The organism is Bacteroidales bacterium (assembly GCA_017521245.1).
Lineage (GTDB): Bacteria > Bacteroidota > Bacteroidia > Bacteroidales > G3-4614 > Caccoplasma_A.
In genome coordinates this window covers 1-48,305 of the sequence record JAFXDI010000039.1, presented here as the reverse complement: position 1 = coordinate 48,305, position 48,305 = coordinate 1, and the positions used below count along the sequence as shown (strand labels likewise).

General features: G+C 35.6%; 31 protein-coding genes. 15 read left to right on the top strand and 16 right to left on the bottom strand.

The features are described 5' to 3' along the window. Positions 1–3,303 (bottom strand): exo-alpha-sialidase (locus tag IKK64_06275; GenBank protein ID MBR4119668.1); only part of this gene is annotated, 3,303 nt, incomplete at its 3' end. 204 nt (positions 3,304–3,507) lie between these two features. Between IKK64_06275 and IKK64_06270 the strand changes: the two genes are divergently transcribed. Then, a complete protein-coding gene (locus IKK64_06270; protein MBR4119667.1) occupies positions 3,508–5,352 on the top strand; it encodes a DEAD/DEAH box helicase in 1,845 nt (614 codons plus the stop codon). A 27-nt stretch (positions 5,353–5,379) separates the two neighbouring features. Further along, on the top strand, positions 5,380–7,497 hold the full coding sequence (locus tag IKK64_06265; protein ID MBR4119666.1) for an alpha-N-acetylglucosaminidase: 2,118 nt from the start codon (positions 5,380–5,382) through the stop codon (positions 7,495–7,497). A gap of 110 nt (positions 7,498–7,607) precedes the next feature. On the opposite strand, the gene IKK64_06260 is transcribed toward IKK64_06265, so the two are convergent. From IKK64_06260 to IKK64_06230, 7 genes are all read right to left on the bottom strand, one after another. After that, positions 7,608–8,039, bottom strand: a complete 432-nt coding sequence (locus IKK64_06260; protein MBR4119665.1) for a WxcM-like domain-containing protein — start codon at positions 8,037–8,039, stop codon at positions 7,608–7,610. Beyond that, positions 8,032–8,445, bottom strand: a complete 414-nt coding sequence (locus IKK64_06255; protein ID MBR4119664.1) for a WxcM-like domain-containing protein — start codon at positions 8,443–8,445, stop codon at positions 8,032–8,034. Before IKK64_06255 ends, IKK64_06260 begins: the two co-directional genes overlap by 8 nt. 5 nt (positions 8,446–8,450) lie before the next feature. Beyond that, positions 8,451–9,332, bottom strand: coding sequence for a glucose-1-phosphate thymidylyltransferase RfbA (rfbA, locus tag IKK64_06250; protein MBR4119663.1), 882 nt, complete (start codon positions 9,330–9,332; stop codon positions 8,451–8,453). Between the two features lie 27 nt (positions 9,333–9,359). After that, the gene (locus IKK64_06245) at positions 9,360–10,559 is read right to left on the bottom strand and encodes a dTDP-glucose 4,6-dehydratase (GenBank protein ID MBR4119662.1); all 1,200 of its coding nucleotides are present in this window, start codon (positions 10,557–10,559) and stop codon (positions 9,360–9,362) included. 238 nt (positions 10,560–10,797) lie between these two features. Continuing rightward, on the bottom strand, positions 10,798–13,713 hold the full coding sequence (locus IKK64_06240; GenBank protein MBR4119661.1) for a hypothetical protein: 2,916 nt from the start codon (positions 13,711–13,713) through the stop codon (positions 10,798–10,800). Beyond that, positions 13,694–15,697, bottom strand: coding sequence for a carboxypeptidase-like regulatory domain-containing protein (locus IKK64_06235; GenBank protein MBR4119660.1), 2,004 nt, complete (start codon positions 15,695–15,697; stop codon positions 13,694–13,696). Before IKK64_06235 ends, IKK64_06240 begins: the two co-directional genes overlap by 20 nt. Before the next feature lie 20 nt (positions 15,698–15,717). Next, entirely contained in the window at positions 15,718–16,305 is a 588-nt protein-coding gene (locus tag IKK64_06230) for a DUF3575 domain-containing protein (GenBank protein ID MBR4119659.1), read from the bottom strand. Between the two features lie 321 nt (positions 16,306–16,626). Here IKK64_06230 and IKK64_06225 point away from each other — a divergent pair, with 321 nt between their 5' ends. Genes IKK64_06225 through secG form a run of 4 tightly spaced genes read left to right on the top strand, consistent with a single transcriptional unit; the run spans position 16,627 to position 19,360 of the window. Then, positions 16,627–17,856: a sigma 54-interacting transcriptional regulator gene (locus IKK64_06225; protein MBR4119658.1), complete on the top strand. Its 1,230-nt coding sequence runs from the start codon at positions 16,627–16,629 to the stop codon at positions 17,854–17,856. Beyond that, complete coding sequence (locus tag IKK64_06220; protein ID MBR4119657.1) at positions 17,840–18,355, top strand: hypothetical protein; 516 nt, start codon at positions 17,840–17,842, stop codon at positions 18,353–18,355. Before IKK64_06225 ends, IKK64_06220 begins: the two co-directional genes overlap by 17 nt. Positions 18,356–18,360: 5 nt before the next feature. Further along, positions 18,361–19,008 (top strand): hypothetical protein, encoded by a 648-nt coding sequence (locus IKK64_06215; GenBank protein MBR4119656.1) that lies wholly within the window; start codon positions 18,361–18,363, stop codon positions 19,006–19,008. 7 nt (positions 19,009–19,015) lie between these two features. Next, a complete protein-coding gene (secG, locus tag IKK64_06210; GenBank protein ID MBR4119655.1) occupies positions 19,016–19,360 on the top strand; it encodes a preprotein translocase subunit SecG in 345 nt (114 codons plus the stop codon). Positions 19,361–19,682: 322 nt separating this feature from the next. On the opposite strand, the gene IKK64_06205 is transcribed toward secG, so the two are convergent. From IKK64_06205 to IKK64_06195, 3 genes are all read right to left on the bottom strand, one after another. After that, on the bottom strand, positions 19,683–21,719 hold the full coding sequence (locus tag IKK64_06205) for a glycoside hydrolase family 16 protein (GenBank protein ID MBR4119654.1): 2,037 nt from the start codon (positions 21,717–21,719) through the stop codon (positions 19,683–19,685). Between the two features lie 114 nt (positions 21,720–21,833). Further along, complete coding sequence (gene yidC / locus IKK64_06200; protein ID MBR4119653.1) at positions 21,834–23,714, bottom strand: membrane protein insertase YidC; 1,881 nt, start codon at positions 23,712–23,714, stop codon at positions 21,834–21,836. A 19-nt stretch (positions 23,715–23,733) separates the two neighbouring features. Then, a complete protein-coding gene (locus IKK64_06195) occupies positions 23,734–25,344 on the bottom strand; it encodes a CTP synthase (protein MBR4119652.1) in 1,611 nt (536 codons plus the stop codon). A 322-nt stretch (positions 25,345–25,666) separates the two neighbouring features. Here IKK64_06195 and IKK64_06190 point away from each other — a divergent pair, with 322 nt between their 5' ends. The 3 genes from IKK64_06190 to ccsA are packed head-to-tail and all read left to right on the top strand — an operon-like array spanning position 25,667 to position 30,141. Beyond that, positions 25,667–27,208 (top strand): DUF3078 domain-containing protein, encoded by a 1,542-nt coding sequence (locus tag IKK64_06190; protein MBR4119651.1) that lies wholly within the window; start codon positions 25,667–25,669, stop codon positions 27,206–27,208. Between the two features lie 5 nt (positions 27,209–27,213). Then, positions 27,214–27,780, top strand: a complete 567-nt coding sequence (locus tag IKK64_06185; GenBank protein ID MBR4119650.1) for a hypothetical protein — start codon at positions 27,214–27,216, stop codon at positions 27,778–27,780. Between the two features lie 12 nt (positions 27,781–27,792). Continuing rightward, on the top strand, positions 27,793–30,141 hold the full coding sequence (ccsA, locus tag IKK64_06180) for a cytochrome c biogenesis protein CcsA (protein ID MBR4119649.1): 2,349 nt from the start codon (positions 27,793–27,795) through the stop codon (positions 30,139–30,141). A 93-nt stretch (positions 30,142–30,234) separates the two neighbouring features. Here the strand turns inward: ccsA and IKK64_06175 are convergent, their stop codons facing one another. Together IKK64_06175 and IKK64_06170 are read right to left on the bottom strand one after the other, a co-directional pair. Next, positions 30,235–30,933, bottom strand: coding sequence for a response regulator transcription factor (locus IKK64_06175; protein MBR4119648.1), 699 nt, complete (start codon positions 30,931–30,933; stop codon positions 30,235–30,237). Then, positions 30,927–32,102, bottom strand: a complete 1,176-nt coding sequence (locus tag IKK64_06170) for a histidine kinase (GenBank protein ID MBR4119647.1) — start codon at positions 32,100–32,102, stop codon at positions 30,927–30,929. Before IKK64_06170 ends, IKK64_06175 begins: the two co-directional genes overlap by 7 nt. A gap of 756 nt (positions 32,103–32,858) precedes the next feature. On the opposite strand from IKK64_06170, the gene IKK64_06165 reads away from it, so the two are divergent. Genes IKK64_06165 through IKK64_06155 form a run of 3 tightly spaced genes read left to right on the top strand, consistent with a single transcriptional unit; the run spans position 32,859 to position 38,430 of the window. Further along, positions 32,859–34,106, top strand: coding sequence for an efflux RND transporter periplasmic adaptor subunit (locus IKK64_06165; GenBank protein ID MBR4119646.1), 1,248 nt, complete (start codon positions 32,859–32,861; stop codon positions 34,104–34,106). A gap of 53 nt (positions 34,107–34,159) precedes the next feature. Then, positions 34,160–37,246, top strand: a complete 3,087-nt coding sequence (locus tag IKK64_06160; protein MBR4119645.1) for an efflux RND transporter permease subunit — start codon at positions 34,160–34,162, stop codon at positions 37,244–37,246. Between the two features lie 2 nt (positions 37,247–37,248). Then, positions 37,249–38,430 carry a TolC family protein gene (locus IKK64_06155; protein MBR4119644.1) on the top strand — a complete coding sequence of 394 codons (1,182 nt, stop codon included), beginning with the start codon at positions 37,249–37,251 and terminating at the stop codon, positions 38,428–38,430. A 130-nt stretch (positions 38,431–38,560) separates the two neighbouring features. On the opposite strand, the gene IKK64_06150 is transcribed toward IKK64_06155, so the two are convergent. Then, positions 38,561–38,986 (bottom strand): hypothetical protein, encoded by a 426-nt coding sequence (locus IKK64_06150; GenBank protein ID MBR4119643.1) that lies wholly within the window; start codon positions 38,984–38,986, stop codon positions 38,561–38,563. A gap of 150 nt (positions 38,987–39,136) precedes the next feature. Between IKK64_06150 and IKK64_06145 the strand changes: the two genes are divergently transcribed. Both IKK64_06145 and IKK64_06140 read left to right on the top strand, forming a co-directional pair. Then, positions 39,137–39,757 (top strand): HAD-IA family hydrolase, encoded by a 621-nt coding sequence (locus IKK64_06145; protein MBR4119642.1) that lies wholly within the window; start codon positions 39,137–39,139, stop codon positions 39,755–39,757. A gap of 35 nt (positions 39,758–39,792) precedes the next feature. After that, positions 39,793–40,863, top strand: coding sequence for a glycosyltransferase (locus IKK64_06140; GenBank protein MBR4119641.1), 1,071 nt, complete (start codon positions 39,793–39,795; stop codon positions 40,861–40,863). A 178-nt stretch (positions 40,864–41,041) separates the two neighbouring features. Here IKK64_06140 and carB read toward each other — a convergent pair whose 3' ends face one another. Further along, complete coding sequence (carB, locus tag IKK64_06135; GenBank protein ID MBR4119640.1) at positions 41,042–44,260, bottom strand: carbamoyl-phosphate synthase (glutamine-hydrolyzing) large subunit; 3,219 nt, start codon at positions 44,258–44,260, stop codon at positions 41,042–41,044. Between the two features lie 235 nt (positions 44,261–44,495). Between carB and IKK64_06130 the strand changes: the two genes are divergently transcribed. Beyond that, entirely contained in the window at positions 44,496–46,682 is a 2,187-nt protein-coding gene (locus IKK64_06130) for a glutamine synthetase III (GenBank protein ID MBR4119639.1), read from the top strand. 490 nt (positions 46,683–47,172) lie between these two features. On the opposite strand, the gene IKK64_06125 is transcribed toward IKK64_06130, so the two are convergent. Next, positions 47,173–48,198, bottom strand: coding sequence for an AMP-binding protein (locus IKK64_06125; GenBank protein ID MBR4119638.1), 1,026 nt, complete (start codon positions 48,196–48,198; stop codon positions 47,173–47,175). Between the last annotated feature and the right edge of the window lie 107 nt (positions 48,199–48,305).

Here is a 48,305-nt window from a genome sequence, read left to right as displayed (position 1 = left end):
TTCCTCTCCGATATATGCTGTTCCCAACTCTTCATTTGAAGATGAAACTGTTACAAAATATGTATCAGGCTCCAATACTCGGATTGTCATATCCAACAAGATTCCTCCTTGTGGTTTAATATCTGAATATCCACATGGTGAGAATTGATTCCATGCTACTGATATACGCATACGATAATCGCCCGGTTCTATCAAATCAGGGAACTTGAATGCTGGAAGTCCTTTACTTGTTCCATATTCATTTGTGTATGAACTTGTATTTGCATATTGATTACTTGAAGATGTTCCATTGATGGTTTTTTCTCCATAATTGTTATATGTTACAAGTTCACCTCCTGTTGTTCCGTCATTGTTTGCTGTTGTATTGAACTCTTTATCGTTATCGTAATCAATGTATGCATATGCATGCATCCACTCTCCTTGCCATCCAAATGCTGGGAATGTTACTATTCCACCTTGTTTAACTTCCAATATGGCAGTTTTTGAACGATTAATATATACAGCACCTCCACTTGTTGTTCCTTGAACATCAAGAGTTTCTGTTCCGTTTGATATTGAGAATGATGCCAAGTGGCGTCCTTGGTTGATGTTTCCTGACATGGTACAATACTCTGTCTCAACAACTATTTTTGAGAAGTTTGCTATATATTCAACTGATCCTGTTATTTTTTCGCGGAACGATAAATCAGTTGTAACTACTTGTCCATTAGTGTATGTCCAGTTTACAAACTCATATCCTGTTGCTGGAGTTGCTGTAAAGGTTGCATTTGCTCCTTCAACAATCTCTGCTGTAGTATTGTTATTAACTGTTGCTGTTCCTCCCTCTGCTGGAGAAGCTGTTACTGTTACAGTATATGTTGTTGGTGCTGGTCCATCACTAATACCATATGCATAGAACTCTGCACAGTTACCAAATTTTGTTGATTGATTTGAGTTCCAAGAGTCTGTTACCAATAGATATAGATATTGACCTTTTACCGATTCTGCCAACTCAACGTGATGCTCTGTTGATACTCCATCGTATGTAAATTCACCCTCTGCTGCTGGAGTTAATCCAACAGGTTCTTTTGTTGTTGCATTTATGTTTGAAGAGATTTCGGTCTCACTTACATAGAATTTATATGTTTTAACGTTACCATTACATGTGATATTTGCTCCGTCTGCTGTACGAGAAACGTATGTGAAGGCTGTTATCTCATAAGATGATCCCATATTGTATTGCAACCAGTGTGGTACAGTAGGATTTGGTGTTACACTATAATCTGAGTGCCAGAATGTTGCTGGATCGTCATCAATTGTATGCTCTGGCCATCCACCTGCCGAACCCTCTCCATCATATTCGTATGAAGAAGCTGTTGCTGTCCATGCTGAACGGTCAAGAATGATAGGAGTTCCGCTTGATACTGGTTTGATTTCAAATGCTGATGTAAATTCTCCATTTGCATTTATTATATAGAAATCTCCTCCAGCACCATCAAATGCACCAGCAGATGTTTTAACAATTACTGGGCCTTCCATATCGACATGTTTTCCATTGTCATATCCACGATAACCCCATAGATGAACATATCCGAACAAATCTTCTGCTGTTGCAGATACATTTGCATCTATTGATATTTTTTGTATATCAAATTGTGTTACTCGTGATGCTGAAGACTCAAGACCTGTTTCACTTTCATTATCCAACCAACTTTTACCTCCTATTGTAGGATATGCCATGTAATATGCTCCGTCAAATGTTTTGAACATATATTTACCTGCTGTTTCATCGTACTCGCAAGTAAATTTTGCTGCATCTGGCAACTCCATTCCTTCGGTATATGACGCTAATGATAATGTTCCATCACCATTGTACATATAGTAATCAGCAGTTACTCCTTTTGATATGAATGTATAAGTTTTTCCTACTTGAGGAAGTTCAATTTCATCTGTTGTATAGAATGTTTGTATTGCAGATGTTAATGCTGCAACATTTTCTGTTGATGCATCTGCCTCAACTGCCTCTTTTGCTGAACGCAATTTTGCTTTTGCTATTGCATTAGGATAACCAATACCTCCTTTTGATAACAACTCATTGGCTTTCTCAACCATCTCAAGTGCATCAAAATTAGTTGTAGCCAACAACCAATCCATTGTGAAGTTGTAGTATCCAATGTTAAAACCATCTTCTCCTGGAAGACTTCCATCCCATTTACCTTCTTCTACAAGAATACCTATAGTTCCGTCATTCAACACCTCTAATGATGAGTATGCTGAATATCCGTCATATATTTTACGGCTGATAGGCCAAGTTTCGCCTCCGTCAAGACTTGCATACACTGTTACATTCTCGCGAGTTGATGTGCTTGCTGGAAGTGAGTGCAATAGATAGTATTGTCCGTCATATTCGATAGATACTACATCTCCGTTACATGCTGGATCCATTAGATTATTGTTAACTTCGGCTGTTGTCCAAGTTGCTCCTTGATCTGTTGATTTTGCCATTAGACGATAACCTGAACCGTTTGATGAATCATCTTTACGGTTTTTGATACTCATCAACAAATCGCCATTCTCTAACTCAACAATTTTTGCCTCATCACCACTTGTACAAGCGGCTGTTGAAACTTGCCATGTTGCTCCGTTATCGTCAGAGTAAACTGCGTAGTTACTGCAATTTCCGCCCCATGTTGAATTTTGACGTAAAGCAACTACAAACATCAAACGCCCTGCTTTATCTCCTTTTTTAAGTTGAACAGCACTTCCTGATCCTGCAAAACCTCCTATCCAAGAAGTTCTTGAACCATAAACGGCATTGTAAATTGACTCTGTTATATCAACAGGTGTTGTCCATGATGCTCCATTATCAGAACTCTCTGATTTGTAGAGACGCAAAGGATAGGTTGAATTTGAAGCCCAAAGACCTACACAGTTTGTTCCGTAGTTTTCGTTACCAACAAATACTGTGATAATTTTACCTGTCTCTTCATCATAAACAGCAACTGCATCGCCATAAGTTGTTCCTGCTGTTGCTGACGCTTGTGCAATTGTTACCATGCTGTTCCATGTTGCACCTTTATCAGTACTTGTTTTTGCAACAATACTGATGATGTTTGGCAAGTCGCCCAATGCACTACCTCGTTGGTCGGCAATAGCAACCAATGTTCCATTTTCAGTCTCTACTATCGCCGGAATACGATAATATTGAGAACCGCTCTCCCCCATTGTGAAAACGGGTACTCTTGTAAGCTCATCTTGAGCAAATGATGTTGTAGTTATTATTGACACCAACAACATCACAAAAAAAGATAAAACTTTTCTCATAAATAATTAATTTTTTGGTGAATTGTTTATTTTCGCAAATGTAAGACTTTTTTTCATTCTTTTGAAATCGAAAGGGAACTATTTACCGACATAAATAGATTTATATTCACCATTTTAACATATCTCAACAATAATAGTAATTATATGGGATTTTTAAAGTATCTTAGCAATTTATTTTAAGCATATTATTTATAATAAATTTTAATGAAAAGTTTTGAAGAATTAGGTGTCTTGGATGAGATACTTTTGGCTATTAGTGAATTAGGATTTGAATACCCTATGCCTGTTCAAGAGGCTGTTATTCCTTATCTTTTAGGTAATGGTAATGATGTTGTTGCTCTTGCTCAGACAGGTACAGGAAAAACTGCAGCATTTGGTATTCCTCTTATTCAAAGGGTGGATGTTAAAAAACGTTTCCCTCAGGCTCTTGTTCTTGCTCCTACAAGAGAACTTTGTTTGCAAATTGCTGATGATATTAAAAGTTATTCAAAATATATTGATGGACTGAAAGTTTTGGCCGTTTATGGTGGATCTTCGATTGAGAGTCAAATGAAGAGTTTGAAGAGTGGCGTGCAGATTATTGTTGCTACTCCCGGTAGACTTCTTGATTTGATGAACAGAAAAACTGTTAAGATGGAGAATATCCATAATGTGGTTTTGGATGAGGCTGATGAGATGCTTAATATGGGATTTGAGGAGAGTCTTAACGCTATTCTTACCGAAGTTCCTATGGAGAGAAATATGATGATGTTCTCGGCAACTATGTCGGCAGAGATTGGCGAAATTGCTAAAAATTACCTGAACAACGCTAAAGAGATTGTTATTGGCACCAAAAACGAGGGTACAAAAAATGTTAAGCATATTTACTATATGGTTCATGCCAAAGATAAATATTTGGCTCTTAAACGTATTGCTGACTACTACCCCAAAATTTATGGTATTATATTTTGCCGTACAAGAAGAGAGACTCAAGAGATTGCCGATAACTTGATTAAGGATGGTTATAATGCCGACTCGTTACATGGTGATTTATCGCAGGCTCAACGTGATGCTGTTATGCAAAAGTTCCGTCTGCGTCACTTGCAACTATTGGTGGCTACCGATGTTGCCGCCAGAGGTTTGGATGTTGATGATTTGACTCACGTTATCAACTATGGTTTGCCTGATGATATTGAGTCTTATACTCACAGAAGCGGAAGAACTGGACGTGCAGGAAAGACAGGTACTTCAATTGCCATAATTAATATGCGTGAGCGTGGCAAATTACGTGAAATTGAAAAGGTTATCGCCAAGGAATTTATTACTGGTACTCTTCCCACCGGCAGACAGATCTGCGAGAAACAACTTATAAAGGTTATTGATGATGTTGAGAGAGTGCTGGTCAACGAAGAGGAGATTGAGGGATTCTTGCCATCGATATATCGTAAACTTGAATGGTTGAGTAAAGAGGATCTTATTAAGCGTGTTGTTTCGATTGAGTTTAATAGATTTTTGGAGTATTACAGGGATGCTGATACAATAGATGTTCCCACTGAAAAGGCTGCACAGAAAGAGTGTATGAAGGTTAAAAATAGCGAGAGCGATTCTTCAAAAAGAGGCAGAAAGGCGGCTCCCGGATTTACCCGTTTATTCCTTAATTTTGGTAAAGTTGATGGTTTCTATGCTAACCACGTTATTGAACTTATAAACCGCAATATGAAAGGTCAAAAACCTTGCGTGGGTAAGATTGATCTATTAAGAGAGTTTTCGTTCTTTGAGGTTGCCGAAGAGGATGCCGAGAGCGTTATAAATGCATTAAACAAGAGTTTTGCCAATGGCAGAAGGGTTATTGTTGAAGTTGCCGGAGAGAATACAGGTAAAAGTGACAATAGCGGAAAAAAGGATGGCAGAAAGAAAAAGAGAGACAACAACAATGCCGATATGTTTGAACCTAAAAAACATAAGAAGAGAGGGAAAAAGGATGATTGGCAACAATTCTTTAATGGCGATTTCTCAATCCCCAATGATAGTATGTGGGTAAAGAAAGGCAAAAAGAAGAAGAGAAGATAGTTGTTAATTTTCAGTTGTTAGAGGACTGTGAAGAAAATTATATTTTTTATTTCAGTTTTATTTGTTCTCCCATTTTTTAAGGTTTCAGCGAATCCTATCAACGGATTGCTGGAGAGAATTGATAAGGGGGCTTCGGATAGATTCGCTATTGAGATTTGCGATAGCGACAAGGATTTTTTTGAACTGAGTTCAAACAATAATAAGATTCTTGTTAAAGGTAATAACTTTGTTTCTATTGCAACCGGTATTAACTGGTATTTAAAATATTATGCAGGTATTCATTTGTCGTGGAACAATATGAGCAATCCCCTACCCGAATTACTTCCTATTATTGAAAAGCCAATAAGAATTGAGAGTGATATAAAGTATAGATATAATCTTAATTTCTGTACCTTTTCATACTCTATGGCATTCTGGGATTGGGAGCGTTGGGAACGTGAAATTGACTGGATGGCTCTGCATGGTATAAATTTATCTCTTGCAATTACTGGTAGCGAAGGCGTTTGGGTTAATGTTCTTAAGAGACTTGGCTACAACGATAGAGAGATTGATGATTTTATTGCAGGACCTGCTTTCTCGGCTTGGTGGCTTATGAATAATCTTGAAGGTTGGGGTGGACCTAATTACAAAAGATGGTATAAACGCCAAGTTTCTCTACAACATAAAATTCTTGAAAGATTGAGGGAGTATGGCATTGAACCTGTTTTACCTGGTTACTGCGGTATGATTCCAAGTAATGCTAAAGATAAATTGGGCATTGATGCTGTTAATACAGGATTGTGGTGCGGTTATAAGAGACCATTTTTTATTTTACCTAACGACTCTAATTTTAACTATATTGCAAGCATCTATTATAGTGAACAAGAGAAACTTTTTGGTAAGACCAATTTTTATGCAATTGATCCTTTTCATGAGGGTGGTATAACTGAGGGGATTGATATGGCTGAGGCTGGAAAAACCATTTTAAGTGCAATGAAGAGTTGTAACAAAAATGCTGTTTGGATAGTTCAAGGATGGCAAGGTAATCCCAACAAAGAGATGATTACTCCTATAAAAAAGGGGGATATGCTTATTTTGGACTTACATAGCGAGAGCACTCCTCAATGGGAACATTACCAAGGGCACGATTGGGCATACTGTATGCTTTTAAACTTTGGCGGCAATGTTGGTTTACATGGAAAGTTTGATGCTGTTATTGATGGTTTTTATGAGATAAAAGAGAGTAATAATAGTTCTCTTAAAGGTATTGGAATGACTCCCGAAGGGATTGAAAACAATACCATTATGTTTGAATTACTTACCGAACTTACATGGCGTGGTGAGAGGTTTGATAAGGATGAGTGGTTAAGAGATTACGTTGTGACAAGATATGGCTCTTACGACTCAACTCTTATTAATATTTGGAGGATTTTAAGAAACTCCATATACAACGCTCCCAAAGAGAATAGGCAACAGGGTACTCATGAATCGATATTTTGTGCGAGACCTGCTTTAGGTGTGAGAAATACTTCAAAATGGGCTAACTGCGAGGATTACTACAATCCTCAAGAGATTATAAAGGCTGCTACTCTTATGGCGGAGATTGCCGATAATTACAGGGATAATAATAACTTTGAATATGATTTAACTGATATTCTGCGTCAGGCAATAAGCGAAAAGGGCAGATTGGTTTTAAAAGAGATTGAGTGTGCTTTTGACAGTAATAACAAAGAGTTATTCAACAACAAATGCAATGAGTTCTTAAACTTAATTTTAGCACAAGACTATCTGCTCTCGTGCCGTAAAGAGTTTATGGTTGGCAACTGGATTGAATCGGCTCGCAAGATGGGGAAAACTCGCAAAGAGCGTGATTTATACGAGTGGAATGCCAAGGTGCAGATTACCACATGGGGAGATAGAAATGCCTCAGAGAATGGAGGTTTAAGAGATTATGCCCACAAAGAGTGGAATGGTATTTTAAAGGATTTATACTATAATCGCTGGATGTTATTTTTTGACTCCCTCAAAAATGGTAAAAACCTTGATAATTTTGATTGGTACTCTTTTGATGAAGATTGGGTTAAGAATAAAAAATCATATCCTCACAAAGCATACAATAACGTAATTGATATTGCTAAAGATATATTATTATTGATTGAAGATTAGAGGATATTGTATTTTAATAATACAGTAGTTTAATTATAATGATAAATAATAAAGGAGTGTCCTCTTCAATTGCGAAGAGAACACTCCTTTGTTTAATTATTTAAATTGGACTATTTTATTGATTCTCTATAATCCATAAATTTTGTATAACTGCGAACATAATCTCCTTCATCGTATGGTGCAGATGCCAACACTAATGTTACCGCTCCTGATGAGAAGTTTTTTATCTCTCGCCATATTCCTGGTGGTAAAAGTAAGCCCAAATTGGGACGGTTAAGTGTTACTGTTTTAAATTTCTTTCCGTCATCTACAAGGACATCAAAACTGCCACTCACTGCCACTATCAACTGCATCAACTCCTTATGAGCATGACCTCCTCTGTCACTGGTTGCAGGTACATCATATATGTAATAGACTCTTTTAATATCAAACCCTATTTGATTATTTGCTCCCTCAACGGCTGTAAGATTACCATTGGGACGGTAATATTTACCTAACTCTATTACTTTACAATCGTTTATATTATATAGTTTCTTATCCATTGTCTTTTAGATATTGCAGATATTCGTTATAATCATCAATGTAATCGTCTTGAGAGAAATGTGTTGAGGACAATACTAATGCAACTGAGTTAGTTGAGAAGTTCTCTATTCTTCTCCATATTTTATTAGGGATATATACTCCATTATACGAACGGTTTAGAGTATATACTCGCTCCTCTGTACCATCGTTTAGGATTATATCAAAACTTCCTGAAAGAGCTACTATGAATTCATGTTGCTCCTTAAAGGCATGCCCATATCGTTTTTCCCCTCCGGGTACATCGTATATCCAATATACTCGTTTTATCTCGAAGGGTATTTGATTCAACTCTTCTATCACTGATAGATTTCCTCTGAAATCAACTACTTTTGGGAGTTCTACCTTTTTTACTTTATCAAGTGCCATATTTCTTATTTACTATACTCCTCTACTAAATTTATTAGATATTGCCCATATTGATTTTTCTTCATTGGTTCGGCAATAGCTAATACATCTTTTGCTGTTATCCAACGATTACGGAAGGCTATCTCCTCAAGACATGCTACTTTTAGTCCTTGTCGTCTCTCTATTGTTCCTATAAAATTTGAGGCATCAAAAAGAGATTCATGCGTTCCTGTATCAAGCCAAGCAAATCCACGTCCCAATAATGATATTTTTAATCCTTGCGTATCTTTAAATACATTATTCACTGTGGTTATCTCTAACTCTCCTCGCGCCGACGGCTTTATACTTTTTGCTATCTCAACTACCCTATTTGGATAGAAATATAATCCTACTACGGCATAGTTTGATTTGGGATTTTGAGGTTTTTCAATTATTGAGGTTACATTTAACTCTTCATCAAAGGTTGCCACTCCGTAACGCTCTGGATCATTTACCCAATATCCAAATATTGTTGCTTCGCCGTTTTCTGCTTTTGCTACTGCATTTTTCAGCATTTTAGAGAATCCTTGTCCATAAAATATGTTGTCTCCTAATACCATACAGGCTGAATCATTGCCTATAAACTCCTCTCCTATTATAAATGCTTGTGCCAACCCATCGGGTGATGGTTGCTCAGCATAACTAAATTTTACTCCGAACTGTGAGCCATCTCCTAATAGGCGTTTAAAGCCTTGCAAATCATCAGGTGTTGATATTATTAATATTTCGCGTATCCCTGCTAACATTAACACCGATATAGGATAGTATATCATTGGCTTGTCATATATAGGCAGCATCTGTTTTGATACTCCTTTTGTTATGGGATATAATCTTGTTCCCGAACCTCCTGCTAATACAATTCCTTTCATTGCTTTATGTTTTAGGGTATTACTCTTTTATCTGTTTTTATACATTTGGTCGTAATATTTTTGATAGTCTCCACTTGCTACCTCATTAACCCAATCTTGATTATCTAAGTTCCAACGAATGGTCTTTTCTATTCCTACGGCAAAAGGAGTCTCGGGATACCAACCTAACTCTCTTGCTGTTTTTGAGGGATCAATTGCGTATCGCATATCGTGACCTAATCTGTCGCCAACGTATGTTATTAAATCATAATTTATCATTTCAACTGGTACTTTTAACACTGATTGATATGATGGCTCTTCTCTCATTATTCGAGCAATGGTATCAATTACCAATTTTACAATGTTTATATTGGTCTCTTCGTTAAATCCTCCAATATTATATACCTCTCCTACTCTTCCTGAATTTAATACCATATCAATGGCTTTTGCATGGTCTTCAACATAGAGCCAATCGCGAACATTCTCTCCTTTGCCATATACTGGAAGTTTTTTTCCTTCAAGTATATTCTTTATGATTAAAGGTATCAACTTCTCAGGAAAGTGATATGGCCCGTAGTTATTAGAACAACGAGTTATATTTATTGGCATCTTATATGTTTCGTTGTATGCTCTAACTATTAAGTCGGCACTTGTTTTTGATGCTGAATATGGCGAACGAGGGTCTAATGGTGTTGTCTCGGTGAAATATTTATCTCCGTATGTCTTTATATCTGTTCTTCCTTTTACTACTTGTTTAACCTCTTCATCAGTTATCTCCAGTTGCTGGGGCTGGTCATAATCTTTGCTTAATGAGCCATACACCTCATCGGTTGAGACTTGTAGGTATTTTTTCCCATCCTTGTATGTTGGATACCCTTTGTAATCTTTTCCTGTTATCCATGCTTGTTTTGCACACTCCAACATATTTTGAGTTCCAAGTATATTGGTTTCTAAGAATAGTTGTGGGTTGGTGATACTTCTGTCAACATGCGACTCGGCTGCAAAGTTTACTACATAGTCGATGTCATATTTAGAGAATATCTCTGATACTTTCTCTTTATCGCATATATCTCCCAACACAAACTCAACTCTGCTATCCTCTATCTCGTTTTTTATTGTCCCTAAGTTTCCTGCATAGGTTAGTTTATCAAGGATTACTATATATATATCATCATACTTCGACAACATATACTTTACAAAGTTTGCTCCTATAAAACCGGCGGCTCCTGTTACAAGATATTTTTTCATATAATATATGGCATATATATTGCGAAGGTAATAATTATTTTTTAAATATTAGATTACTAGTTAACTATTTATCTCAAGTTTTACAATTTAAAGTGATATTTAAAATCAACAACTTTATTTGTTTAGTGGTTCTTTGACCATAGAAATTCTTTTACATAATTATATTATAAAACAAAAACAGAAAAGATTAACCAACCTCTTCTGTTTTGTATTATAGTAAAATATTCTTTTTATCTCTTTAGAATTTGAAATCAAATCCTGCTAATAACATTGCTGTTGCATCAAATCCTGCATTTGATTTGTATCCGTCAATTTTATCTCCATAGAATACTCCGCGGGGTTCAACATAGAAGTTTATCTTGTCGGTTACTCTTACGTTTGCTTTCAATCCAAATGCTAAATTATATGTTGTTTTTACTGATGGATTCTCTCCTGTTGCTGGTATTACAACTCCTGCTCCCGCAAAGATTATTGCATCAAATTTAGATTGAGGATCGTATCCACATATCAAATTTGTCATATTCAACATATAATCAACTCGAGGAGCAACCACTCCCATCTTCTCTCCTATTGTTTCGAAAGGTTTTTTAATATGGTTGTACTCTGCATTTATTCTCAATCCGTGTACTGGTGTAATCCAACGTCCGTATGATATACCTCCAGAGTATGTCATCTTATCAGCAAATTTACCAGTAAACTTAGACATTAATGTATTTCCGTATAATCCTAAACCTCCGTACATTGAGATAAAGTTTTTATCTTCCATCTCGGAAGTTGCAGTTTTACCTCTGTCGGCTTTATTCATTGTATATGTTAATCCTGCCAATAGTGCCACATTTGTTTTTTGTTTGTTTTCTCCGTCAAACTTATTCAAATATACTGCTACCTGAGGCTCAACATATATTCCTATTTTGGGGGTTACATTGAATACTCCTTGAACACTTCCTTTGAAGCCTGGGATAAATCGTTTGTTATGATTTACAATTGAGAATCCGGTGTGAACTCCTGCTATTACATTCAAATCAAATAAACGATATGGTTTATAGCCCAATGCTGCATTCATTAATGAGAACATTACATCGGCCTCTAATCCTGCATGTGAGATATCTTTTTCGTTTGTTTTGCCATTCACCTTCTCAGCCATTGCACTTACTCTCCATCCCAATACTGGAGATTCCCAGCATCCTACTGATAAGCGTCCCATTGGTCCTACACGGAATTTAGCATTATCAAATAGACGGTTATCAAGATTTCCTGATGCTCCTGCTCCTATTGAGAAGAAAAGGCGTTTACCTTCACTTGCTAAGAACTGGTCATACGAAGCTGCTTCATATCCTTTTAATGTATATGTTGTACCTACGTTGGCTGTCATTACTATTGACTTGCGTGTTACTATTGTATTGGTAAATACTCCTCGTGTTGGCGACCACATTGCATGTGGCTCTACATATACACTCCAATTCTTCATCAAATTGAAGTTTCCTCTGAAGAATGCTTGTAATGCTGGATAGAACGATGAGTGGTGATATATTGCAGAAACTCCTGCTCCTCCTATTACCTCAAAGAGTCTGTCTTCGCGATAACCTGCAACAACATTTGTCATATTCAACAAATAGTCAACACCCAATGTTAAAGTTCTTGCTCTATAAGGATCGTTTGTTAAACTATATGGACTGCGTGTACCAAACAACAACGCTCCTCCGGTTACTTGCAATCCCGAATTTTTTGTAAACCATTTACCTATTCCTATATTGAAACGATATGCTATTGCATCTCCTCCAGATAGGTCTTGAGGGAATCTCTCAATTGTTCCTCCCATACCTGCTGATGCAGATACAAACATATGATCTGTTTTTGACTTGTGAGCAAATATGTCATTGTCTTTTTTGTACTCATTATCGCTACTGTGGTAAGTTACACCAAATAGCATTGATGCCACTCCATCAAAACGATTGTTTTGTGCATGTGTGTATGTTTTATTGTAGAACGACATTCTGGGTTCCATGAAAAGGTCGACTGTTGGCGATACTCGGAATGCTCCTTGCAATCCAATACCTAAACCTCCTGCTACCTTCCATCCTGAATCTACATATTTGGTTGCTGCCAACTCAACACCAAATGTTCCTATTAACTTGAAAATACGTTTTTCGTTGTATCCTCCAAACAGATTACTATAATTTACTAAGTAATCTGCTCTTCCGACACCGTTTATCAACACATTTTCAGTTGTTACTCCATTATCAGGGATATAGGGAGCAAATCCTGCCAAAGCTGATAGTCTTAAACCTTGTACTTGATTAAACCATCCTCCAAATCCTAACATTCCACTAAATCCAGCATAGTTACGACCTTTTAAATCCATTAATCGGGTGGTTACTCGTTGTACTCCAAATGCTGTTGTAAAGAATAGATTATTCTTAAATCCTGAGTTTGTAAAATCGGTTGTTTTACGTTTTTCATCGGGTACCATCTTATATGTTACTCCGACTGTTACTTCAGGCATTAAGTCAAACTTACGTTCAAGGTCTTTTTCTCTGTCGTTATATGAATCATTTGCCAATGTTACCTTTGGCTCAATATATAAATCAATCAACGGCGTTAGCGTAAAGTTTCCTTGAAATCCTAATACTCCTCCAAACAGATTGTTTCCGTTTCCGTATTGATATGAACGCTTGTATGTTAATCCCGCAATTCCATAAAACTCAAATAGTCGGTCAGGATTGTATCCTCGTACAAATGCACTGATATTTGCTAAATAGTCGGCATTAAAACCAAAGATTCCAAAAGTTTCGGTTCCTCTGTCATAGAGATATGACATATCAATACCAAATCTTGCTCCTATTACAGGAGTAAACCATTTTCCTACATAATAACGCATCACCGGACCAACTTCGGTTCCATGTTGCCCGTTCAAGAAGTTAAATTGCGCTCCCGCTGCCACACTCATAAATGTGTGGTCTTTAAATTTGGGATTATCAAATTTCTCTAGCCTTGGACGTTTTTGCAAACGATAATCTAACGCATTCAATTGTGCTAATGATTCTGATGAGAAGATTGTCATCATTATCATTATTATGAGTAGATTTCGTATAACTCCTATCTTATTATATATCTGTACCTGTTTCATTTCCACTCTATAACAAATCTTTAACATCTGCATCAATCTCTGCAATCTCTCTTAACGAGGGATCCATATCTAATGCTGTTTCGATATAATCAATAGCCTCAACAACCATATCCAAACGATTGGCTATTATTGCTTTTACATATAATACTCGTGCCGAATCATCAGGTAGTTCTTGCGCCTTCTCCCATGCTTCATCGTTACGCTTCATTGCTAATAATATCAACACCTCATTAAGTCCGCCTTCTCCTTCGAATTGAGATAATGCCTCTTGGTAGTTTCCGTTCATTAAACGTGTAATTGATTTTACATATTCAGCAGTCTCTGATTGTGGCATTAGTGATGCCAACGAATCGGCTGTTGAATATTGCCATTTATCTAAGGTAGCTATAATTTGATTTGTTAATACCTCTTCCGGTATATTATCACCTTTAATAAATGGTTTTAGAATATCAATATTTGAACGTCCCTGACGTATATACAGGGCAGCTAAGTTATTTGCAGCCAACATAAATTTGGGATATACCGATATTGCCTGTGAATACAATGTCTCTTTCTCTACATCGTCCTTTGCCATTTGGAACATTCTGTAAAAGTCGTAACGAGATAATTGTGTGTAGTTTTGCTGATACATTTCAGCAATCTCTTCATCTTTTAATATACGATATAGTGAATATCCAAAATCATACTCCACTCTTCTTAGTTTTGCTAGATATGGTACTATTATTGAACGATAATATGATAGTTTCTTAATTTTATTGAATTGTGAATTCAGACTTGTGGGGTATTTGTCAATTATTGCTTGTACCTCATTTGCTTTTTCAATTAATGAGTCTTGTTTCAACATCTCTACTACTGGTAACCAATTTTCTACCTTTGATTGAGATTCTACTTTCAAGAACTCTTTTGTTGCAGGACTTATATAAGACAATATCTTATTTCGGGCTGAACGCATACGCAAATCTGCCAATTCAACGTTTTTAGCATAATTTCCTTCTGGTGAAGATATTCCAAATATCGACATAGACTGCAATTTTGCATCCGGATCTTGCTCCAAGTATTTGATTCTGTCTTCTAACTTTTTAAGTTCTTGTAGGTTATTTGGATTTTTTTCATCAATATCTGATTTACCGGGAAGATATGTTAAGTGTACTTCTCCTTTGTCACTGCGTAATGCCAGCTCTGGTTTTGGTATATATATTGAGTCTGTTAAATCTTGTGCCGGAATGTTATAATCAAAGAAACGTAACGGGTTTACTGTTCCTTTTGCTATTACCATTGTATCAACTCGTATAATCTTGTGGTAATCTTCTACCGACAAGAATACATCAGAACGATAATCATCTCGGTTATTCTCAATATATACTGAATCGTGATATGCTATTATCTCGCCTTGTCGAGACATTTCACTTTTTTGAATATATGGAGACAATGTGTCTCTTGTTATATCAAAGCCATACATACGTTCCTGTGTCAAAAGATACTCTCTTCCGTCTGATACAACAGGACGTAGAAACATTGTGCTGTTTCGTGTTACATTATATATTGTAGGTTGTACTACCAAACGATGGTCCAACGCCATTATCTCTTTGGGCACTTTAAAACGTGTTCTTAGGTGAAAATAGTTTCCTACAATTTCAATCTCGGATGGTTCAAATACCACATTACCTACTAAACTTGCTGTTACGGTAATTTCATCCATCTCTTTTGCAGTAGATTGCAACTCGACATCTATTGTTACTCTACCTTTTACTTTCTCTTTTTTCTCAGAATATCCCATACAGGTAAACGATATTGTTGCATTGGGTGCTAACACTATCGAATATTTACCATCTTCATCGGTTATTCCTAATACTCTTTGACGCCCAAGGTCAGTTATGGAAACTCCTGCTACTCGCTCTCCATTGTTGCCACGAACTACTCCTGACACACGTATATTTTGTGCATACAATTCTATTGGTGTCATTATAATCAATGTCACCAGCAAGAAAAATATTTTTATTATCTTGTTCATCTTCTAGCGCTTTATGTATTTTAGAAAATTACATAAGATAGTGTAACTCCTAATTTTATGGGAACTAAACACCATCTATTAGCATTATTACCTGAGGGTATGGTTGCCCCTTCTTCGTATTTCTTTTCGAAACGATATAAAGCTCCTATACCTGCTGTTAATTCTAAATTCCATCTTTTACTCAACACAAAATCATATCCATAGGTAAATCCTCCACCTATACCTTGTCCATCGTGATACTCTCCTTTATGCAACAATTCATAGTCTACATACATTAGTGTAAATCCTAAGAAGTGCTGAGCCATAGGACGTTGAAACCAATATCTCAACTCCGGTTGAATTCTGAAATGATCAAATTTTGCATTTTTATATGGAGTCCATTCATTGAATGAAGCTGTTAAGTCGAGCGACATTGTAGGAGAAACAACAAACTCTGCCGAGATATTTGGAGATATTGTTGCCCACTCCAATAGATTTGTCTTTACTGCTATCTTTTGAGCACTACCTGCAAATGGCATTAAGGTTATTATTAGTACAAGGATAGTTCCTCTACTATTTTTTAATAGTTTAAACAATGAGCGAACACTCCTTTTTGAGTCTATTTTCATATCTGTTATTATCTTTATTTTTAAGGTTTTGTATTTTATTTTTCATAACACAAAACGCAAGGGCAAAGGTACTACATTTTTTTTAATACTGCAAGAGTATTTTAAACAAATATTTACTTAAAATTCACTATCTTATGATTTCAGAAAATATTACAAAAAAAATCGCTTTAAAGCACAAATAAAATAAACATATACACTATTATTCAATAATACATTTCCAAAAAATTGTTATCTTTATGGCATATTATAAGAGTTTTGTGTAATTTTATTTTTAGCATTGATTATTTATTATTATTTTTGCATATTAATACAGAGATTACTATGGACTTCCAACCAGATATTAATAGCATTAAACAAAGGTTTAATATTATAGGAAACTCTCCCTCTTTAATTAGGGCTATAAGTCGTGCAATACAAGTTGCCCGATTTGATATTTCTGTTCTTATTACAGGTGAAAGCGGAACCGGAAAAGAGTTCTTTCCAAAGATCATTCACGAATGTAGTGCAAGAAAACACAAAAAATATATTGCAGTCAACTGCGGTGCGATCCCCGAAGGGACAATAGACTCAGAACTTTTCGGTCACGAAAAAGGCGCATTTACCGGTGCCCTTAGCGATAGAAAAGGTTATTTTGAAGAAGGTGATGGCGGCACAATATTCTTAGATGAAGTTGGAGAACTTCCTTTGACTACTCAAGCTCGCCTTTTAAGAGTTCTTGAAAATGGAGAGTTTATAAAAGTTGGTTCTTCTATTGTTCAAAAAACGGACGTTAGGATTGTTGCCGCAACCAACATGAATATGACCAAGGCTATTCAAGAGGGTAAATTTAGAGAAGATTTATTTTACAGACTGAATACTATTCAAATTGAGCTTCCTCCTCTTAGAGAGAGGGTTGACGATATTTTATTACTATTCAGAAAATTCAGTTCTGATTTTGCAGAAGGATATAAAATGCCATCAATTACCCTTTCACCCGAAGCAAGGAATTTATTATTATCATATAGATGGCCTGGCAATATCAGACAACTCAGAAATATTACAGAGCAAATCTCTATCTTAGAAACTTCTCGTGAGGTATCTGCGAAAGTTCTACAATCATATCTTCCTGTTTATGAAGGGCCCAATCTCCCCGCCATAAATAAAAAAGAAGGTAATGCTTTTATGGACGGAGAGAGAGAAATGCTATATAAAATTATTTTAGAGATGAGAAAAGAGATTGATGAAATAAAATCTCAAATGAATAATTCTCAAAAGAATATTCTTCACAAATTACCACAAAAGGACTTTAGAGAGGATGTTGCGGAAGATATACAACACACCCCTTATATAGAATCACGCAAAGATTGTTATGACAATTTTGAGACTATAAATATTGAGAATATAGAGGATACCTCAATGACTCTTGAAGAAGCCGAAAAGGAGATGATAAAAAGATCTCTTGAAAAGAATAATGGCAAACGTAAAAAATGTGCTGAAGAGTTAAAGATTTCAGAAAGAACTTTATATAGAAAGATTAAAGAATACAATTTGGACAATGAAAAGGATAGCTAAATATATCTCAACTTTTATTGTTGCCATTGTAATGCTTTGTGGTTGTACCATCTCATATAAATTCAATGGGGCATCAATAGATTACAATACTACCAAAACAATCTCTATTGCTAATTTCCCTATTAGGGCCGCATTGGTTTATCCGCCTCTTGCACAAGCATTCAACTTAGCATTGGAGGATATATATGTAAGACAGACACGCCTAAACTTGGTTAGGACAAATGGAGATTTACAGGTTGAGGGTGAGATTACCGGATACGACATTACTCCTCAGGCTGTTAAAAGTGACGCATACGCATCACAAACAAGATTGACTATTAGAGTAAGAGTTAAATATACCGACACTAAAAATCCTCAATTTAGCATTGATGATACTTTTAGTGCTTACAGAGATTTTGATAGTTCAAGATTATTGACTGAGGTTCAAGATGAACTTATAAGTGAGATAACCGCTGAACTCGCTGAACTTATTTTTAATGCCACTGTTGCAAACTGGTAAAAAAGATGAATTCTGCTAAGAGCAAAAAAAACAGAAATTCCGACGGATACAAACGCAAGAATCTTCTCTCGGCTATGGATAAGCCCGGAGAGAATATTGCTATGCTTTCGAAAGAATTAAAGAAATTAGCAGCATTTATGCGTAATACAGATTCTGAAACTGAAAAAGTTGAGAAGATTGCTACGACAGAGTTAAAAGAGAAGAAAGATGACAATTTTTCTACTATTGACAACTTCTTAGAATCGAGTGGTATTGAAGAGTCTTCATTAGATGATATTTTAAAAAGCGAAGGTTATAGTTCGGACTACTTTACATTTACCGAAGAGGAACCTATTGATGAGGATGACAAACAAATTGACTCAATAAATTCATTCCTTAGCGCCGTTGAGAGTGGAGTGTTTAGTAAACCAGAAAGGGAAGATTCAACAGAAGAGGAGATTATTGACAATTTGAATGAAGAGGAGTATAACAGACCTATTGAAGAGGAGTTTTTAACTGAAAGTTTGGCACACATATATATAAAACAACGCAAATATGAACGTGCTTTGGAAATTATTAAGGAGATAAGTTTGAAAAATCCAGAAAAAAATATTTACTTTGCAGACCAAATTAGATTTTTAGAGAAATTGATTATTAATATAAAAACTGAATAAAGAAAAAATGGCAACTTTTATTACTATTCTTATTGTGCTTGCAGCAGTATTAATGATTTTGATTGTATTAGTACAAAATTCAAAAGGCGGAGGCTTAGCTTCGGGATTTGCTTCTTCAAACCAAATTATGGGCGTTAGAAAAACTACTGACTTTTTGGAGAAAGCAACTTGGACTTTAGCTGCAACTATTGTTGTTTTGAGTATTGCTTCTGCTGCATTTGTTACTACAAGTAGCGAAAAATCTTCAGTAGTTCAAAAAAATATCGAGGAGACTGTTATTCCCGAATTAATTAACAACGGAGAAACAGAGGCTGTTGCTAATCCTGAAATTCCTACTGATGCTCAAAATTAATATTTAATAATTTGAGAATTAAAAAATAGGTTTTGCATTTATTTTGCAAAACCTATTTTTTTACACCTTTAGGTCATAATTAATATATTGTATAAATGAAAGGAAAAACATCAAAGTTTATCGTAAAACTCATTGTTTGCGTTTTAAATAATTCAAAGGGAGCTAAAGTTATAACCTTTGTATCAAAGAATAAAAAAAGGAGCGGCAGATACTTTCGTACTCAGCAACGCTCCTAAGACTGATATTGCAAATATATAATTAAATTTAAATATACAACACAATGAATGTGAAAAGTATGAACAACAATCTAAATAAATAGCATTTACAATCTCACTTTATATACCGATGTTCCAACCTTTACTATATATAGTCCTGATTGCTTCTCAACCTCTACCCTACCTTCAACTACTCTACTATCCACTACCATTCCTGACATATTATATATTGTCACCTCTTCTGCTGTGGGAGTGATAATAACTATTTTGTGTGAAGCTGTAAATACCTCTGCCAATGTTGTATTTGACTCTTCTACCGAACTAAAGTTTGTATATTTTATATCTATATTCGTATCTTCTATTACTTTTATTGTATGTGTTCCGTTTACAACTTCTGATGACTTATCTTCTCCATTTATAGCATATTTCATTAATGATTCTCCTGCAACTGGTTGCAAGTTTACTGTTATATTTTTACCATAAGTAACTTTTCCTCCATTTGCAACTTGATTATCATCTTCATCAAGCACAGAGACAAATACTCCTCCTTCAACAGTATAGTTTACAATACACTCTTTTTCTTTATATGAAGCAGATATTGTTGTGGCAGAGGTTGGAGAGTATGCGTATGTTCCCGAGATATTGTGTTGAGATGTAACATCTTCTCCATTTACTATTATTGTTTCTACTTCATACCCCTCTACTGGTGTTGCAGATATTAATAGCACTGTATTCTCTGGCACAGTAGTTCCTGATGCTACTATTTTATTTTCAAGAGTTTTTACCGACAGTTTTCCTCCTGTTTCGTAATTCTTATAGAATTTAACCCAATCAAGATACATCTCAACGGGGAGATTCTCTCCAGTTACCGATCCTACCCATGAGCCACCCAACTGCATATCAAGTATTAAATAGAACTCTTTTGCGTATGGATATTGATCTGTTGCTCCTATATTTGGATATGCCATTGTTACCTTATTATTAACCATTAGTTTTAAAGTATCAAGAGACAAGACTACTCCGTATGTATTATAATCGGCAACATTTACTGACTCGGTTATATGTGACAATGGCGACTCTTTACTTACATTATAAGTATAGTTGCTATGCAATGTTTGATATACAAATGAATCATAGTTGAGGTGTTCAAAGATATCTATCTCTCCACAACCTGGCCATCCTGCCGATTGATCTTCTGGCATCATCCATAATGCGGGCCACGCTCCGCGTGCTGATGAGGTTTTTGCCCGTATCTCAATACGACCATTCTTAAAACTTTTTTTTCCTAATGATTCTATTCCTCCACATAGATATGTGCGACTATCCCCTGTTATTGACTCTCCCGGGTTAGTTATTCCTCTAAGAACTATATTCCCATCACGAAAATCAAAGCATCCATCGTATGTAGAGATATTCTTTCGCCAATCGGGATTACCACTTTCGTATGGCTCTATCCTACTCCATACTGTTTCATCCAATCTACCTGTATTAAAATCTTCCACCCAATCCAAGATATACTCTGAAGTGTATTCGTTTTCTATTGTTATTGGATAGTTATAGGTAATGCCTGTTAAACGCAATGTCAAATCTACTATCGCTCCTCCGTTCTGCTCCATAGAGTTACCTGTTGCAGATGTACGTCCGCAAGGATCGGGAGAATCCCAATCTACTTTTACTCTCATTCTATAATCACCCGAAGGTACTGACTCAGGAATTAAGAAAGAGGGTGTTGATGATGGAGGGCATACACCTCCATCGGCAAATTGCTCTCCATTACTATTACGCCAAACTCCATTCTGCATATAGCCACTATATGCTACAAGTTCGTTATCGGTGTTAAATTCTCCGTTATTATCATAATCAATATATACATATCCTTGCATCCACGCTCCTTCATAATCAATTACGGGTGTTATTGTTGAGCCTGCATTTGCATAAAAGACTTTTGATGTTTTATTGTAGTAGATTGCAGAATATCCCGATGTTGCTATTGTAAGGGGAGTAAATTCATATATTCCTCCTTGAAATGATACAGATCTTAAATATCGCGATGAATTACTATTGGTTGTTCGGGTACAATAATCGGCATTTACATTCAATACCAATACAAATAGTGCTACGACAAATAGGTAAAATTTTTTCATAATATACATTGTTTATATATTGCTGCATAAAGATATAAAAAATTATTTATAAAAATATAGAGGAGCGTTAAAAACACTCCTCTATACATTATTTATTAATATCTTTAATTTTCATTATCTGCGTTTTGCATTTTGTTTTGCACGTTCTCGCATCATTGCTTCCTGACGTTTTTGCGCCTCCTCTAATCGAGCCATAAAACCGCTTTTCTTACGTGGTTTCTTTTGATTCTCTTTTAGTTTTGCTAACACTTTTTCTTCGTTTATAAACTTACGGAATGCGTATGTTTGAAGTATTGTTATCAATAGAGAAACAAAGTAATAGTAACTTAATCCTGATGCGTAGTTATTGAAGATTACCAAGAACATTAATGGCATTAGATACATCATCCACTTCATTCCTGGCATCTGTGCACCAGAGGCCTGACTATCCATATTTATTTTTGTATATACAATATTGGTTATTGTCATCAATAAACAGAATAGACTTAAGTGGTTTCCAAATATCCAAGAGATAACCGGTATGTTTGCATCCCATGTTAATATTGCATCGTATGCCGAAAGGTCATCTGCCCATAGGAATGGCTCTCCTCTCAACTCGATTGATGATGGGAAGAAGGCAAACATAGCAATCAATATTGGCATCTGTAATAGCATTGGCAAACATCCACTCATAGGACTTGCTCCCGCTTTACTATACAAATCCATAGTTGCTCTTTGACGCTCTAATGCTTTGTCGTTTCCTGGATATTTTGCGTTTATCTCCTCAATCTGTGGACGCAAGACTCTAATTTTTGCAGTTGACATATATGATTTATAGGTCAATGGCAATATTATTATCTTTATTATTATGGTTAGTAATAGTATTATTATTCCATAATTATCAATGTATTGCCCCAAGAAGGTAAAAACAGGAATTATAAGTATTGTATTTATCCAACGGAATAGTGTCCATCCCAATGGTACAAGATTATCCAAGTTTAACTCCTCACTATCTTCTACACCTGAATCGTACGATTTGAGTAGAGGATAAAGGTTTGGTCCAAGGAATATTCTATATGATGGCCCTTCGGGATTTATTGGATTGTACTCAAACGATGTTTCTGCTTTATACGCTTTTAGATATGCACTGTCGCCCTCAATCGCTTTAGAATATAACTGAGCGCCATTAAATCTTTTATCGGCAATCAACACAGATGAGAAGAATTGATTTTTAAATCCTATCCATTTGATTCCCAATTGCATATTCTCTGAGTCTTCTCCTGTTTCAGATAACTCATCAACCTCCTCTCCAATGCGTTTGTACATTAGCGTACTATTTCTCTCTTCAAAAGTTCTTCCTTTCTCTTGGCTACGCAACTTTTGTTCCCATGTGAAGTCCAAATTTGTCATATTATGAGGCAATACTTTCTCCATTCCCTCTTGTGTTATTTGAACATCTACCATGTAACTATCAGACGGCAAAGTATATTTTATATTAAACTTTGAGCCCTCATCTGATGTTAAAGTCATAACCAATGTTGTATCACTTGTTACTTGCGGAGTAAAATACAAATCTTTTGTATATACTACTCTTCCTGATGATTTGAATATAAATCCAAATTCATTGTCACTCTCATCAAATAATACTACCGGCAAGGAGTCGTATCTTGAATACTCTTTTAGAGTTGCTTTACTTAATGCTCCTCCTTTGGTATTAAACTCTAAATCAAGTAAGTTGTTTGATAACGATATTTTTTTTGATTCTCCTTGCGAGGCTTGTGAGAATGCTCCATATTGAGATTTTATCTTTGCATCTAACTCAACAGAATCTAAGACCTCTGCTATAGGCTCTTGTTTTGTATCAAGCATTTTTTGCAACTCAATTGCTTGAACTTTTGCTATTGAATCGTTATATCGTGCTTGAGCAAGTTCTTCTTGGGTAGGTTGATTTAACCACGAATACCCAAAAAGCAATGCCGCCATAAGAAGAAATCCTATAATCGTGTTTTTATCCATATTTCTTTTTTTTCGCTTTTTATCGTTTACTATTCTCTATTGCTGCTTTTATAAAACTCATAAATAATGGGTTAGGATTCAATACTGTACTATTGTACTCAGGGTGATATTGAGTTCCTACATACCATTTTAGGGTAGGTATCTCTACTACCTCTACTAATCCTGTCTCGGGATTCTCGCCAACACACATCATTCCTGCTTTTTCAAATGCCTCGCGATATGCATTATTAAATTCAAATCTGTGGCGATGACGCTCTTTTATATCAAGCACTCCGTATGCCTCTGCCACTTTTGAGCCCTCTTTTAGTTTACAATCGTACTCTCCCAATCGCATTGTTCCTCCTATGTTAAGAGCATTCTTTTGCTCTTCCATAAGGTCAATTACATTATATTTAGTTGTTATCTCCAACTCTGTTGAGTTTGCATTTTTATATCCCAATACGTTACGAGCAAACTCGATAACCATACATTGCATTCCTAAGCACAATCCTAATGTTGGGATATCATTTTCACGTGCATATTTTAGTGCAATAAATTTACCCTCTACTCCTCTTTGTCCAAATCCTGGAGCAACAATTACTCCATCTAAATCTTTTAACTGCTCAGCAACATTTGCCTCTGTAATATTTGCGGCCTGTATCATTTGCAAATCAACCTTTCTATCGTTGTATGCAGCAGATTGTGTCAATGCTTCGGTTATTGATTTGTAGGCATCTTGCAACTCAACATATTTTCCTACTATTCCTATTTTTACTTTCTCTGTTGCACTCTTAAATCGATTTACAAAGTTTGTCCAACCTGTTAAATCTGATGGGTTGTTTGAATAATCAACTTCGGTTTTCTTAAGAATAATCTCATCTAATTTTTGCTCTTGCATTTTTAGAGGTACTTCATATATTGAAGGTACATCTATTGATTGAACTACTGCCTCAGGTGATACGTTGCAGAATAGTGCTACTTTACGGCGTAAATCGTCATCTAAATTATGCTCTGTACGTAATACCAAAACATCGGGTTGAATTCCTAACTCTTGTAGTTTTTGTACACTATGTTGAGTTGGTTTTGTCTTCAACTCTTTTGCTGCAGAAATAAAGGGAACATATGTCAAGTGGATACATAGGCAGTTTTTACCTAACTCCCAACGCAACTGACGCACAGCCTCCAAATATGGTAATGACTCCATATCTCCTACTGTTCCGCCTATCTCGCTGATTACAAAATCATAACCCTCTTTTTTGCCAAAATGTTTTACATTACGTTTAATCTCATCGGTAATATGAGGTATTACTTGTACGGTTTTTCCCATATAGTCACCTCTTCTCTCTTTATCCAACACTGTTTGGTAAATTCTTCCAGATGTGATTGTATTTCCACGTGTAGTCTTTATATTTGTAAAACGCTCATAGTGTCCTAAGTCAAGGTCTGCTTCACGACCATCTATTGTTACATAACATTCTCCATGTTCGTATGGGTTTAACGTTCCTGGATCTATATTGATATATGGATCAAATTTTTGAACTGTTACTTTATAACCTCTTGATAGCAAAAGTTTTGCCACTGATGCAGAAATTATACCTTTACCTAATGATGATACAACTCCTCCTGTTACGAAAATATACTTTGTTTCCATCGTAAATATGTATTACAATTATCTGATAATTTTAAGTTGCAAAGTTAAGAAAAAAAATTACATTAATGATATATTATTTTACCTAAAGATATTGTTTTTCTTCTTTAATTTTTTTTTGGCAAAATATTGCAATTATTTAATAATAATAAACTAATTTTGTAATAATTTATGCGAACTATCCACCGCATATTACTTATGATTGTATTAATATGTTTATGAGATAGTTAAAGAGTTTCATAGAATTGTTTAAACCCTCGTGTTATTCTCTTTAATAGTTGTCGCATATAACTCAAGTTGAATTTTAATTATACATTTTATTAATATGAAAAATTTTACTTTTACTTTAATTTGCTTAACTTGCTTGTTTTTTACAGCAAAAGCGAGCCAACAATCTACCCCTGCCGATAGCGTATTGGCAGCAACTCCAATGCTAATTAACGACTCTATCGTTTCGGAGATTAAAGCTGAAGCTCTTGATTCATTAAACACTACAATTGAGGAGGGAATTATGCTTATTGCCGACTCTATTGGTTTACCAGTTCAAGAAGAGGTGGTTGTTGATAGTGCCACTATTGCTAAAGAGAATTTGAAATCGGAAGTTATCTCTTATTTAGAGAAACTTGCAATTTTTAAAGGTGATTCTACTGTTAACGATTCTATTAAATCAATAATTTATACTTCTATCACAGAGTATATTATGGATGTTAAAGATAGTTCAGAGAACCCAGTCAGCCCAGTTAATCCTAATTTCTTATCATTGGTTTTCAACGAAAAGGATATTAAGACTAATGTAGATGTTCCTGCATACAATGTTTCATCAGATGAACAATCATTGACTTTAGATGAGTCGTTTGCTAATGAGTTAGAAAAAAGCAATAGCGAAAAAGTTTTAGAGGAGGCAAAAAATAGTGTTGTCAGCAAAAATCCGGCAGATGTTGAGTACACTAACGAGACTATGCCAAAGGCTCCTAAAAACGAGAAGATGAAAAAGAAAAATCAAAAAGAGTTTGTATCTATCGAAAAATTAGATGTTCCTTCTACTTCAGTTACAACAGACGCTCCTCCTACTCCAAAACTTTGGAAACATAGTTTTACAAGTTCAATTCAAGTTTCTCAGGCTTATATTTCTAAAAACTGGTATCAAGGTGGAGAGAGCAACTTTAACTTAATAAGCGACCAATTATATAATGTTGAGTACGATCACAATAATATTTTGTTTACTACATCTGCTCAATGGAAAGTTGGTATAAGCACTACTCCTTCAGATCAGTATCACAAAATAAGCATCAACGATGACCTTTTCCAAATTAACTCTAAATTGGGTATTAAGGCGATTAAAGATTGGTACTATACTGTGTCTCTGTTATTTAAGACTCAATTATTTGATAGTTATGCATCAAATAGCGAAGTTAAAAATTCATCATTCTTCTCTCCCGGTGAGTTCAACATTGGAGTCGGTATGAGCTACAACAAAAAAATTGCCGAGAGAAAATTTGAGACTTCTGTAATGCTTGCACCTCTTTCATATAACTTAAAATTCTCTTTAGACGAAGAGTTAGCATACAGAAAGGCAGGTATTAAAGAGGGTAGATTTGATAATCAAGTCGGTTCTTCTCTTGAAGGAACATTTAAATGGGAGTTCTATCCTAACCTAACTTGGACATCAAGAGTATTCTACTTTACTGATTACAAATCAGTTTTGGCAGATATTGAAACTGGTTTGAACTTTGTATTCAACAGATTCTTCTCAACAAAAATTTACCTACACGCAAGATATGATGATAGTGTTCCAAGAAACGAGCACAACAACCACTTGCAATTTAAAGAGATGTTGAGTTTTGGATTTAACTATAAATTCAAATAATTGTTATGAGCGACAAACGGAGTTTATCGTTAAAGTGTAAAACTATTTTAGTTTTATCTATAATGTTATTTACTCCTCTCTTTGCTATCGCAAAGGACCATAAGGGTTGGGATAGCATTGATTCGCTTAATATTGAGAGTGCATACTCTCAGTTTACAGATAAAGATATTAACTCCATTGTGGGAATATGGGAATCCCACAATGGGGTTCTTTTTATGATTATAGAGAGTAACTCTTGCGACACAATTGCAGATTACCAAATGGTTATGCTCAAGGATAGAGTAACTCTTGCTAATTGGTTTGCAAAAATTCCCTGTGGCAAAGTTATTGCTTTGCTAAACAAAACCGCTGATAAAAACATTTTTAGTTGCGAAGTAAAGGATAGGGGTATTATTCCTACCTTTGACATTTTTCATCTCTCTTTAAGAGGGAGCAAACTTGTTTATACGGGAAGTTCTTCAATAAAGAGAAAACTGTTTGCCGTTAAACTATACCCCACTTCTGAACAAAAAACACAAAAAACAAAACCCTCTTCTCCTATAAATGAAAAGATTGAGAGAGAAAAAATCTAAATAGAGGCATCAATGAACATAAATAGTCTTAAATCTACATTCTTATCTCTTATATCAGATATAAGATTTGCTTTAACATCTCTTCTTCTATCTGTAATTTTTATAGCTACTGCTACTTTTATTGAAAAGTTTTATGGTACAGAGATTGCTCTTAATTTTTTCTATTATAACATTGCTCTTTATCTCTTATTTACTATTGCAGCAGTAAGTTTTATTGCTTTCACCATAAAGTCTAAACTTGCTCAAAGAGGCAGATATGGTGCTATTATATTACACTTTGCATTTATTATAATTATTGTGGGTGCTGTAACTACTCACTATACAGGCAAAGAGGGCACTATACATTTAAGAGAAGGTGATGTTGCCTCTTATTTTACTTCTAAAGATGGAGATAAAATCAATCTGCCTTTTTCTATAAAATTAAATAGATTTGAGGTTGAATATTACGAAGGCAATGAATTTCCGTTGGCATATAAGAGTTTTATTACAATAAGCGACAAAGAGAGTAATTACGACGCAATAATATCTGTTAATAAAATTCTCAGAGAGAAGGGTTATAGAATTTACCAATTGTCGTACGACAAGGATATGAGAGGCTCTACTCTACTTATTAATAGAGACTTTGAAGGCACTCTTATTACATACATCGGATATGGATTATTGCTGATAGGTTTTTTACTATCTCTGTTTGGTAAGAGCAGCAGAATTAAAGATATCCTTGTCTCTATTTCATCAAAAAGTGGTAAAGCATCAATTATCGCAATTCTCTTACTATCAAGCATACAGGCAAATGCTAATGAGTTGGTTATTGATGAGCAAAATCTTATTTCGCACGAAGACGCCAAGAAGTGGGAGAATGTTATTGTTTTAAGCAACAATGGCATATTGGAACCTTTGGAGTGTCATGCCAGAACTATCCTTAGAAAGATTACCCACTCTAATGGCGATAATAATGATACATGGGGAGCAAGGTTGTATATGAGCTTTATCTCTAATCCTGAGTTTTGGAGCAATACCCCAATTATATATTGCTCAGATAAGAATATTGTTAAACTTTTCAGCAACAATGAAAGTAAATATATTGCGTTCAACTCTTTGTTCGACAACGAGGGAAGATACAAACTAAACTCTTTAGATGGCAATATACTAAATAGTAAAGAGTTATCGAAACTTGATGAGAAAGCTCGTATATTTTCTGCTATTTTAAATTGCTCCCTGTTAAAGATATTCCCAACCGATGATGGCAAATGGATTTCGCCAAATGAGAACAGTTTCAAAGGTAGCGACTCATTGTTTGTTGCAACTGCCATTGGTAGTTACATTGCAGGAAGAGTTAAAGAGAGCAACGAGATTATTGACCATATAACAACTTTTCAAGAGGTAAAATATAAGGGAGAACTACCCTCCCCTACAAAACGAAAATTATCTATTATATATAGCAAAGTCCCCATATTTAAGATTGTTGCATTTGGTTACATTATATTGGGTGTTTTGTTACTTTTCTTTGCGATTAGATACTCTTCGGCTACAACCTTTATGCAACAGATAAAGATGGGGGCTATTGCGGGTGCTATATTTGCAATATTCTTATTACACTCATCCGGTATTATTCTAAGATGGTATGTGTCAAGTCAACCACCATGGAGCAACACATACGAAACTATGTTATATATTGCTTGGTGTGTTGCATTAGGCGGATTACTCTTTATGAAAAAGAGTTCTATTGTATTGGCACTCTCTTCTGTTATGGCAGCAGTTACTCTTTTAATATCATCACTTAATTGGTTAGACCCTGTTATAACCCCTCTTATGCCAGTGCTTAACTCGCCTTGGTTAATTCTGCACGTTACAGTTATTACGGCAAGTTATGGATTTTTTGCTATTTGTGCGGTTATTGGTTTATACTCCCTTATTATTTCGTTTAAAAGAGATTCCGATAAGGTTGTTAAGGATCTCGCCTATATTAATGAGTTTTTGATGTACATTGGCTTGATTTTAGTTACAGTGGGTACATTCTTGGGGGCTATTTGGGCAAACCTGTCGTGGGGCAGATATTGGGGCTGGGATGCCAAAGAGAGTTGGGCTTTAATTACTATTTTTGTTTATGCAATTGTTACACACTCAAGATTCGTTCCTAAATTGAGGAACGATATAATTTTCTCAGGACTCTCGGTTCTTGCAACGCTCTCGGTTTTAATGACCTATTTTGGTGTAAATTATTATCTATCAGGGTTACATTCGTACGGCAACAATAGTAATCCTCCTGCCATAGAGTATGTTATAATTATCTATACTATAACTGCGTTAATATGGATTGTTGCAATGTGGAGACAAAAGAGGATTAAAAAAAACAGAAAGTAATTATACTACTATATAATAAATAAAACAGAGGTGCTGTTCACGTGAACAACACCTCTGCTTTTTATCTGTATTATAATATATTACTCGTACCTATTACATTATATTTATTGCTGATAAGCGACGCATAAATTCATCACGATTTGCTTCTGATATAACTATATACTCTTTACCAAAAACAATTCGTCCACGCTCAACCACTTCAACATTATTGAGATTTACTATATATGATCGGTGAACTCGCATAAAGCCTTTATCCGAAAGCATCTGTTCTACCGACTTCATTGACATTAAAGAAACTACGGGCTGGGAGTTCTTTATATGAAATTTTACATAATCTTTTAATCCCTCAATATATAGAACATCACTTATAATTATTTTTTTTAGTTTTGAATCACTCTTTACAAAAATTGATTCTAACCTCTTCTCCTGAGGTAAATGGTTTTGAGTTAATATTTTACTTGCAGCAGTTAAAAAGTTTATATACGATATTGGTTTCAACAGATAATCGAGTGCATTTTTTCTGTAACTTTCAACCGCATATTGCGAGTAAGCAGTGGTAAATATAACTCGTATATCTTTTGGTAATTGTTCACACAAATCCATTCCATTCATTTCAGACATCTCTATATCCAAAAACAATAAATCAACTTGCATGGTCTTAATCTCTTCTAATGCCTTTATTGCACTTGTTGAAGAACCTACCAATTCCAAAAAAGGAGTTTGTTTCACATATCCTTCTATTAATTGAACAGCCAAAGGTTCATCATCAATTACATAACATTTTACTAACATAAAAATTTCTCCTCTCTTTTAATGGGGATTACTAATTTTGCAATGTATTTTTTATCATCATGATTCATTGTAAGTGTATATTCTGACGGATATATAATATCTAATCGTTTTTGTAAATCCTCTATACCGTCGCCAGATTTTTTGCATGGATGTATTTTGTTATCAAAATAACTATTTTCCACTTCGCATATAATTGTTTTCCCATCTTCTATTACAATATTAATGTAAACAAAAGACTTACGTGATGAAATAACTCCATGTTTAAAAGCATTTTCTACCAATACAATAAATAATAGTGGCGGAATACAAAAACTCTCGGTCTTTGAAGGCAGAGATATTTTCAAGTCTAAGTTCTCATTTGTTCTCAATTTCATTAACTCTATATAATCTTTAAGCAATGCCATAGACTCACTTAATGGTACACAATGAAAGGTTTTATATTCTACCATAACCTTTCGCATCATATTGCTTAAGCGTATAATTGCATCTTTTGACATTTCTGGCGATATATCTATTAAAGCATATATACTATTAAGGGTGTTAAACAGGAAATGGGGTGAGAATTGTTTACGCAAATTTTTAAGTTCTGCCTCTGCGTAACTCTGCTTCAACTCATTTATCTTTTTCCTCTGCACTCTAATCTCTGTAATTGTTCGAATTCCTATTGTAGCACCAACTGCAAATATCATAGGCAACACCTTAGAGATTAAGAACATAATATTAACAGGAGGTTTTTTATGGTCAAATGGTGGTAATCCTTTGTGTTTATCTATAAAATCTGAAGAAGGTTGTGGTGGAGGGAATCCAGACCAAACCTCACCTCCTTCAATTTGCTTGTGTATATGATGGTGTTCTCTTGCCTTTTCTTCTACAAAGAACATAAATACTGACAATAGAGTTACCAATAGTGTATTTACTAATATAAATTTAAATATCTTTTTGTTTGCATATAAAAGACAACGAGGAACAAAAAATATGTAGTTTAATAAAAATAATATACATATAGACCAACAAAGGATCAACATCTCTATTTCATGTTTTATCTCAACTTCGTTATAATATAACAACATAAGAGGAGATAGAAACAGAAGTGTCATCAATAGAATTTCTATTAGTACCGGTTTTGAAATATGTATATGTTTACCTATTTTATTTATTAATGTTTTCATGATTCTTTTTAAACATATAGCATCTTAACACATTGTATATTAAGCACTAAACTCAGATACAAATATAATATATTTTTTAACAAATAATACAATTATCAAAAAAATAAATTTGTTAACTATCAAATTATTACCTATCTTTGAAGTAAACTTCGAAGATAATCTGCACTCGTTGTAAAACACATCAGAACAAGTTCTACGTATTTTGCTCGTTTGTACCTATCTTTGAAGTAATATAAATAGGAATTTTTAGTGATGAAAAGGTCTCTTTCTGTTATATGTTTATTTATTGCAACCTTGTTCTGGATTGCAATAACTGTTATACCCCATCATCACCATAATGGAGTTCTTATATTTATTTCTGACTCCTCACATAGTGATTGTCATCACTCTCCTTGCAATGATTCTGACAATGATAAATGTTGTAATAATAACAACTGCGAGGAGTGCCCTTTCTCTGAGAATAGTGATTCCATTATTAAGAAAGCGTATGACGATTCTGACTCAAAGGTAAAGTTTTCCCAAATTGATTTTTTTGATATTTATAACTATAAATATGATTTTATCGCACAACATAGCATTAGATTATATTATACTGATGATATTTTTAATATATCACCCCATACACAATGCTCTTTACTAAGGGCTCCTCCTATGGCATAACTATGCCTGTTTATTCATAGATTCACAATTAATATTCTTTTATTTTAATAACATCACATATCACTTTATAGGTGATACTTAATTATTTATATAATTATGAAGAGATTTTATATTATTATTGTTGCATTGGCAACTATATCATTTTATGGTTGTAATGGAGAGAAAGAGAATAACTCTCATCATAGCAATGATATACACAACCATATTCATGAAAACGAGGAGAGTCATAACCATGATAATGAGAGCGAAGATACTCACAATCATAACCACGCTCATGCCGATGAACATAATCATTCGCACGCTGATATTCATGAAGATAAAAATGTTGTTGTATTTACTCACCAACAATCTGAAAATGCAAATCTTAAAGTAAAGAAGATAGAGCCTGCTCCTTTTGCTAATATTATAAAATGTAGTGGAGATATTATATCTTCACCAGCAGATGCCATATATATTGTTGCTCCAACAAGTGGAATAATTACATTTGGCAACCCCTATCCCGTTGATGGCTGTGCTGTTAATAAGGGTGACAAACTTTTCTCTGTATCTTCTTCAAACCTCCAAGATGGAGATATTGCATACCGAACTAAAATTGCATACGAAAAGGCTAAAAGAGATTATGAACGTGCCGAAGAACTTGTTAAAGATAAGATAGTAAGCGAAAAAGAGTTCTCAGACATTAAGGTTGAGTACGAAAATGCCAAGGCTGCATACGAGGCTGTAAACGGAAATGACGGCAACGGCTCGGCAATAATTGCTCCTACTGAGGGATATATATCTCAAATTATGATTAATAATGGAGATTATGTTTCTGTTGGTCAAAAGATAGCAATGATCAGCAAAAATAAAATACTTCTTTTAAGAGCAAATATTGAACATGAAAGTTTCGCAGACCTTCCTAAAATAAAGAGTGCTAACTTTAGAATACCTATGATCGACTATCTATACAAGTTGGAGGAGATGAACGGTAAAGTTTTATCGTATGGTAAATATATTACCCACGGGGAGAACTTTATTCCTGTTACTTTTGAGTTTAACAACAATCACAATTTAATTCCGGGCACTTACGCCGATATATATATATTAACCAATACAGAAAAAGAGGTTCTATCTGTTCCTGAGAATGCTATCTGCGAGGAGCAAGGTTTATATTATCTGTTTGTTGCTCTTGATTGTGAGCATTTCCGCAAGACTGAGGTTACTCTTGGCGAGAGTAACGGAGAAATGGTACAAATTCTTAAAGGTTTAAATAACGGAGATTTGGTTGTTACTGATGGTGTTCATCAACTTAAAGCCGCATCACGAAAGAGTGTTATTCCTGAGGGACATTCACATAGTCATTAATGAATCATTCGTTAGTTTATTGAAAATTTAATTGGATAAGAAAGGTTTTCACTATGCTTAATAAGATTATAAAATTTTCGTTAGATAACCGATTGGTGGTTATTATGGCGGCAGCATTACTCCTTATGTGCGGTATATATACTGCAAAAAATATGGAGGTTGATGTTTTCCCCGACCTTAATGCTCCTACGGTAACAATTATGACAGAGGCTCCAGGACTGGCTCCTGAAGAGGTTGAACAACTGGTTTCATTCCCAATAGAGACTGCTGTAAATGGTGCAACAGGTGTTCGTAGAGTTCGTTCTTCTTCCACAACTGGATTCTCTATTGTTTGGGTGGAGTTTGATTGGGACACCGATATTTATCTTGCCAGACAAATTGTATCAGAGAAACTCTCTACTCTATCGGGCAAACTCCCCAATAGTGCAGGTACTCCACAATTAGGACCTCAAACTTCAATCTTAGGAGAGGTTATGATTATTGGTCTATCATCTGACTCAGTTTCGCTTTTAGATCTGCGAACTACTGCTGACTTTTTGATACGCCCCCGACTCCTTTCTGTTACTGGTGTTGCCCAAGTTCATGTTATTGGTGGCGATGTTAAGGAGTATCAAATATTGCTTGACCCTCTTAAAATGCGTCACTATGGCGTTACCTTAGATGATGTTATGAGGGATGTAAAAGACCTTAATGAGAATGCCGCTGGTGGTATTATATATCAATATGGTAACGAGTATATTATAAGAGGTGCTATATCTTCTAAGAGTGCTGATGATATGGCAGAGTGCTTAATCAAACGTGCCGAAGGTGAACATATTCACCTTTATGATATTGCAGAAGTTAAGATTGGCTCAAAGGCCCCAAAAATTGGTTTGGCATCATCAAAGGCTAAACCTGCTGTTTTGATTACCGTTACTAAACAACCTGAGGCTGGAACTATGGTTCTTACCGAGAACATTGATAAGGTAATGGAGGAGATGAAGAGTCAGATGCCTCAGAATATTGATGTTGATAGTAATATTTTTAGGCAATCTCGTTTTATTGATAGTTCAATTAATAATATTCAAAAGTCGCTTTACGAAGGTGGACTGTTTGTTGTTATAATACTTTTCATATTCTTGATGAGTGTACGTACAACAATCATATCGGTTGTTACAATTCCACTATCACTAATTGTCTCTATTCTTACTCTAAAACTTATGGGATTAACTATTAATACCATGAGCATTGGAGGTATGGCAATTGCTATTGGCTCGTTGGTTGATGATGCTATTGTTGACGTTGAGAATGTTTATAAGAGATTGAAACAAAACAATGCCAAGGAGGAGGGTAAAAGATTGTCTGCTTTGCAGGTGATTTTTGAAGCATCAAAAGAGGTTCGTTTGCCAATATTGAATTCTACTTTGATTATTGTTGTGAGTTTCTTGCCTCTATTCTTCTTATCGGGTATGGAGGGTAAGATGTTGGCTCCTCTTGGTATCTCTTTTATAGTTGCCCTATTTGCTTCAACTATTATTGCTCTTACTCTTACTCCCGTAATGTGTAGTTACTTGTTAGGTGGCAAACGAAATGCAAAGAAGGATAGAGAACCTATTGTTTCGAGAGTTTTAGGTAAGTGTTATAAGCGAGGTTTGGAGTGGAGTTTAAATCACAAGAAGGCTATTTTAATTTCTACCATTGTTCTGACCATTACAGCTATTACTGCATTCTTTACATTAGGTAGGAGTTTCTTACCTCAATTTAACGAAGGTTCTCTTACCATAAATATTAGTTCTGTTCCCGGTATCTCGCTTGAGGAGAGTGATAAGATTGGTCGTTTGGCTGAAGAGATATTACTTACCGTTCCAGAGATTAAGACTGTTGCAAGAAAAACCGGTAGAGCAGAACTTGCTGAACACTCTTTTGGCGTTAATGCTTCGGAAATTGAGGCTCCATTTGAACTTGATAATAGAAGCAAAAAAGAGATGCTTAAAGAGGTTAGGGAGAAACTTTCGGTTTTACCGGGTGTGAATATTGAGATAGGTCAACCTATATCGCACCGTATTGATGCTATGCTATCGGGTACAAGAGCAAACATCGCCATAAAGATATTTGGCAAGGATCTTAATCATATGTTTAACTTAGGCAGTGATATTCAAGAGCTGATCAAGGATGTTGAGGGTATCGCCGATGTTAATGTGGAACAACAAATAGAGCGTCCTCAATTGAGAATTACTCCTAACAGAGAGTTGCTTTCAGATTATGGTATTACTCTTGGCGAGTTTGGAGAGATGATTCATATTTTGTTGGCAGGTGAGGTTGTTTCGCAAGTTTATGACGGAAATAGCACATTTGATGTTACAGTTAAACTTAATGATAATAAACGCACCTCGCTTAATGATGTTAGAAGTATGCTTATTGATTCAAATGAAGGTAAGATCCCTTTACACTATGTTGCGAAGGTTGAATCGGTTATGGGACCTAACACCATAAACAGAGAGAATGCTGAGCGAAAAATTGTTGTATCGGCAAATATGTCTGGTAGCGATTTACTTGGTGGTGTTAATGAGATAAAGAAGAGAATTAATGAGAACATCACTCTACCTGAGGGCTACCATATTGAGTATGGTGGTCAGTTTGAGAGTGAAGCAGAGGCTTCGAAACGCTTAAGTATAATGTCTGTCTTCTCAATTATTGTTATCTTCTTACTATTGTATAACCAATTTAAGAGTTCTGTTCAGGCAGGAGTTATTCTGTTGAACTTACCCCTTGCTCTTATTGGTGGCGTATTTGTATTGCTATTCAGTGATGGCATTATAAGTATTCCGGCTATTATAGGTTTTATATCGCTATTTGGTATTGCTACTCGTAATGGTATGTTACTTATTAGCAGATACAACACTTTACGTAATGAGGGAAAGAGTATTAAGGATACTATTATTGAAGGTTCAACAGACAGACTAAACCCTATTATTATGACGGCTCTAACTTCGATGCTGGCTCTTATTCCTCTAGCTATTGGTGGAGAGTTGCCCGGTAACGAAATTCAGAGTCCTATGGCTAAGGTTATATTAGGAGGACTTTTTACCTCTACACTTTTGAATATGTTTGTTATTCCTATTGTTTATATGATTATTGAGAATAAGAAAAGGAGGATATAGTTATGTTTAAACGTTTATATATTGTAATAATATTCCTATCGGTTTCTGTTACTGTATGGTCGCAAAATAACAATATAGAGGCTGTTCTTACCGAGATAGAGGCAAACAACCTTACTCTTAAAACTTTAAGAGAGGCTAACAATGCTCAAAAGTATGCCAATAAAGAGGATGTTACACTTTCAAACCCCGAAGTTGAATTTAACTATATATGGGGAGCTAACTCTCCTGTAAAGGGTAAAGAGTTTGCCGTTAGCCAAGAGTTTGATTTCCAAACCATTCTTGGTTACAAATCAGGCGTTGCCAAAAAACAAAACGAACTTATTGATATTGAGTACAAACGTGAAAGAATTAATCTTCTGCTCGAAGCAAAAACTTTGTGCTACGACCTTATTTACCATAATGCTCTATATCGAGAACTTAATGAGCGACTCTCTTTGGCAGAAGAGAATGTTACTCTATTTAAGAAGCGTTTTGATAATGGAGATGTCTCTATTTTAGAACTCAATAAGGCTAAATTGGATTTAGCTCTTGCAAAAGGAGAAATCTCAAATGTTGAAGCAGACAGACAAGAAATTTTATCGCAACTTACTATACTTAATGGAGGGAAAGAGATTGTTTTAAATATTGACGAGTTTGACATTATCGCTCCCCTTCCTCTATTTGATGTTTGGTATTCAGAAGCGGAGGCTCTTAACCCTGTTTTAGAGTATGCTCGCAACGAGGTTGAGCTAAGCGAGAGAGAGATTAAACTTAACCGCTCGGCTTGGGCACCTAAACTTTCGGCAGAGTATTCAAGAGAGTGGGATGACAATGCTAAACTTAACGGATTTAAGATTGGTATGAGTATTCCTCTTTGGGCTGATGCCAATAAGGTTAAATGGGCAAAGGCTAACGCTATTGCTACTGAGAGCCGAAAAAATGAGTTGGAGATTAATTTCTATTATCAAATCAAGAACGACTACGAAAAGAGCATCATATTGCAAAAGAGTGCAGCTGAAACAAAAGCAGCGGTTGAGCAGTTATCAAATTTGAAATATTTGGGCAAGGCTCTTGAAAGCGGAGAGATTACTATGCTCGACTATATTGTAGAGGTACAGATGTATTACGAGGCAAGGACAATGGCTTTGGATGCCGAAAGAGCATATTATATGAGTCTTGCTAAATTGTGTGCATATACTTTGTAATTTATAAGTTATTTTGACAGTAAACCCCAAAGTTTATTGATAGACTTTGGGGTTCATTTATTCCTATAAGGGCAAGTGTGATAGATCACACCCCTACTCTGCAAGTTGCAGTAATAATCATAAATGATAATTACTTGATTTCAAAAACTTGTGGAGTAGCACAAAAAGCGTTATACTCTTGAACTGTTTGGAATGTATTTGTTATGGTTGATTCCCTCTCAATATCCTCAAGTTCCAATGAATATCTTTGATTTACCTGAATTGGTAATGAGACTCCTTCAGACAAGGGATTTAATGTTACTACCATTTTCACATTATCAAAACCTTTTTCAGCCTCAAACGATACTACAAAAGGATATTTTGATACTGAGCCTCCTGATACCATATTCCCATTAATATCAATATAACTTACTGCTCCTGTTATATCTTGATGTGTCCCTTGCATAAGTTGATATTCATACTCTACATCAACATATTTTCGGTCTTCATCACATGATACTAACGCAGGGATAAGAGCAACTGCAAATATGCTCAAAATTGTTTTAATCTTTTTCATAATTCTATATATTTAATTTTCAGTACAAATAAATCTAATATTTATATTATATACAACACAATTAATTTTTATTATGTTTTTTATATATTACATATCATTTTTGGCATATAATGTTTATCTTTGTAAAAATTAGCTATAAATGAGATAAAGATGATACTCCCAAACAATATAAAAGCCTTGCTATTTGATATGGATGGTGTGATTTTCGACACCGAAGGTCTTTACTCAGAGTTTTGGAAAAAGGAACTTTTTAAATATCTCCCTGATGATCCGAAAATCTTTGACAAAGTCAAAGGCTCAACATTAAATGATATCCTTACAAGATATTTTAAAGATGATGATATCAGAACAAAGGTTGTTGCAGCTATTGATAATTTTGAGACTACAATGCCATTTTATTATATAAACGGGTTTGAGGAGTATTTCAGAAAAATTAAGGACGTCGGCTATAAATGTGCAGTTGTTACAAGTTCTAACGATAAAAAAATGGCTAATGTTTTTAACCGCCACCCAATGTTTAAGAGCCAATATGATACAATCATAACTGCTGATGATATAACTTTATCAAAACCAAATCCTCAATGTTTTTTGCTTGCAGCAGAAAGGCTTGGAGTAAAACCAGAAGAGTGCGCCGTATTTGAGGACTCTATTCATGGGCTGAATGCCGCTCGCGCAGCAGGAATGTTTGTTGTTGGAGTTGCAACATCTAACCCATACAACATTGTAAAAGAGATGTCAGATGTAGTAATAAATGATTTTAAAGAGATATAAACGTTAACAAATTAATAGTATAAAATTTTTTAACTATGAACATTTTAATTACCCATAGGGAAGTGGACCCCATAATGCTAAATATTTTCAACACTTTATCATTAAATAAAAAATATAATATATTTATTGCTATTCCTAAAGATGAAGATTCATTTCATAAAATTGAAGGGAACTGCATTAAACTATTTATGAACAGAATAAAATCTAAGTTTACGTGGAGTTCTATTAAGGATATCAGAAGAATTGTAAAAGAAAATAATATCGACATTATATTTTCAGCTGGTAGCTCTGGTTTGTCTAATGCTTTATTTGCAACAATTGGAACAAAAACTATAAATGTAGCATATAGAGGAACTCAACATAAAATCAGACTAACTGATCCTACATACTACATGGGTATTCTAAACCCTCGCGTTGATTATGTAATATGTGAAACAGAAGACATAATGCAGTCTTTATCCAAATATATTTCAAAGAAAAAACTATCATTCAGGTCAAAACCATATATGATTGAATGGATTAAGACGGATAACGATGTAACAGATGAAAATCTTCCTGAAAATTCATTCAAATTGGTATATGTTGGAAACACAAAAGGTAGACCATTCAAAGGGTTAAGCTACCTAATTGAGGCAATGATTTTATTAAATGACAAAGATATTCATCTAACCATTATAGGAGATTATAGTGATGAAGACTTTAATATGGCAAATAACAGCAAGATGAATAATAATATTCATTTTATGGGTCCTCGTTCTAATGCTATTAGTTATATAAAAAATAAAGATTTATTTGTCTTGCCTTCATTAAGAGACGCTTCTCCAAGAGTAGTCAGAGAAGCCCTCGCTTGCTCTGTACCTTGCATAGTTACAGATATACCTGGAGCAAGAGACTTAATATCTCCCCAATGCGGTATATTGGTTCCTGCAGGTAACTCTAAAGAATTGGCTGATAAAATAAAAGATTTGAAAAATAATAATAGTAAACTAAATTCCTTAAAAAGCGAATCACAGAAACATATTATAGAAAATTTTAGTGTAGAAGATTATACCAATTACATATCTAATATCTTTGATAAACTTTATTCAGAGAGAGTTAATTCATAAAAAAGTAAATCTATCAGAGAATATAATAGATTAAATATCGTAACATAAAAATCCCTTTTTGAAACTTAGTAAAGTTCAAAAAGGGATTCTATATAAAGAGGAATGGTCTTAATTTATTATTTCGTTATAAATTTTATCCTCTGCATTATCGCAGTCTCCTTATATCGTTAGTTTTCCATTAATACTCGTCCCAAGCAAGTATTCCTATATCTTCTATTGGTTTGTTAATAAAGGCATTGATATATGCTGTAGCAAGACGTGCATTTGTTAGCAATGGTATGTTGTGGTCTATTGCTGAACGGCGTATGCGGTATCCGTTTGTCAACTCTCGTTTAGTATGATTCTTTGGTATATTTACAACCAAATCTATTGCGTGGCTTGAAAGAAGGTCAAGAATATTTTCTCCCTCTTCATCGGGCCAACATACTGGATGTGCATTTATTCCGTTTGAGTTCAAGAATGCTGCTGTACCTTCGGTTGCATATAGTTTGTATCCACTCTCTGATAAAACTTTGCAAGAGTCTAACAAATCAACTTTACCACGTGCATCGCCTGACGATACTAATACTGCTTTTGATTTATCAGGAATACGATATCCTACTGAAATCATAGCATTTAACAACGCTTCATCAAAATCAGCACCTATACATCCAACCTCTCCTGTTGATGACATATCTACACCTAATACTGGGTCTGCTTTGTGAAGACGTGCAAATGAGAATTGAGATGCTTTAATTCCAATGTAATCTATATCAAATGTTGAAGAATCTGCTTTTTCAACTGGCTCTCCTAACATTATACGTGTTGCAGTTTCGATGAAGTTGCGTTTCAAGATTTTTGAAACAAATGGGAAACTACGTGATGCACGTAAGTTACACTCAATTACCTTAACATCGTTGTTCTTAGCCAAGTATTGAATATTGAATGGGCCTGAGATATTCAACTCTTTTGCAATCTTCTTGCTTATACGTTTGATGCGGCGCACTGTCTCCATATATATTTTTTGAGCTGGGAAAACAAGCGTTGCATCTCCTGAGTGTACTCCTGCAAACTCAATATGCTCTGATATTGCATACTCTATAACCTCTCCGTTACGTGCTACTGCATCAAACTCTATCTCTTTTGCATTTTGCAAGAACTCTGATACTACAACGGGGAACTCTTTTGATACTTTTGCTGCTGCTCCAAGGAACTCGTACATTGATTCGTGGTCGTAGCAAACATTCATTGCTGCTCCTGATAGTACATAACTTGGACGAATCAATACGGGGAATCCTACCTCCTCAACAAACTTGTCAATATCATCAAAACTTGTCAACTCCTTCCAACGTGGTTGGTCAATACCCAATGTATCGAGCATTGCAGAGAATTTGTGACGGTTCTCAGCACGGTCAATTGAGATTGGTGATGTTCCCAATACCGGTACATGGCGACGATACAACTTCATTGCCAAGTTGTTGGGGATTTGTCCTCCCACTGATACAATCACTCCACGTGGTGTTTCAAGGTCAATAATATCTAATACACGCTCAAAACTTAACTCATCAAAGTAAAGTTTATCACACATATCGTAGTCTGTTGATACTGTCTCAGGGTTGTAGTTGATCATTATTGATTTGTAACCCAATTTACGACATGTATTGATAGCATTTACTGAACACCAGTCAAACTCTACTGAACTACCAATGCGGTATGCTCCTGAACCAAGTACTACAATGTTTTTACCTGAGTTGTAGTCGTATGGGATTTGGTGTGCTTCTGCTCCGTAGGTTAAATATAGATAATTTGTCAAATCGGGGTACTCTGATGCTACTGTGTTTATACGGCAAACTTTTGGTGTAATGTTTAAGTTTTTACGATGTTCGCGAACACGTATCAGTTCCGGCTCAAAGTTTCCTTCGGGATTCTCAACGTAACGTGCTATCTGGAAGTCGCTAAATCCTAAACGTTTTGCCTCTGCCAATACGTCTGACGGAAGATCCTCAATACGATTGTATTTCTTTAATACAAGAGTAAAGTCTGTAATATTCTTCAAGCAGTTCAAGAACCAAGGATCTATTTTTGTCAACTCCTCGATACGTTCTACTGTATATCCCTCCTCAAATGCTTTTGCAATGGCAAAGATACGCATATCTGTTGGGTGAGAAAGAGCGTAATCCAAATCATCAAAAGAGATGTCACGATTTCCTACAAATCCGTGCATTCCCTGTCCTATCATACGAAGTCCTTTTTGGATTATCTCCTCAAAACTTTTACCTATTGACATTATCTCTCCAACTGATTTCATTGATGAGCCAATCTCACGATCAACACCTGCAAATTTTGTCAAGTCCCAACGAGGTATCTTAACAATCATATAATCAACTGAAGGTGCTACATATGCTGAGTTAGGTGTTCCCATTTCACCGATTTGGTCAAGTGAGTAACCTAATGCCAATTTTGCTGCTACAAATGCCAAAGGATAACCTGATGCTTTTGATGCCAATGCTGAACTACGACTTAAACGTGCATTAATCTCAATGATACGATAGTCGTTTGTTTCTGCATTAAATGCGTATTGTATGTTACACTCTCCTACTATACCAATATGGCGAACAACTTTCTTTGCAATTTCTTGCAACATTGTTATCTGCTCTTGTGTAAGAGATACGATAGGTGCTACAACGATACTCTCTCCTGTGTGAATACCAAGTGGGTCAAAGTTCTCCATTGGTACTACGGTGAAACAGTGGTCGTTCTTGTCGCGTATTACCTCAAACTCTATCTCTTTCCATCCTTTCAACGACTCCTCAACAAGAATTTGTTTTGAGTGTGCAAGTGCGCTATCGCATAGAGTTTTGAACTCTTCATCGTTGTTACATATACCTGAGCCTAAACCTCCAAGGGCGTATGCCGAACGTACCATTACCGGGAAACCTATACGGTGTGCAACCTCAATTGCATCTTCCATTGTCTCCACCGCTTGTGATACTGGAGTTTTTGCTGATATTTCATCAAGTTTTTTAACAAACAGGTCGCGGTCTTCGGTAATCATAATTGCCTCAACCGATGTTCCTAATACTTTTACTCCGTATTTCTCAAGTGTTCCGTTAAGGTATAACTCTGTTCCGCAGTTTAGAGCTGTTTGACCACCAAATGCAAGAAGAATTCCATCGGGACGCTCTTTTTGAATTACCTTCTCTACAAAATGAGGAGTGATGGGTAGGAAATATACTTTGTCTGCTACACCCTCTGAAGTTTGTATAGTTGCAATATTTGGGTTTATCAAAACTGTTGATATTCCCTCTTCTCTTAATGCTTTTAATGCTTGTGAGCCAGAGTAATCGAACTCACCAGCTTGCCCAATCTTTAATGCTCCTGAGCCAAGCAACAATACTTTTTTCATTTTCATCTCCATAGGTAAATATTTTTTCTAACGTTTATCTTTGATTTACGGTACTTTTATACCAACTGCAAAGATAAAAATATTCTACGATATAATTTCAATTATTCACTATCTTTTTCTACTTTTTTTATAGTTATTTTTTTTCAGCAAAAGTTTATTAAAAAATTGTAAGTTTTATGGTTTATCTTTATTGATATTAGAACTCTTTTTTTTACCTTTGTCGTTTCCAAAATTAAGAGATAAAGGTATGCCAACATCTTTAAGATTTAGAGTTATTGAAAATGCGTTCTTAAAACGCCCTGTTGAGGTCAAACTCCCAGAGGAGAGACCTTCGGAATATTTCGGAAAATATGTTTTCAATCGTGCAAAAATGCAACAATTTTTGCCAAAAGATATTTATGAAAATCTTACTAACTCAATAGACAACAACAAACCCATTAACAGAGATATTGCCGATGCTGTGGCTGAGGGTATGAAAAAGTGGGCTATCAGTATGGGTGCTACACACTACACTCACTGGTTTCACCCATTAACAGAAGGTACTGCCGAGAAACACGATGCCTTTGTGGAGCTGGACAGTGAGGGCAATATGCTTGAACGTTTGAGTGGTAAGCTACTTATCCAACAAGAGCCAGACGCTTCGAGTTTCCCAAATGGTGGCATCAGAAATACCTTTGAGGCTCGTGGTTATTCGGCTTGGGACCCCTCTTCTCCTGCTTTTATTGTTGATGATACGTTGTGTATTCCAACAGTGTTTATTGCATATACAGGAGAGTCGCTTGATTATAAGGCTCCTCTTTTAAAGGCTCTTCACGCAGTGGACAAAGCGGCTGTTGAGGTATGTAAATATTTTAATCCTGAAGTTAAAAAGGTTATTGCTTACCTTGGTTGGGAGCAAGAGTATTTTTTGGTTGATGAAGGACTGTATGCCGCTCGCCCCGACTTGCTATTGACAGGGCGTACTCTTATGGGACATGAGAGTTCAAAAAACCAACAACTTGATGACCACTACTTTGGTGCTATCCCATCGCGTGTTATTGAGTTTATGAAGGAGGTTGAGATTGAGTGTCTTAAACTTGGCATTCCTCTAAAGACACGCCATAACGAGGCTGCCCCAAATCAATTTGAGTTTGCTCCTATTTTTGAGGAGTGCAACCTTGCAAACGACCACAACCTGTTAATGATGGCAACAATGCGTAAGGTTGCCCGTAATCATGGATTCAGGGTACTGCTTCATGAGAAACCTTTCAAGGGTGTTAACGGCTCGGGCAAGCATAACAACTGGTCGCTTGGTACAGACAACGGCATAATGCTTATGTCGCCCGGTAAATCAAAGAATGAAAACCTTCGCTTTATTACATTTATTGTCAATGTTATTAAGGCGGTTTACAAATATAACGGATTGCTTAAAGCAAGTATATCTTCGGCTACCAATGCTCACCGTTTGGGTGCTGCTGAGGCTCCACCCGCTATTATATCTATATTCCTTGGCTCTCACCTTACACAGGTGCTACAACATATTGGTAGCGAGGATTTGGATAATTTAGAAGCATCTTCAAAACAGGGTGTAAATTTGGATATTCCTCAAATCCCCGAATTGCTGATTGACAATACCGACCGCAACAGAACTTCGCCATTTGCATTTACCGGTAACAGATTTGAGTTCAGAGCAATAGGTGCAGAGGCAAACTGTGCTTCGGCAATGATTGCATTAAACTCGGCAGTTGCAAAACAACTTACTGAGTTTAAACACGATGTTGATGAAAAGATTGCAATGGGCATAGATAAACAAAATGCTATTCTTGCAGTTCTTGGAGAGTATGTTAAGGAGAGTATGGATATATGCTTTGATGGTAACGGATATAGTGATGAGTGGAAACAAGAGGCTAAACGCAGAGGATTGGATTGCGAGACAAGTGTTCCTCTTATTTTTGATAACTACCTCGCCGATGCTACAATAGATATGTTCTCTTCGGTTGGTGTTATGACTAAAAAAGAGTTGGAGGCTCGTAACGAGGTTAAGTGGGAGACCTACACAAAGAAAATTCAGATTGAGGCTCGTGTTCTTGGCGACTTGGCTAAAAACCACGTTATTCCTACATCAACCAAATATCAAAGCGAACTTATTGAGAATGCTTATAAACTTAAACTTCTATTCCCCGACAAAGCCGATAGCCTTTGCGGAAAGGAGTTAACTACCATTGAAGATATAGGTACTCGTATTGAGGCTATCAAGGGATTGGTTGATGATATGATTGCCGCACGTAAAGAGGCTAACACAATTGAGGATATGCGTGAACGAGCAATTGCTTATCACGATACGGTTGCTCCCTATTTCCAAAAAATCAGAGCACACATCGACCGTCTTGAACTTGTTGTTGATGACAAGATGTGGACTTTGCCTAAATATAGAGAGTTATTGTTTATTAGATAGTTATTAGTTTTTAGATATATTAGTCCAATTGGACTAATTAGACTAATTGGTTTTATAAGAGAAACGGAGTTGCTTCAAAAAATGCAACTCCGTTTTAGCTAACGACTAAGGTGTGCGTAACGCCACAACTAAAAACTGGCAATTAATACCCCTACCCCCTACGGGTACTTCCCCTACATAAGGGGAAGAATTTGGGTTTTACATTAAACAAACAAAGAGGTTGCAACGCGTACTATTACGTTACAACCTCTTGCTTATTATTGAGTGTTATTCTAAAAACTGACAGCTAATAGCTGAAAACTGATAACTTTTGATACCCTTTTCGGCGGACACACCCCCGTCGCACAGAGCACTGTGCTCTCCAACCTTCGGCACGAATTGACATTTAGTCAATTCTAATTACTTTGTAATTACCTTGCTTGCGTGTGTCCCTACTTGCTTGGTTACAAAATTCCTAATTCCTCATTGTGGCACAGCCACGAACTAATTCCTAATTAAAACTAACAACCCTCTTAACCTTCCCCGATGTGGTTTCTGCAAATTGGGGTAGGAATTTTATCTGTTTTGGAGATTTATGTTTGGGTAGTTGCTCTTTGAGTTGCGTCAAGAGGTTTTGTTGTTTTTCATTACTCCACTCCTCTCCCTCTATTACAAGTGTACAGACCTCGCCCCAAACGGTATCGGGAGTGCCAATTATATAGAAGCGTTGTGAGATATATGGCTCTATGAGTTTTTCTATCTCCTCAGGAAATATCTTTACCCCTCCCGAGTTTATTACATTATCGTATCTGCCTCGCCATATGAAATGGGTATTATCGGTTAGAGTTACTATATCGTTTGTTATCAATCTTTTAACCGACAGGTGTGGTACATTTATTACCAAACACTCTCTGCCGTCTTGTTCAAAGGTTACTCCGTTTAGTGCAAAATACTCTTTGTCAGTTCCTATCTTACGCAATGCAACATGCGAAAGGGTTTCAGTCATTCCGTAGGTTGCGTAAGCATTTACCGATGTTTCAGAGATTTGCTTCTCGGTTGCTATATCGAGCGGAGCACCTCCTATTATGATGTTCTCTATCTTTGAGAGTTGTTGTAATGATGTGCTATCGTTTAATATATTTATCACTTGCGAAGGCACCATTGCAGAGAGGGTTATTCTGCTTTGCAATGGCTGTTGCAGTGGGTTTGATGATGGTTTCTGTTCAATCATCTCTGCTCCTGCCTCTAACCAACGTACTATCATCATTTTCCCTGCTATATAGTTGGGAGATAGTGATAACAGAAATGTTGAGGTTTGGTTGATATTAAAGAAGGCATTTGTCATTCGGGCAGATGCTCGCATATCGTTTTTTAGGAGTTGTATGGTTTTGGGCGTGCCTGTTGAACCTGATGTTTGTGCTGTCATATAGTCGCTATCACTGAACCACTCCGACACAAACTTTGCAAACTCGGGTGTTACCTCAGAGCATAATTCCTCAACAGAACGTACAATTTTACCATTTATCTTAAACTCCATTTTTATATTGCAGTTAAATCCCAATTGTGGTTTTTAGAGTGATATAGTTTATCTCCTTCAATATAGAGAGGAGATGTTATATTATTTGTATAGAGTTGCCCTGTTCC

What these genes read in the sequence shown, in the direction of transcription:
- IKK64_06255 (MBR4119664.1), bottom strand. Translation starts at nt 8,445, where the DNA reads ATGGCACTTGATAAAGTAAAAAAGGTAGAACTCCCAAAAGTAGTTGAT.
- IKK64_06270 (MBR4119667.1), top strand. Translation starts at nt 3,508, where the DNA reads ATGAAAAGTTTTGAAGAATTAGGTGTCTTGGATGAGATACTTTTGGCT.
- IKK64_06240 (MBR4119661.1), bottom strand. Translation starts at nt 13,713, where the DNA reads ATGTTAAAGATTTGTTATAGAGTGGAAATGAAACAGGTACAGATATAT.
- IKK64_06215 (MBR4119656.1), top strand. Translation starts at nt 18,361, where the DNA reads ATGAATTCTGCTAAGAGCAAAAAAAACAGAAATTCCGACGGATACAAA.
- IKK64_06235 (MBR4119660.1), bottom strand. Translation starts at nt 15,697, where the DNA reads ATGAACAAGATAATAAAAATATTTTTCTTGCTGGTGACATTGATTATA.
- IKK64_06125 (MBR4119638.1), bottom strand. Translation starts at nt 48,198, where the DNA reads ATGGAGTTTAAGATAAATGGTAAAATTGTACGTTCTGTTGAGGAATTA.
- IKK64_06220 (MBR4119657.1), top strand. Translation starts at nt 17,840, where the DNA reads ATGAAAAGGATAGCTAAATATATCTCAACTTTTATTGTTGCCATTGTA.
- IKK64_06140 (MBR4119641.1), top strand. Translation starts at nt 39,793, where the DNA reads ATGAACATTTTAATTACCCATAGGGAAGTGGACCCCATAATGCTAAAT.
- IKK64_06185 (MBR4119650.1), top strand. Translation starts at nt 27,214, where the DNA reads ATGAGCGACAAACGGAGTTTATCGTTAAAGTGTAAAACTATTTTAGTT.
- secG (MBR4119655.1), top strand. Translation starts at nt 19,016, where the DNA reads ATGGCAACTTTTATTACTATTCTTATTGTGCTTGCAGCAGTATTAATG.
- carB (MBR4119640.1), bottom strand. Translation starts at nt 44,260, where the DNA reads ATGGAGATGAAAATGAAAAAAGTATTGTTGCTTGGCTCAGGAGCATTA.
- IKK64_06170 (MBR4119647.1), bottom strand. Translation starts at nt 32,102, where the DNA reads ATGAAAACATTAATAAATAAAATAGGTAAACATATACATATTTCAAAA.
- yidC (MBR4119653.1), bottom strand. Translation starts at nt 23,714, where the DNA reads ATGGATAAAAACACGATTATAGGATTTCTTCTTATGGCGGCATTGCTT.
- IKK64_06260 (MBR4119665.1), bottom strand. Translation starts at nt 8,039, where the DNA reads ATGGATAAGAAACTATATAATATAAACGATTGTAAAGTAATAGAGTTA.
- IKK64_06190 (MBR4119651.1), top strand. Translation starts at nt 25,667, where the DNA reads ATGAAAAATTTTACTTTTACTTTAATTTGCTTAACTTGCTTGTTTTTT.
- IKK64_06195 (MBR4119652.1), bottom strand. Translation starts at nt 25,344, where the DNA reads ATGGAAACAAAGTATATTTTCGTAACAGGAGGAGTTGTATCATCATTA.
- IKK64_06145 (MBR4119642.1), top strand. Translation starts at nt 39,137, where the DNA reads ATGATACTCCCAAACAATATAAAAGCCTTGCTATTTGATATGGATGGT.
- ccsA (MBR4119649.1), top strand. Translation starts at nt 27,793, where the DNA reads ATGAACATAAATAGTCTTAAATCTACATTCTTATCTCTTATATCAGAT.
- IKK64_06245 (MBR4119662.1), bottom strand. Translation starts at nt 10,559, where the DNA reads ATGAAAAAATATCTTGTAACAGGAGCCGCCGGTTTTATAGGAGCAAAC.
- IKK64_06155 (MBR4119644.1), top strand. Translation starts at nt 37,249, where the DNA reads ATGTTTAAACGTTTATATATTGTAATAATATTCCTATCGGTTTCTGTT.
- IKK64_06160 (MBR4119645.1), top strand. Translation starts at nt 34,160, where the DNA reads ATGCTTAATAAGATTATAAAATTTTCGTTAGATAACCGATTGGTGGTT.
- IKK64_06175 (MBR4119648.1), bottom strand. Translation starts at nt 30,933, where the DNA reads ATGTTAGTAAAATGTTATGTAATTGATGATGAACCTTTGGCTGTTCAA.
- IKK64_06230 (MBR4119659.1), bottom strand. Translation starts at nt 16,305, where the DNA reads ATGAAAATAGACTCAAAAAGGAGTGTTCGCTCATTGTTTAAACTATTA.
- IKK64_06150 (MBR4119643.1), bottom strand. Translation starts at nt 38,986, where the DNA reads ATGAAAAAGATTAAAACAATTTTGAGCATATTTGCAGTTGCTCTTATC.
- IKK64_06165 (MBR4119646.1), top strand. Translation starts at nt 32,859, where the DNA reads ATGAAGAGATTTTATATTATTATTGTTGCATTGGCAACTATATCATTT.
- IKK64_06205 (MBR4119654.1), bottom strand. Translation starts at nt 21,719, where the DNA reads ATGAAAAAATTTTACCTATTTGTCGTAGCACTATTTGTATTGGTATTG.
- IKK64_06225 (MBR4119658.1), top strand. Translation starts at nt 16,627, where the DNA reads ATGGACTTCCAACCAGATATTAATAGCATTAAACAAAGGTTTAATATT.
- rfbA (MBR4119663.1), bottom strand. Translation starts at nt 9,332, where the DNA reads ATGAAAGGAATTGTATTAGCAGGAGGTTCGGGAACAAGATTATATCCC.
- IKK64_06130 (MBR4119639.1), top strand. Translation starts at nt 44,496, where the DNA reads ATGCCAACATCTTTAAGATTTAGAGTTATTGAAAATGCGTTCTTAAAA.